A 57102-nucleotide genomic window follows, 5' to 3' on the forward strand; every position below is an offset into this window, starting at 1 on the left:
GGGACCTGTCCGGGCAGCCGCTGCTGCCGGTCGGCACGGTCTACGACCCGTTCGTGCTGCGCGGCCTGGACGCGTTCCTCTACGGCACCTACTCCGGCTCCCGGTTCGTGGTCGCCGGCACCCCGTCGGGCATCACCCTCGCCCCGGAGGGGGGCGCCCACCAGTCGACCATCACCGCCTCGGTCGGCCTGGAACTGCCCGGCGTCACCTTCATCGAGCCGGCGTACGCCGCCAGCCTCGACTGGCTGCTCTGCGACGCGCTCGGGCAGATCGCCGGCGGGTCGACGCCGGCCGCCACCGCCGCGCCGGCCGAGGACGGGGCGTACTACTTCCGGCTCAGCACCCGGCCGATCGACCAGGCGCCGTTCGAGGCGGCCCGGGCCCGGATCTCCGACGCCGTGCTGCGGCGGCAGGTGGTCGCCGGGGCGTACCGGCTGGTCGACGCGCACCAGGCGTACCCGCACCTGGCCGACGCCCCGGTGGTCACCCTGGCCGGCTCCGGCGCGGTGCTGCCGGAGGTGCTCGCCGCGGCGGTGGAGCTGGCCGAGGAGGGCATCGCCGCGCACGTGGTGGACGTGACCTCGCTCGACCGGCTCTACCGGGCCTGGCAGCGGACGCTGCGCCAGGGCGTGCGGACGGCGACCGTGCCGAGCGTGCCCGGCGCGCTGCGGGCCGCGTTCGGCGACCGCGCCCCGGTGGTCACCGTGCACGACGCTGCCTCGCACGCGATGGCCTGGCTCGGCTCGGCGCTCGGTGTGCCGGCGGTGCCGCTGGGCGTGGACGAGTTCGGCCAGTCCGGCAGCGTCCGTGAGCTGTACGAGCTGCACGACCTGCTGCCCGGCAGCATCGTCAACGCCGCCCTGGCCGCGCTCTCGCTGCGCTGACCGGCTCCGGACGCGTCGCCCGCTCGTCCGGTCGCCCGCTCGTCCGGTCGCCTGCTCGTCCGGTCGCCTGCTCGTCCGGTCCTCCGGTCGGGGGCGGGTCGGTGTCCGGTCAGCGGGTCGGGCTGGGTGAGGGGGACTGCGAGCCGGTGACGGTCGCGCCGGGCGACGGCGACTCCGGGCCGCCCCGGGTCGGGGTGGGGGTGACCGGGACGTCGGCGCCCTTCGCCGGATCGCGGATCACGTGCCGCTCCAGGTTGACCTGCGCCTGCCCGGTGCCGCCGACGGTGATGTCGTCGTATGCCTGCAACTGCTTCTGCTGGTCGAGGTAGAGCACGCTCATCGACAGCGGGGTGGGCTTCTCGCCCTCCAGGCCGCGCAGCCCGGCGCCTCCGGTGGAGCCCTCCACCATCAGCAGGGTGGGCTGCTTGCCGGACACCTGCGGCAGCTTCGACACCTGACGGTCGTGGGTGTGCCCGGCGAGCACCAGCGGGCAGGTGCCCGACAGCGGCCCGGACGAGGCCGGGTCGTGCACCAGCGCGATGTCCACCGGCCGGGGCGAGTTGCGCACCGTGGTGGCGAGCTGCTCGCCGGTGCCGATGACCTGGTCGGCGACCTGCTTGGTCAGGCCGCTGCCGGCCGGTGAGGTCTCCTTGTCCGGGGTGAACCGGGGGTCGCCGATCCCGGCGATGGTCAGCCCCGCCACCGTGGTGGTGGAGTTGCTGAGCACGATCGCGTTGGGCTGGCGGGCCACCGCCGCCGCCGTCCGCGCCGAGTCGTGGTTGCCCCGGATGTAGACGTACGGCTTCTTCAGCAGCCCGATCGAGCCGACGAAGGACGCCTCCGGCTCACTGCCCCAGTCGGTGATGTCCCCGGTGTCGATCACCACGTCGATGTTGAACTGCTCCACCACCGTGCGGATGAGCTGCCAGCCGGTCGGGTTCAGGTGCATGTCGGAGACGTGCAGCACCCGGGTGGTCCCGGGCGCGGGCTCGTAGACCGGCAGCGCCGACACCGTGGTGTAGAGCTTGCTCACGTTGCCCACCACGCGCTGGAGCTGCTCGGCGTACTTGGTGTAGTCGTTGGCGATCCGACGGGCGTCACCGACGATCGCCGGCGCGTTGACCAGCAGCCCCTCGTACCGGGGCTCCTCGATCGCCTCCGGACGCACGGTGCTCGCGGCCAGCCCGAGGCTGCCGGCGGTGACCGCCAGCGCGAGCCCCGCCGACCAGGCGGTGCGGCGGGTGTCCCGGAAGACCAGCGCGGCCAGCACGAGCGTGACCAGCACGACCGCGCCGAGGGTACGCAGCGCGAGCCGGATGACCCCGTCCCGGACGTCCTGGACGGCGGACTGGCTGGCCCGGCTGATGCTCGCCGGGTCGTCGATCAGCGCCTCGGTCTTGCGCTGGTCCAGCGCGCCCAGGCCGACGGTGAGGTGGGTCGGTCCGTCGTGGCTGTCCAGTTGCAGGGCGCCCAGCGGGGGGATGTCGACCGTGGTGCTGCCCTGGACCGCCGGGACGAGGGTCAGGTCGGCCCGGAACGGTCCGATGTCGGTGTTGACCCGGCCACCGGCCAGCACCCCGATCACGGCGCCGGCGAGGGCGACCAGGACCACCGCGGCGACCACGCCGACCCGCCGCAGCCGGCCGGACCGGCCCGCCTGTCGCGTCCAGGGCCACCGGCGACGCTCACGCCGGGTCGGGGTCTCGTCGACCCCGGGCCCGCGCTGCTCGTTCTCCTGACCGTCCATGCTGAGATTCTGACCTGCCCGATGGGGGATCTTGGCAAACCCGGCGGACGCCGGCCCGATCCGCAGGCTCACCGGCGTGTCGGGCCACCGGCGTGACCGGGGTCAGCTCCGCCCGGCGCCGCCGTCGGCGAAGACCAGCCGCAGCAGCCGGTCGTCCTCCGGCACCGGCCGGCCCCGCCCGTCGTGGTTGGAGGTGGACACCCAGATCGAGCCGTCGGGGGCGGCGGCGACCGCCCGCAACCGGCCGTACCGACCGGTCAGCAGCTCGCGCGGCTGCCCGAGCACGGTGCCGGTGTCGGTCAGCTCGACCACCCACAGCCGCTGCCCACGCAGGCACGCGGCGACCAGCAGCCGGTCCACCGTGGTCAGCCCGGAGCAGGACGCCTCCGAGGTCCGCCACTGCACGATCGGGTCCACGTACCGCTTGTCGCCGGCCTGACCCTCGACGGTCGGCCAGCCGTAGTTGCCACCGGCGTTGATCCGGTTGATCTCGTCCCAGGTGTTCTGGCCGAACTCGGTGGCGTACATCCGCTTGCCGGCGTCCCAGGCCATGCCCTGCACGTTGCGGTGCCCCAGCGACCAGACCGGCGAGCCGGGGAACGGGTTGCCGGGGGCCGGCTTGCCGTCCGGGGTGATCCGCAGGATCTTGCCGCCCAGGTTCTTGCGGTCCTGCGACGCGTCCCGGTCGCCGGCGTCGCCGGTGCTGACGTAGAGCTGCCCGTCCGGGCCGAAGGCCAGCCCGCCGCCGTCGTGGTTGCCGGCCCTGGGGATGCCGGTGAGGATCGGCGTCGGCGTCGCGCCCAGCTTCAGCCGGGCCACCCGGTTGTCCCGCTCGGTGGTGTAGTAGACGAAGACCGTCTCGTCCTTGGCGTACCCGGGGGAGACGGCGATGCCGAGCAGCCCCGCCTCACCACCGGCGGCCACGTCGGGCACCGTCTGCACCGGAGCGACCCGCAGCCCGTCCGGCCCGGACTCCGGGCCGACCTTGAGGATCCGGCCGCTGTCCCGTTCGGTGACCAGCGCCCCGCCGTCGGGCAGGAACGCGATGCCCCACGGCACCCGCAAACCCTTGGCCAGGACGGTGGCGACCACCTGCTGTCCGGCGCCGCCGGGGCTGGCCGAGCTCGACGGGGTCGGCAGGTTGGGCGGTTCGCCGGCCGGGTCGGGCTCCGGCGGGCCGAAGCTGCATCCGGAGACGGCCAGCAGCAGCGCCGCGCAGGACGCCGCCAGCGCCGCGCGGTGGCGGCCGGTGCGGGGGTACGGGGGACGGACGCTCACCCGGCCCAGCCTAGCCCGGGAAACCGGACTTCCCGCCCCGCTGACGCCTCCCGGCCGGCGCCGTCCCGCTCAGCGGACCCGGACGGCCAGCAGCGCGACGTCGTCCTCCCGCCGCTGATGGCTGCCGAGCAGCAGGTCGCAGAGTTCGGCGAGCGGGAGCCGGGCGGTGCCGGCGAGCAGGTCCACCAGCTCGGCCAGGGTCTCGTCGATCGGTCGGTCCCGGCGTTCCACCAACCCGTCGGTGTAGAGCAGCAGGGTGTCCCCGACCGCCAGGGACGACCGCCGGCTGGTGCGCCGGGAGGGCCGGGTCAGCCCGAGCAACGGCTCGCGTGGTCCGCCCAGGGTGCGTACGGCCCCGTCGGCGGTGACCACCAGCGGCGGCGGGTGCCCGGCGTTGCACCAGCTGACCGCCAGCCCACCGGCGCCCGGGCTGAGCCGGGCCAGGATAGCGGTGACCGCGGCCGGGATGCGCAGCCCGGAGATCGCCGCGTCCAGCCGGCTCATCTGCTCGTGCACCGGGTCGGTCCGGCCGAAGGTGTCCCCGCGTACCAGGTTGCGCACCTGGCCCATGGTCGCGGCGGCCTCGATGTCGTGGCCGGCGACGTCGCCGATCGCCACCATCAGGTCCCCGTCGGGCTGCACGAAGGCGTCGTACCAGTCGCCGCCGACCTCGACCCGGTCGGCCACCGGCTGGTAGCGGGCGGCCAGCTCGGCCATCGGGCTCTCCGGCAGCGAGGGCAGCATGCTGTGCTGGAGCACCTCGGCGACGTGCCGCTGCTCGCCGTACATCCAGCTGTTGCCGACCGCCTGCCCGGCGCGGCGGCCGATCTCCACCGCGGTACGCAGGTCGCTGTCGTCGAAGGGCCGCCGGCCGGCCCCGTTGACCAGCGTGACGGTGCCCATCACGTCCGTGCCGCCGGACACCGGCACCGGCACCGTCAGGTGGGAGGCGAAGCCCAGCCGTTCGGCGAGCGCGATCATCTCCGGGTCGTCGGTGGCCCGCTTCAGGTCCTCCGGGGTGGCCTCGCCGCCGAGGACGGGCTGCCCGGTGCGCAGCACCGTCCGGGTGACCGAGTGGCTGCTGAGCCGGGTGGTCATCAGGTCGGCGAACCGGGCCACCCCGGCGGTGTGCGCCGGGTCGCGGTGCACGCCGGTGGCGCGGCGCGGCTGCCGGGACCGGTCGACCAGGGTCACCAGCGCCCAGTCGGCCAGCAGCGGCACCACCGCCTCGGCCAGCCGGCTGACCGCCGTGTCGACGTCCAGCGTGCCGCTGAGGATCTCGCTCAACCCGGCCAGCAGCTCCAGCCGGTCGTGCGCCTCCTCGGCGCGCCGCCGGGCCTCCTCGGCGCCGTCCAGCGCGATCCGCAGCCGCAGCTCCGACGAGCAGGCGGCGGCCAGGTCGGTGAGGGTCCGCAGCTGCGTGGCGGTCCAGGTCCGGGGCTTGCTGTCGATGGCGCACAGCGAGCCGAGCACCCGGCCATCGAGGTCGGTCAGCGGGATGCCCGCGTACGCGACGACGCCCAGCTCGGCGATGGCGAGGTTCTGCCGCACCCGGGGGTAGAGCCGGGCGTCCGGCAGCACCATCGGGATCTCCAGGTCCACCACGTGCTGGCAGAACGAGTGGCTCAGCGGGGTCTCCCGGCGTCCCGCCCACGGCTCCGGCAGGCCGACCGCGCCGGGGAAGAACTGCCGGGTGTCGGTGACCAGGGAGACCAGCGCGACCGGCACGTCGAGCAGGTCGCTGACCAGCCGGGCGAAGCGCTCGAACGCCTCGTCGGGAACGGCGTCCAGCCCGGTGTCGGCCAGCGACCGGAGCCGGCCCGGGTCGCCGAGCGCGGGAAGGTCGGTCGCGGGCGGCCGGTCGGCTCCCGGGGGGCGCTCGCTCATCGGCCTCCTGTCCGCGTGCGTACGGGACACCGATCGGCGTTCCGGAGACCGCTTATACCCACCTCGGTCGCCGCGCCACCACGGATGGCGGAGGCGGGAGCGCGGAGGCCGGGCCGGCCGCTATCGTCGGCGGGCGTGAAGGTATGGATCCCGCACCCGGCCGGAGTCGGACTGCTCGGCGAGGTGCCCTCGGGCGTCACCGTCGAGCCCTGGACGGACCCGGCGGCGCCCCCGTCGGACCCGGCCGGCGTGCGGTTCTGGGTGCCGCCGTTCCTGGGCGGCGGGGACGCCGCGGCGATGCTGGCCCGGCTGCCCGACCTGGCGGTCGTGCAGCTGCTCTCCGCCGGGGCGGACGCCTGGGCCGGGCACGTCCCGGACGGCGTGACGCTCTGCGACGCGCGGGGCGTGCACGACGCCGGCACCGCCGAGTGGGTGGTCGCCGCGATCCTGGCCCAGCTGCGCAACTTCCCCGCGATGGCGCGCGCCCAGGCCCGCCGCGAGTGGGCGTACGCCGACGTCGCCCCGACCGACGAGCTGATCGGCAAGCGGGTGCTGATCGTCGGCGCGGGTTCGATCGGCGCGGCGGTGCAGGCCCGGCTGGCCCCGTTCGACGTCGAGTTCACGCTGGTCGCCCGCACCGCCCGCCCCGCCGAAGGGGTGCACGGGACCGACGAGCTGCCCCGGCTGCTCCCGGCGGCCGACGTGGTGGTCCTGCTGGTGCCGCTGACCGGGGCCACCCGGGGGATGGTGGACGAGACGTTCCTCGCCGCGATGCCGGACGGCGCGCTGCTGGTCAACGCCGCCCGGGGGCCGGTGGCGCGGACCGAGGCGCTGGTCGCCGAGCTGGCGAGCGGCCGGCTGCGCGCCGCGCTGGACGTGACCGACCCGGAGCCGCTGCCGGCGGAGCACCCGCTGTGGGAGTTGCCGAACGTGCTGCTGACCCCGCACGTCGCCGGTTCGGTACGCGGGCTGCTGCCCCGGGCGTACCGGCTGGTCGGGGCGCAGCTGCGCCGGTTCGCGGCCGGCGAGCCGCTGGTCAACACGGTGGTGGACGGCTACTGAGCGGCACGTTCAGCTGCTGCCGGGCAGGCTCTGACCGGTGGCCTCGACGAGCCGGGGGAGGTCGCTGCCGCGTACCGCCGGCAGGAGTACCTGCTGCCCGTCGTCGAGCCGGGCGACGGCCCGACCGCGCGGATCGGTGGCCAGCGCGACGACCCGTTCCCACGGGATCCGCCGGCCCCCGGCGAGCGCGGTCAGCCGCAGCTCACGGGCGTCGGCCTCGGTGCCGCCCCGCCACGCCCAGACGGCGACGGCGAGCGGGACCAGCAGCACCGGCAGCAGGTACCACTCGGCGGTGGCCAGCGGCAGCGCCCCGATCAGGGCGACGATCGCCGCGACCAGGACGGCCTGGTGGTTCCGGAAGCGGATGGTGTCGGTGCGACTCACCCTCCGATGATCCCACCCCCGGGCCGGGCGTGGGCCCACGGGCGTCCGGACGGTGACGGCCACCATGTCGGAGTGACCTGGGTCACTTCGCGCAGGCGTAACCGACGTGCCGATCGGTCGTTGGCGGGGATGGCGTCTGTCGGATATCCGTCGGCGCCACGCACCGCCGCACCGCCCCGTGTCCCCCTCACGAAGGCGACCGCCGTGCCCTACGCGTACCTCGTCCGTCGTCCGCCGCCCGCGGTGGCCGCCCTGCTGGCGGTGACCGTGTCGCTGATGGGAGCCGCCCTGGCCGGCGCCCTCCCACCGCTGGCCGCCACGACGCTGGCCGGTGCGGCCGGCTGCGCCCTGGCCGGGGTCCGGCTCTCCCGGTCGGCCGCCGCCCGGGGCCGGGACCGGGCGGCCCGGCGCCGTCGCCGGGCCGCCGCCCTGCTCGACACCGCCGTGCTGGTCGTCGGCCTGAGCGTGGCCGTCCTGCCGCTGGCCGCCCCGCCGCAGCGTCCGGACGTGGCGGCGGCCGGCCTGCTCGCCGCGACCGGGCTGTACGGCGTCGGCCTGCTCGCGCTGCCCGGGCACTCCCGCCTGGCGCCCCGGGTCCGGCTGCGGCGGACCGTCGACGCGCTCGGCCTCGGCACCGCCCTGGTCTTCGCCGGCTGGGTGCTGCTGCCGCCCGGCGAGGTGCCGCCGGTGGTCCGGCTGGTGACCGTGGTCGGCGCGGCCGGGCTGGCCGGGCTGCTGGTGAGCGCGCTCGCCGAGCGCCGACGTCGACCCGGTGCGGCGCTCTGCCGGGCGGGCGCGGCCGCCGCCCTGCTCGGCCTGGCCGACCTGGTGGTGCTGCTGACCTACCGGGCGCCGCAGCCGGCGACGCTGACCGCGGCGCCGTTCCTGCTGGCCGGCGCGCTGCTCACCGCGGCCGGGATGGCCCGGGTCGCGGCCGGCGACCCGCCGCGCGGCGGTGGACCGGCGGCGGCCTGGCCACGGGTGACCGCGCCGGCGGCGGTGGCCACCCTGGCCGCCGGGCACCACCTCTGGGCCGTCGGCAGCTTCACCCCGACCGCCGTCCTGCTCGGGCTGGCGGTGATCCCGCCGCTGATCGCCCGGGAACTGATCACCGCCGCCGACAACCGGGACCAGGAGCGGCGGCTGGCCGCCCGGGAGGCGCACTTCCGGGCGCTGGTCTCCGGCGGCCGGGACCTGATCCTGATCCTCGACGACGAGCTGCGGGTGCGCTGGCTCTCCGCGGCCGGCGCGCGCTGGTTCGGGCTGCGCGACGACGAGGTGCGCGGTCGCCGCCTCGCCGACCTGCTGCACCCCGACGACGCGCCGGGCGCGCTGGCCTGCCTCGCCGCCGATCCGGCCGGGGCCCGGCCGCCCCTGCTGGTGGCCCGGATGGCCGCCGGCGACGGCGGCTGGCGGGAGACCGAGGCGACCGTGAGCGACCAGCGCGGGGTGCCCGAGGTCGGCGCGGTGGTGCTGCACGTGCGCGACATCGGCGAACGCCGCCGGCTGGAGCGGGAGGTGCGCCGGCTCGCCGCCACCGACCAGCTCACCGGCCTGGCCAACCGCAGCGAGCTGCTCCGCTCGCTGGGCGCGCGGCAGGGGCAGCGGGGCGGCGCGCTGCTCCTGGTGGAGCTGCACGGCCTCGGCGCGGTCGCCGACGGCGCGGGGCCGGCGGTGGGGGACGCCCTGCTGGTCACCGCCGCCCGCCGGCTGCGCGACGTGGTCGGCCCCCGCGATCTGGTGGCGCGGGTCGCCGGGGAGGAGTTCGCCGTCCTGACCGACGCCGGCCCGGTCCCGGCGTACGCGATGGGCGGCCGGCTGGTGGCCGCGCTGGCGGAGCCCTGTCCGGTGCCCGGGGAGCTGGTCCGGCTGCGGGTGAGCGTCGGCCTGGCCGAGCTGGCCGGGGCCGGCCCGGAGGACGTCCTGCGCCAGGCGGATCTCGCCCGGCGGCGGGCCGCGCAGCTCGGCCGCAACCGCGTCGAGTGGTACGACGCCTACCTGGAGGAGCAGCTGGTCCGCCGGCTGGACCTGGAGCGGGAGCTGCCCGGGGCGGTCGCCCGGGGCGAGCTGGACCTGGTCTACCAGCCGGTGCTCGGGCTGGCCGACCGGCTGCCGGTGGGGACGGAGGCGTTGCTGCGCTGGCGCAGTCCGGTGCTGGGCACCGTGCTCCCGGCCGAGCTGCTGCCGGTCGCCGAGGACCTGGACCTCCTCGGGGACCTGGGATGGTGGGTGCTGGACCAGGCCTGCCGGCAGCTCGCCGGCTGGTCGACCGGGGGCCGTGACCTGTGGATGGCGGTCAACGTGACGCCGCGTGAGCTGCTTGCGCCGGACTTCCTGCCCCGGGTGGCCTCGATCCTGGCCGGGCACGGCGTACCGGCCGACCGGCTGGTGGTCGAGGTGGCCGAGCCGCGTCTCGGCGCCGAGCTGCCCACCGTGGTGGCCCGGCTGGCCGGGCTGCGGTCGCTGGGCGTGCGGACGGCGCTGGACGACTTCCGGGCCGAGCAGGCGTCCCTGGCACAGCTGCGCCGGCTCCCGATCGACCTGCTCAAGATCGGCCCGGAGCTGGTGGAGCCGTCGGACGAGCCGCGACGGCCGCTGATCGACGTGGTGGTCAGCCTCGGCGAGCGGCTCGGGCTCTCGGTGGTGGTGGAGGAGTTGGAGTCGGAGGCCGACGTCGAGCGGGCCCGCCGGGCGGGCTGCCGGTACGGCCAGGGCTTCGCGCTGGCCCGTCCGGCCACCGCCGAGCGGGTGGAGGCGTTCTTCGAGGAGTTTCCCTCGACGTCGCGCTGACCGGCCCGGCGTTCAGTGATCGCTGAACCGGTTCACCTCTGTCGGGGCGGCGCGGTGCTGCCCCGTGGCGTGAGGTGGGCGGTCTCGTCCTGCAGGCCGGTCACCGGCTCGCCCGCGATGACCGCCAGCAGCTGGCGGGCGGCGTGCGCGCCGTACGCCGGGATGTCCCGCCCGAGCGCGGTCAGCGGCGGGTGCACCAGCTGGCAGAGCGGAGAGTCGTCCCAGGCCACGATCGACAGGTCGCCCGGGACGGCGAGCCCCATCTCCTGGGCGACCGAGAGCCCGGCGATCGCCATCACGTCGTTGTCGTAGATGACCGCGGTGGGCCGGTTGGCGGAGCTGAGCAGGCGCCGGGTGGCCCGGGCCCCCTCCTCGCCGGTGTAGTCCGACCAGACGGTGACCGCCTCGTCGAGCCCGAGCCGCCGGCACACCTCGCCGAAGGCGTCGGTGCGGATCTCGGTGTGCAGCAGCGAGGGCAACCCGCCGACCCGGGCGATCCGCCGGTGCCCGAGCGCCACCAGGTACTCCACCGTCTCCACCAGCGCCGCCGCGTCGTCGGACCAGACGCTGGTCAGGCTGCCCGTGTGCCCCGGCCCGCCGATCACCACCGCCGGCAGTTGCAGCTCCTCCAGGGCGGGGATCCGCCGGTCGTCGGTGCGCAGGTCGCAGACGAACACCCCGTCGACCCGGCGCTCGGCCCACCAACGCCGGTAGACCGCGATCTCCGCCTCCTGGTCGGCCACCACCTGCAACGTCAGCGCGTACGACCGGGCGGAGAGTTCCGCCTCGACGCCGCTGATCAGCTCCATGAAGAACGGCTCGATGCCCAGTATCCGGGCCGGCCGGCACAGGGCCAGCCCGACGGCGTTGGCGGTGGCCCCGGAGAGCGCGCGGGCGGCGCTGCTCGGGCTGAAGCCGATCTCGGCGGCGATGGCCAGGATCCGTTGGCGGGTGGCCTCCGAGACCCCGGGCTGTCCGTTGAGCGCGTACGACACCGCGCCCTTGGACACCCCGGCGCGTCGGGCGACGTCGGCGATGGTCGGCCGCTTCACCGGCGTGCTCCTCATTCCTCACGGCCCACGGGCCGGTCCACGGCGCCGGGATCACCGGCGGCCCTCACGCTATCGCGACCCGGCCCGGGTGGTTGCCCGGGCCGGGTGTGGCGCTGAACCGTCGTGCTGAACGGTTGCTTGCGCGGTTAAGCCTACGGCTTCACCCACCCCCCAGCGCCACCCCGGTACGCCGTGATTTGCGCGAGAGAGCGCTTCACCACGCATGGTCGCGCTCCCAGGATCGCCGCAGGGTTACGGGACGGCCACGGCGTTAACCGGCCGTTGACAGGCCCATGGTCGGCCCGTACGGTGGCCTCACTTATCCGGTTCAGTCAACGTCTCTCGATGTCGGGAGCGTTTCCAGTTTGCGCGGAGGATGACATGAAACGGTCCTGGACCCACTGGGCCCGCGTGGCGGTGGCCGGCGCCGCCAGCCTGGTCATGGTCGCGGCGTGCAGCGGCAGGAGCACCAGCGACGACGCCGACTCCGGTGGCGCCGTCACCCTGAAAATCAACTTCTGGGGCGACTTCGGGCTCCAGGACCTCAAGACCAAGTACGAGGCCGCGAACCCGAACGTCAAGATCCAGCTCAACTCGGGCGAGTACAACGCCCAGCACGAGGACCTGCAGAAGAAGCTGGTGGCCGGCAACGGCGCCGCCGACATCGCGGCGATCGACGAGGGCTTCATGGTCCAGTTCCGCGGTCAGGCCGACAAGTTCGTCAACCTGCTCGACAAGGGCGCCGGGTCGTACGAGAGCAAGTACCTGCCCTGGAAGTGGAAGCAGTCGCTGTCGGCCGACGGCAAGACCCAGATCGGTCTCGGCACCGACGTCGGCGGCCTGGCCATGTGCTACCGCACCGACCTGTTCCAGGCCGCCGGGCTGCCCACCGACCGCGACCAGGTCTCCGCCCTCTGGCCCACCTGGGACAAGTTCATCGAGGTCGGTCAGCAGTACACCACCAAGACGAAGAAGAAGTTCGTGGACTCGGGCACCAACCTGTTCAACCCGATCCTGGGCCAGCAGCAGGTCGGCTTCTACAACGACCAGGAGCAGCTCCAGCTGGAGCAGGGCCCGAAGGTCGCCTTCGACTACACCGTCAAGGCCGTCCAGAGCGGGCTCTCGGCCAACCTGGTCAGCTTCCAGGCCGACTGGGACAAGGGCTTCACCAGCGGTGCCTTCGCCGTCCTGCCCTGCCCGGCGTGGATGCTCGGCCACATCCAGCAGACCGCACCCGGCACCAAGGGCAAGTGGGACATCGCCGCGGTGCCCGGCGGCGGCGGCAACTGGGGTGGCTCCTTCCTGACCATCCCCAAGCAGGGCAAGCACGTCGACGAGGCGTACAAGCTGCTGGAGTGGCTGGTCCAGCCGGAGCAGCAGATCGAGATCTTCAAGAAGGTCGGCAACCTGCCGTCGCAGCCGGCGCTCTACGCCGACCCGGCGATCGCCGAGTTCAAGAACCCGTTCTTCAACGACGCCCCGGTCGGCCAGATCTTCCCCAAGATGGCGCAGGGCCTCACCCCGCAGTACCTGGGCAAGAAGAACGGCCCGACCCGGGTCGCGGTGGAGAACGTCATCCGCCGGGTGGAGAACAGGACCCTCAAGCCGGACGCCGCCTGGGCGGAGGCGGTCAAGGAGGCCGAGAAGGCCGGCAAGTCCTGATCCTCCGGTGACCGGTGGCGGAGCGGGCCCGACCGCTCCGCCACCGCCGGCGGCGGCCAGTCCACCGCCCGGCATCCCGGCGTCCGCCGGTCGAGGCCACCCCGCACCGCCCGTACCCCGTCACCTCTTCGGCCCTGGAGTGTGTCCCATGTCCACCACCCGTGCCGCGCCCGCGCAGTCGCGCCGCCGAGCCGCGCCAGGGCGCGGCGGCTCCGGACCCGACGAGCGGCGGCTCACCTGGCGCAACCGGCTGTACCGCGCCGACATGCGCTACATGCCGTACCTCATGATCGCGCCGTTCTTCCTGCTCTTCCTCGTCTTCGGGCTCTTTCCGCTGGTCTTCAACGGCGTGGTCTCGCTGCGCAACTACCGGCTGGACGACCCGACGCTGCCGTACTGGGCCGGGTTGGAGAACTTCACCCGGCTCGTCGGTGACGAGGACTTCTGGAACGCGCTCTACAACACCTTCGGCATCTTCCTGCTCTCCTCGGTGCCGCAGCTGCTGCTGGCGCTGGTGGTGGCCTCGCTGCTCAACCGCAAGCTGCGCGCGCAGACCTGGTGGCGGGTGGGCATCCTGCTGCCGTACGTGACCCCGATCGTCGCCTCGTCGATGGTGTTCAGCGTCTTCTTCTCCCGCGACTTCGGCATGGCCAACTGGCTGCTCGGCCTGTTCGGCTACGGCAGCCCGGAGGCTCCGATCGACTGGCGGGCCGACAAGCTGCACTCCTGGACCGCCATCGCCACCATGGTCAACTGGAAGTGGATCGGCTACAACGCGCTGCTCTACCTGGCCGCCATGCAGTCCATCCCGCGCGACGTCTACGAGGCGGCGGCGATCGACGGCGCCGGGCCGTGGAAGCAGCTGTGGAAGATCACCGTGCCGATGATCCAGCCGGTCATCGTCTTCACCGTGGTCCTGTCCACCATCGGTGGCCTGCAGCTCTTCACCGAGCCGATGTTGTTCGACCCGAACGCCCAGATCGCGACCGGCGGACCGAACGGCGAGTGGCAGACCATCGCCCAGCTCATCTACAAGGTCGGCTGGAAGGACCTCAACCTCGGCTACGCCGCCGCCATGTCCTGGGCGCTGTTCCTGATCATCCTGGTCGTCGCCGGCATCAACACGCTGCTGACGAACCGTCTCTCGGGAGGCCGTCGGTGAGCGCGAGGAACGCAGCGGAGCGGAGTCCCGCAGTCGCGAACGAAGGTGACGCGGTGAGCGCGAGGAACGCAGCGGAGCGGAGTCCCGCAGTCGCGAACGAACGTGACGCGGTGAGCGCGAGGAACGCAGCGGAGCGGAGTCCCGCAGTCGCGAACGAAAGGAGACTCGGATGACCGCCGTCGCCCCGCCGCGTCCCCGCACGCAGGTGCGGCGCAACAAGCCGGCCCTGATGGGCCGGGCGCCGCAGGACACCCCGGCCGGCCTCGGGACGTACCTGCTGCTGGCCGTCACCATGCTCTTCGCGGCGTTCCCGCTGTACTGGATGTTCGTCATCGCCACCAGCAACGACGAGGCGCTGGCGAAGCTGCCGCCGGCCGTCGTGCCCGGCGACCAGTTCATGACCAACGTCGACGAGGTCTTCTCCCTCCAGGACGTCTACTTCGCCGCCTCGCTGGTCAACAGCCTCATCGTCTCCACCGTGGTGACCGCCTCGGTGCTCTTCTTCTGCTCGCTGGCCGGGTTCGCCTTCGCCAAGCTGCGCTTCGCCGGTCGCAACGCGCTGATGCTCTTCGTGATCCTCACCCTGACCGTGCCCAACCAGCTCGGCATCGTGGCGCTCTACATCGTGATGGGCAAGCTCGGCTGGAACGGCACCCTGCTCGCGGTCATCGCGCCCGGCCTGGTCACCGCGTTCGGCGTGTTCTACATGCGCCAGTTCATCGTCAACACGGTCCCCGACGAGCTGGTCGAGTCGGCCCGGGTCGACGGGGCCACCACCATGCGCGTCTACTGGAACATCGTGCTGCCGGCGATCCGTCCGGCGCTGGCCGTGCTCGGTCTGCTGACCTTCGTCGCCACCTGGAACGACTTCCAGTGGCCGCTGATCACGTTGAGCGGCACCGACTACCCGACCTCGATGGTGGCCATCTCCGACCTGGCCAGCGGCAACTACGTCATCTACCGGCGGGTGCTGGCCGGCGCGTTCATCGCCACCGTGCCGTTGCTGATCATGCTCTTCATCGGTGGCCGGCAGATCGTCCGCGGAATCATGGAAGGTGCGGTGAAGTCGTGACCCGACAGACGGTGCACGAGGGCTGGACGCTGCGGGCCGTACCGGGGGAGCAGGTGCCGGCGCAGGTCGCCGGCCGGAGCGTGCCGGCCACCGTGCCCGGCTGCGTGCACACCGACCTGCTCGCCGCCGGCCTGATCCCCGAACCCTTCCTCGACGCCAACGAGACGCAGCTGACCTGGATCGGGCGCACCGACTGGGTCTACGAGACGACCGTCGACCACCAGCCGGGCGACGACGACCGGGTCGACCTGGTCTGCGCCGGCCTCGACACGGTCGCCACGATCACCCTCAACGACGTCCAGGTGGGCCGGACCGAGAACATGCACCGCGGCCACCGCTTCGACGTCACGTCGCTGCTGCGGCCGGGGGCGAACACCCTCACCGTCCGGTTCGACTCGGCGTACCGCTACGCCGAGGCCCACCGGGACCGGCTCGGCGACCGGCCGAACGCCTACCCCGAGCCGTTCCAGTTCATCCGCAAGATGGCCTGCAACTTCGGCTGGGACTGGGGCCCGACGCTGGTCACCGCCGGGATCTGGCAGGAGATCGGGCTGCACGCCTGGTCCACCGCCCGGCTCGCCACGGTCCGCCCCCTGGTCACCGTCGCCGACGGCGTGGGCCGGGTCCAGGTGCACGTCGAGGTCGAGCGCACCACCGACGTCCCGGTCACCGTCCGGGCCGCCGTCGCCGGCGGCGCCGCCGAGGTCGTCGTCGCGGCGGGGGAGCGTACGGCCGTGGCGACGGTCGAGGTCCGCGATCCCGAGCTGTGGTGGCCCCGGGGGTACGGCGCGCAGCCGCTGCACCGCCTCGACGTGACCCTCTGCGCCCCCGACGGCCGGGAACTCGACGCGTGGTCGCGCCGGATCGGCTTCCGCTCGGTACGCCTGGACACCACCCCGGACGCGCACGGCACCCCCTTCGTCCTGCACGTCAACGACGTGCCGGTCTTCGTCCGGGGCGTCAACTGGATCCCCGACGACCCGTTCCCGAGCCGGATCACCCGGGAGCGGCTGGCCCACCGGTTCGACCAGGCGGCCGAGGCCGGGATCAACCTGCTGCGGGTCTGGGGCGGCGGCCGGTACGAGTCGGCGGACTTCTACGAGCTGGCCGACGAGGCGGGTCTCCTCGTCCAGCAGGACTTCCTCTTCGCCTGCGCGGCGTACCCGGAGGAGGAGCCGTTCGCCTCCGAGGTGGCCGCCGAGGCGACCGAGGCGGTTACCCGGCTCGCCGCGCACCCGTCGCTGGTGCTCTGGACCGGCAACAACGAGAACATCTGGGGCTGGCACGACTGGGACTGGCAGGAGCCGCTCGCCGGGCGCACCTGGGGTCGGGGCTACTACCTGGACCTGCTGCCCCGCATCGTCGGCGAGCTGGACCCGACCCGCCCGTACTGGCCGGGCAGCCCCTGGTCGGGCAGCGACGACATCCACCCCAACGACCCGGCGCACGGCACCACGCACATCTGGGACGTGTGGAACACCGACGACTACACCAAGTACCGGGAGTACGTGCCGCGCTTCGTCGCCGAGTTCGGCTACCAGGCGCCCCCGGCGTACGCGACGCTGCGTGGGGCGCTCTCCGACGAGCCGCTGGCGCACGACTCGCCCGGCATGGCGCACCACCAGAAGGCCGCCGACGGTGACGCGAAGCTCCAGCGGGGCCTGGACGCGCACCTGCCCACCCCGGCGGACTTCGACGACTGGCACTACCTCACCCAGCTCAACCAGGCCCGGGCGATCCAGCTCGGGGTGGAGCACTTCCGCTCGCACCGCGACGTCTGCGCCGGCACCATCGTCTGGCAGCTCAACGACTGCTGGCCGGTCACCTCGTGGGCGGCGATCGACGGCGACGGGCGGCGCAAGCCGCTCTGGTACGCGCTGCGCCGGGCATACGCCGACCGGTTGCTCACCGTCCAGCCCCGTGACGGCGGCCTGGCCCTGGTGGCGGTCAACGAGACCGGCCGGCCGTGGCGGGCGCCGGCGACGGTGACCCGGCTGACCCTGGCCGGCGAGCCCCGGGCCAAGACCGGGTACGAGCTGGACGTGCCGCCGTACGCGGCGGTGGCGCTGCCGCTGCCGGCGGACCTGGCTGGGCCGGAGGAGGCCACCCGCGAGCTGCTGGTGGCCGAGGCCGGCGACGAGGTGGAGCGGGCGCTCTGGTTCTTCGCCGAGGACCGCGACGCCCGCTGGCCGGCGGCCCGCTTCGACGCGACGGTCGAGCCGGTCGACGGCGGGCAGCGGGTCCGGGTGACCGCCCGGACGGTGCTGCGCGACCTGACCCTCTTCCCGGACCGGCTCGACCCGTCCGCCGAGGTGGACCGGGCGCTGGTCACCCTGCTGCCCGGGGAGTCGGCCACCTTCACCGTGACGGCCGACGCGCCGCTGGACCCGGCGGCGCTGACCGCCCGGCCGGTGCTGCGCTGCGTCAACGACATCGCGGCAACGCCAACCACGGAAGAGGCGACGATCACGGAAGGGGCGACGGCATGAGGCGCGACGGCACGAGGCGGCGGCTGGCCGGCGTACTGCTGGCCCTGGCCGGGCTGCTGGCGACGGTGGCCGCCGGCCCGGCGCAGGCCGCGCCCGGCGAGCGGCACGGCGACGGGTTCGTGGTCCGCAAGGGCGACCGGCTCTTCCTGGACGGTCGGCCGTTCCGGTTCGCCGGGACGAACAACTACTACCTGGAGTACAAGTCCCGGGCGATGGTGGACGACGTGTTCGCCGACGCCAAGGCGGCCCGGTTCACCGTGCTGCGGCACTGGGGCTTCCTCGACATCGGCACGCCGGGCGGCACCGACTCGGTCGCCGGCCCCTCCGACGGGGTCTGGTTCCAGTACTGGGACGGGGAGAAGCCGGCCTACAACGACGGCCCGGACGGCCTCCAGCGCCTGGACTACGTGCTGTACGCGGCCCGCCGGGCCGGCATCAAGGTGGTCGTCCCGCTGGTCAACAACTGGCGCGACTTCGGCGGCATGGACCAGTACGTCCGCTGGCGCGGCGCCGACCACCACGACGACTTCTACACCGACCCGGTGATCCGGGGCTGGTACCGCGACTGGGTCTCGCACGTGCTCAACCGGGTCAACCCGCTGACCGGGCTGGCGTACAAGGACGACCCGACGGTGCTGGCCTGGGAGCTGGCGAACGAGCCGCGCTGCAAGGGCTCCGGCGTCTACCCGCCCTCGCCCGACTGCACCACGGACACCATCACCGGCTGGGCCGACGAGATGAGCCGGCACGTCAAGTCGATCGACCGGCGGCACCTGCTCGGCGTCGGCGACGAGGGCTTCTTCTGTGACGACCGCGCCGCGCAGGACTGGACGGTCAACTGCGGCGAGGGCGTCGACGCGGTGGCGCTGGCGAAGCTGCCGGCGGTGGACGTGATGGGCTACCACCTCTACCCGGACCACTGGGACAAGGACGCCGACTGGGGGGTCGCCTGGATCGAGCGGCACAGCCGGGAGGCCGAGCGGATCGGCAAGCCGGCGGTGCTCGGCGAGTTCGGCTGGGCCGACAGGGCCACCCGCAACCCGGTCTACCAGCGGTGGACCGATGCGGTGATCCGCAGCGGCGGGGCCGGCTTCCTCTACTGGATCCTCTCCGGGGTCCAGGACGACGGCACCCTCTACCCGGACTACGACGGCTACACCGTCTACTGCCCGAGCCCGGTCTGCACCACGCTGACCAACGCCGGCGACCGGATCCGGCGCGGCTGGCGCCCGCGCCCACCGGTCGCCGACCACGACGCCGCGACCACCCAGGCCGGCACGCCGGTCACCCTCACCCCGGCGGCCAACGACATCGCGTACGCCGGGCGGGTGCGACCGGCCACCGTCGACCTCGACCCGTCGGCGGACGGCCAGCAGCGCTCGGTCACCGTGACCGGTGGCACGTTCGCCCTGGCCACCTCGGGTGAGGTGACGTTCAGCCCGGCCGAGGGCTTCCAGGGCAAGGCGGTCGGTCACTACACCGTCCGGGACACCGCCGGCCGGGTGTCGAACGTCGCCGACCTGACGATCACCGTCAAGCCGGCCCCGGGTGACCCGATCCGGCTCGCCTCCTGGGAGAGCGGGATCGAGGGCTGGGCGCCCGGGAACTGGCAGGCCGACGCCGGCACGGTGGCGCAGACCGCCGACTTCGCCACCGACGGCAGCCACGGACTGCGGGTCACCGCCACCGGCGGCGGCTGGTTCGGGGTGACCCTGCCCGCACCGGTCGACCTGTCCGCCAAGGGCACCCTCCGCTACGACCTGCGCACGTCCGCCTCGGCCGGCACCTCGTCCGCGATCGCCCTGCAGACCGGCTCCGGGTACGCCTGGTGCCAGTCGACCTTCGGCTGGGTGCCGCAGGCCACCACCACCACGGTCGAGGTGAACCTGCTCGACCAGATGTCCTGCGACGCGGCGGCGCTGGCCGACGTACGCGGGGTGCTGGTCTGGGTCAGCCCCGGTACGCACGACCTGGACAACCTGCGCGCCGAGTGAGCGTGTGACGGGCCGGCCGGTGGGTGGTCCCCACCGGCCGGCCCGGCGTCGCGGGTGGGGTCCATCCGTGCGATCAGGTCCGTGGCGTGCGTGCCGGCCGCTGCGGGTGGAACCGGGGCCGCACCCCACGGTCGGACGCCGCCTCTTGCCGCCTCCCGCCGACAGCGCGCGGGTGCGGGTGCGGCTGTTGTCGTCAGGGCAGCAAGAAGTGCACCCGCACCGTGCCGAGCTGCGACTTGAACAATTATGCAAGTGCTAAAGTCGTCATGGTGCGGCGCCGGCCGCACGGTGAGGGAGGCGACGGGCGTGTCGGTGCCGCTGTACCAGGCGAAGGCGGAGCTGTTCCGCACCCTCGGGCACCCGGTGCGCATCCGGGTCCTCGAACTGCTCCAGGACGGCCCGAAGCCCGTGCGCGACCTGCTCGCCGCGATCGACGTCGAAGCGTCCAACCTCTCCCAGCAGCTCGCCGTGCTGCGCCGCGCCGGCATGGTCACCACCTGGCGCGACGGCCCGCTCGTGATGTACGCCCTCAGCACCCCCGACGTCGCCGACCTGCTGGCCGCCGGGCGGCGCATCCTCGGCGCGGTGCTCACCGACCGGGACGGCCTCCTCGACGAACTGCGCGCCTCCGGAGGGGACCGGTGAGCGGTGCCGCGGTCGGCCACGGCGCGGACCCGGCCGTGGCACCGCGGGCGACCCCATCCCCGCAGCGCCCGCCCGCGCCGGAGCAGACCCCGGGCGCAGGCCACCGGGACGTCCTCCGCGTCGTCCGCGACCGTGTCCTCGGTCTGCTCCCCGGCCGCGCCGACTGGGTGGCGGTGCGCCGCTCACCCCGCCGGGACCTGCTCGCCGGCCTGACCGTGGCGGTGGTGGCGCTGCCGCTCGCCCTGGCCTTCGGCGTCACCTCCGGGCTGGGCGCGCAGGCCGGCCTGGTCACCGCCGTCGTCGCCGGCGCGGTGGCCGCGATCTTCGGCGGCTCCAACCTCCAGGTGTCCGGCCCCACCGGGGCGATGACCGTCGTGCTGGTGCCGGTGGTGCAGCAGTTCGGCCCGACCGGGGTGCTGATGGTCGGCGCACTGGCCGGGCTGATCCTCGTCGCCCTGGCGTTCGCCCGCCTCGGCCGGTACGTCCGCTACCTGCCCACCCCGGTGATCGAGGGCTTCACCGCCGGCATCGCCGTGGTCATCGCCCTGCAACAGGTGCCCGCCGCGCTCGGCGTCACCGACGCCCACGGCGAGCGGGTCTGGGCGGTGGCGGCCGACGCCGTCGCCCGGTTCGTCGTACACCCCCGGCCGGCGGCCGTCGCGGTGGCCCTCGGCGTCGCGGCGTTGATGCTGCTCGGCGCCCGCTGGCGGCCCGGCCTGCCGTTCTCCCTGCTCGGCGTCGGCGCCGCGACGGTGCTCGCCGAGACCGTCCCGGTCGACCTGGTCCGCATCGGCGCGCTGCCCCAGGGACTGCCCGCGCCGTCGCTCGGCTTCCTCGACCCGGGCGCGCTCGGCGTGCTGCTGCCCTCCGCGCTGGCGGTGGCCGCCCTCGCCGCCCTGGAGAGCCTGCTGTCGGCCACCGTGGCGGACGCCATGACGGTCGGCGAGCGGCACGACCCGGACCGGGAACTCTTCGGCCAGGGCCTGGCCAACCTCGCCTCCCCGGTCTTCGGCGGCATCCCGGCCACCGCCGCCATCGCCCGCACCGCCGTCAACGTCCGCGCCGGGGCGTCGTCCAAACTCGCCGCCCTCACCCACGCGGTCGCCCTGGCCGGGATCGTGCTGGCCGCCGCGCCGCTGGTCGGCCGGATCCCGCTCGCCGCCCTGGCCGGCGTGCTGCTCGCCACCTGCGTACGGATGGTCGAGGCCGGCTCGCTCTGGGCGTTGGCCCGGGCCACCCGGGGCGACGCGCTGGTGCTGGTGCTCACCTTCGCCGTCACCGTCGTCTGGGACCTGGTCACCGCCGTCGCGGTCGGCGTCGGCGTCGCGGTGGTGATCGCCCTGCGGGCCGTGGCCCGCAGCGCCAAGTTGGAACAGGTCCCCCTCGACCAGGGCGAACACAGCGCCGAGGAGCACGCGCTGCTCGCCGAGCACATCGTCGCCTACCGGCTCGACGGGCCGCTCTTCTTCGCCGCCGCCCACACCTTCCTGCTGGAACTCTCCGAGGTCGCCGACGTGCGGGTGGTGATCCTGCGGATGTCCCGGGTCAGCACCGTCGACGCCACCGGCGCGCAGGTGCTCGGCGACGCGATCCGGCGGCTGCGGGGGCGCGGGATCACCGTGCTGCTCTCCGGCATCACCCCGGGGCACGACCAGGTGCTCACCACCCTCGGGGTGGCCGAGGAGCTACGCCGGGAGGGGTTGGTCTTCCCGGACACGCCGTCGGCCATCCGACACGCCCGCACCCTGGCCCTGGCGGCACACTGAGCCACCGTCCGGCCGTCGGTGGGTGGCGGCCTACTCCGGCACCCTCCGGTACGCGCCGTCGCTGGCCGAGGTGGCCATCGAGGCGTACGCGCGCAGCGCCGCCGACACCGGCCGCTGCCGGTCCACCGGCGTGTACGGCCGGTCCCGCTTCTCCTCGGCGACCCGGCGCGCCTCCAGCACGTCGTCGGCCACGTTCAGCGCGATCGACCGGCCCGGGATGTCGATGACGATCTCGTCGCCGTCGCGCACCAGCGCGATCAGCCCACCGGAGGCCGCCTCGGGGGAGACGTGCCCGATGGAGAGCCCGGAGGTGCCGCCGGAGAACCGGCCGTCGGTGAGCAGCGCGCAGGCCCGGCCCAGTCCCCGGCCCTTGAGGAACGAGGTGGGGTAGAGCATCTCCTGCATGCCGGGGCCGCCCTTCGGGCCCTCGTACCGGATCACCACGACGTCGCCGGCGACGACCTCCTTGGCGAGGATGGCGGTGACGGCGTCGTCCTGCGACTCGTAGACCTTGGCCGGGCCGCGGAAGGTCAGGCACTCCTCGGGCACCCCGGCGGTCTTGACCACGCAGCCGTCGGGCGCGAGGTTGCCGTGCAGGATGGCCAGCCCGCCGTCGGCGCTGTACGCGTGCGTACGGTCGCGGATGCAGCCGCCGGCGGCGTCGGTGTCCAGCGACGACCAGCGGTTGGTGGTGGAGAACGGCTGGGTGGTGCGCACCCCGCCCGGGGCGGCGTGGAACAGCTCGACGGCCTCCGGCCTCGGTGACCCGCCGCGCACGTCCCAGTCGGCGAGCCACTGCGCCAGGCTGGGGGAGTGCACCGCGCGCACGTCCCGGTGGAGCAGCCCGGCCCGGTCCAGCTCGCCGAGGATGGCGGGGATGCCGCCGGCCCGGTGCACGTCCTCCATGTGGTACTGCGGGGAGTTCGGGGCGACCTTGGCCAGGCAGGGCACCCGGCGGGAGATCGCGTCGATGTCGGCCACGTCGAAGTCCAGCTCGGCCTCGCGGGCGGCGGCGAGCAGGTGCAGGATCGTGTTTGTCGACCCGCCCATCGCCACGTCGAGGGCGACCGCGTTCTCGAAGGCGGCCCGGTTGGCGATCGCGCGGGGCAGCACCGAGGCGTCGTCGCCGTCGTACCAGCGCTTGGCGATCTCCACGGCGGTGCGGCCGGCCTCGACGAAGAGCGCGCGGCGCGCGGCGTGGGTGGCCAGTGTCGACCCGTTGCCCGGCAGGGCGAGGCCGATCGCCTCGGTCAGGCAGTTCATCGAGTTGGCGGTGAACATGCCGGAGCAGGAGCCGCAGGTCGGGCAGGCGGAGCGCTCGATCTCGCCGAGCTGGTCGTCGGTGACCGCCTCGTTGGAGGAGGCGATCATCGCGTCGATCAGGTCGATCTTGGAGTGCACGATCCCCTCGATCGCCACCGTCTTGCCGGCCTCCATCGGGCCGCCGGAGACGAAGACGGTCGGGATGTTCAGCCGCAGCGCGGCCAGCAGCATCCCCGGGGTGATCTTGTCGCAGTTGGAGATGCAGACCAGGGCGTCCGCGCAGTGCGCGTTGACCATGTACTCCACCGCGTCGGCGATCAGCTCCCGGCTGGGCAGCGAGTAGAGCATGCCGCCGTGGCCCATCGCGATGCCGTCGTCGACCGCGATGGTGTTGAACTCCCGGCCCACCCCGCCGGCCTCGGCCACCGCGTCGGCGACCAGGCCGCCGAGGTCCTTGAGGTGTACGTGACCGGGGACGAACTGGGTGAAGCTGTTGGCGATGGCGACGATCGGCTTGCCGAAGTCGTCGTCGGTCATCCCGGTGGCCCGCCACAGGGCCCGGGCGCCGGCCATCGTCCGACCGTGGGTGGAGGTCCTCGACCGCAGCTCAGGCATGCGTACCAGTGTGGCACCGCCGACGCGGCGGCCCCGGCGGGACCGGACGTGTCCCAACAGATGCACACCCGGTGCCCCACCGGTCACGCTCATCCGGCACAGTTGAGGACGTGCGTTTCACCCCGGGCATGGTCGCGGTCGCGATCCTGAGCGCCCTGGTGGCCGCGGCGGCCACCGCGCTGCTCGCCGGGGCGGCCCGGCGCCGCACCGGTCCGCACCGCCGGGCGTACGTGCTGCTGGCCGTCGCCGGGGCGGCCGCCCTGGTCGGCCTGCTGGTCGGGGTGATCGTGGAACTCGGCCACCCGCACCGGTCACCGCACGCGGCCCGGCTCACCGGTTGGCCGCTGGTCGTCTCCGTCGCCGCCACGCTCAGCGGCCTTGCCGCCGCGACCGGGCTGCTGCGACTGCCCGGTGTGGTGGTCAACCGGGCGGCCACCGCCCGGCTGCTGCTGGACGGGCTGATCATGGCGACCGCGCTCTGGTTCGTCGGCTGGGTGGTCTTCTCCGAGCCGACCCGGCTGCTCGGCGCGGCGACCCCGGTGGCCTGCCCGGCGATCCTGCTCGCCTCGGTCAACGCCGCGGTGACCGCCGGGCTGACGTTGATCGTGGTGCTCCGCGCCGCCCCGCCCCGCTCGCGGTTCACGCTGCTCGGCGCGGGCATCACCGCCAGCGCCTTCGGCGGGCTCGGCGTCGCCGCCGGGGTGTGCCAGGGCGGCGTGGGGATCACCCTGTCCGCCGCCGTGCTGCTCGCCCTGGGCCTGCTCGCCGCCGCGCTCGCGGTGCACCGGGGAGACCCGCCGGGGCAGGTCGACGTCGACCTGATCCGCCGCGACGGCGCGTACGCCTTCGTACCGATGTTCGCCATGGCCGGCTCGGCGATGTACCACCTCGTGCAGGGCGGTCGCTTCGACGCGCTCGGCATCGTGGCCGGCAGCGTCGAGGGCTTCGCCCTGGTCGCCCGGCAGTACCTCACCCTCAACGACCTGCGCGGGTACGCCGGCCGGCTGGCCGAGCGGGAGGCGCACTTCCGTGAGTTGGCCCACACCGACGCGCTGACCGGGCTGGCGAACCGCCGGGGCCTGCTGCGCGAGTTGCAGCGCTGCGCCGAGGAGAAGGTCGACTGCGTGCTGCTCGGCCTCGACCTGGACGGCTTCAAGAACGTCAACGACATGCGCGGGCACGACGTGGGCGACATGGTGCTGGCCGAGGTGGGGCGGCGGCTGCGCGGCAACCTGCGCCCCGGCGACCTGGCCGCCCGGCTCGGCGGTGACGAGTTCGCGGTGCTCATGCGCGGCCGGCCGGCCGACGCCGACGTGGTCGCCCGGCGGCTGCTCGGGGTGCTCGGGCGGGCGTACGAGCAGCCGGAGGGGCCGGTCTTCCTCTCGGTCAGCATCGGCGTGGCCGGGCAGTACGACGAGCCCGACCCGACGGCCCTGCTGCGCCACGCCGACCTCGCCCTGCGCTACGCCAAGCAGCGCGGCAAGAACCGGATCGAGCGCTACGACGGCACCGAGGACCGGGCGCTGCTGCGGCGTACCCGGGTGGAGCACGAGCTGCGCGGGGCGATCGAGCGCAACGAGCTGCGGCTGGTGTTCCAGCCGGTCGCCTCGCTGCCCTCGGTGCGCCCGGTCGGCGCCGAGGCGCTGCTGCGCTGGCACCACCCGGAGCTGGGCAACGTCCGCCCGGACGAGTTCATCCCGCTCGCCGAGGAGTGCGGGATGATCGCCAAGCTGGGCGCCTGGGTGCTGCACCAGGCGTGCTGGCAGCTCTCCCACTGGCTGGCCGACGGGCACGACGTCTGGGTGTCGGTCAACGTCTCCCCGCGCGAGCTGCACGCCCCGGAGTACGTCGTGCAGGTGGCCGAGGCGCTGCGCGCGCACCACGTGCCGCCGCAGCGGCTGGTGCTGGAGGTCACCGAGCACGCGGTCGCCACCGACCTGGACGAGCTGATCCGCCGGTTGACCGCGCTGCGGCACACCGGCGTGCGGATCGCCCTGGACGACTTCGGCGCCGGCTACTCCTCGCTCGGCCAGCTGCGCCGGCTGCCGATCGACATCCTCAAGATCGACCACAGCCTGGTCGCCGAGCACGAGCCGGTCCGCCCGGTGGGCCGGGACGGGCCGGCGTTCGCCCCGATGGTCGACATCGTCATGCGGCTCGGGCACCAGCTCGGCATGGAGGTCATCGCCGAGGGGGTGACCTCCCCCACGGAGCTGGCCGCGGTGGTCGCCGCCGGCTGCCGCTTCGGTCAGGGCGCGCTCTTCGGCTGGGGGGTGCCCGCCGAGCACCTGGAGGCGATGCTGGAGGCCGCCACCTCCCCGGGGGCGCGCCCGGCGTCGGTGCCGCCGCCCGGGCCGCGCCGGGCCGCGCCGTCGCCGTTGCTGCCCCGGCTGCGGTCCCACCCGCCCGCGTCGCCGCCGGTGCCCGCGCCGCGGGTCTCACCGGAGGGATCTGCGCAGGCGGGGCCGGTTGTCGGGCCCGCGCCGGGGGACGGTGTCCCCCGTTCGTGAACCAACATGTGGGATCAGTTGACTCAGCGCTTGAGATGCGTCAGGCTGGTCCACATGTCGTCGATCCGGTCGCTGCGAGTACTTACCTGAGCGCACTCTCCTCCTCGAGAGTGCGCTGGCCCCGTGCATCTGCACGAGGGCCGTTTTTATTGCCGTCGGACCCTTCGGGGCGGGCACCCGCCCCCGTAGCACGTGTCGTTGAGCTCCACCCACTCCAGCCGAAGGCCTGAACCGCCATGACGAGACCCACGCCAGAGACACTCGCCCACTCCGCCCGTCGGGCGCGCACGGTCGCCGAGCCGACCGGTGACGCCGAGCACGCCCCCGCGCCGCGCCCCGGGACCACCCCGGCCGGCACCGGCCGGGCCGCCGCCGGGGCCGCCCGGCAGTCGGCGCCGGCCCAGGTCTCCGGCGCCGGCTCCCTCGTGCGGTCCCTCGAAGCCCTCGGCGTCGACGTGGTCTTCGGCATCCCCGGCGGGGCGATCCTGCCGGCCTACGACCCGCTGTACGACTCCACCGTCCGGCACATCCTGGTCCGCCACGAGCAGGGCGCCGGGCACGCCGCCACCGGGTACGCGCAGGCGACCGGCCGGGTCGGCGTCTGCATCGCCACCTCCGGGCCGGGCGCGACCAACCTGGTGACCCCGATCGCCGACGCGTACATGGACTCGGTCCCGATCGTCGCGATCACCGGCCAGGTGGCCCGCCCCTCGATCGGCACGGACGCCTTCCAGGAGGCCGACATCCAGGGCATCACCCTGCCGATCACCAAGCACAACTTCCTGGTCCAGAGCGCCGAGGAGATCCCGCAGGTGCTGGCCGAGGCGTTCCACCTGGCCTCGACCGGGCGGCCCGGGCCGGTGCTGGTCGACATCCCCAAGGACGTCCTGCAGGCGCCGACCACGTTCGCCTGGCCGCCCACCCTGGACCTGCCCGGGTACCGGCCGACGCTGCACCCGCACGGCAAGCAGATCCGCGAGGCGGCCCGGCTGATGGCCGCCGCCCGCCGTCCGGTGCTCTACGTCGGCGGCGGCGTGCTCAAGGCCGGCGCCACCGAGGGGCTGCGTACGCTCGCCGAGCTGACCGGCATCCCGGTGGTGACCACGCTGATGGCGCTCGGGGCGTTCCCCGACTCGCACCGCCAGCACCTGGGCATGCCCGGCATGCACGGCACCGTCGCCGCGGTCTACGGCCTGCAGAAGTCCGACCTGATCGTGGCGCTCGGCGCCCGTTTCGACGACCGGGTGACCGGCCAGCTGGACTCGTTCGCCCCGGACGCCACGGTGGTGCACGCCGACATCGACCCGGCGGAGATCGGCAAGAACCGCCACGCCGACGTGCCGATCGTCGGCGACGCCCGGCACGTCATCGACGAGCTGATCACCGCGGTCACCAGCGAGCAGAAGGCCGGCCACCGCGCCGACCTCACCGACTGGTGGACCCAGCTGGACGACCTGCGCGAGCGCTACCCGCTGGGCTACGAGGAGCCGTCCGACGGCACCCTCTCCCCGCAGCACGTGATCAAGCGGCTGGGCGAGATCGCCGGCCCGGACGCGATCTACGTGGCGGGTGTCGGCCAGCACCAGATGTGGGCCAGCCAGTTCATCTCGTACGAGAAGCCGGGCACCTGGCTCAACTCCGGCGGCCTCGGCACCATGGGGTACGCCGTCCCGGCGGCGATGGGCGCGAAGGTCGGCCGGCCGGACGCGGTGGTCTGGGCGGTGGACGGCGACGGCTGCTTCCAGATGACCAACCAGGAGCTGGCGACCTGCGCGCTGGAGGGCATCCCGGTCAAGATCGCCGTGATCAACAACGGCAACCTCGGGATGGTCCGCCAGTGGCAGACCCTCTTCTACGGCGAGCGCTACTCCAACACCGAGCTGGGCACCCACAAGCACCGCATCCCGGACTTCGTGAAGCTGGCCGAGGCGCTCGGCTGCGTCGGCCTGCGCTGCGAGACCGCCGAGGACGTGGACAAGACCATCGAGGCCGCGATGGCGATCAACGACGCGCCGGTCGTCATCGACTTCACGGTCGGCAAGGACGCGATGGTCTGGCCGATGGTGGCCGCCGGCACCAGCAACGACGAGATCATGTTCGCCCGTGGCGTCCGCCCGGCATTCGACGAGGACGAGCTGTAGTCATGACCGAGTGCACCGAGCGCAGCGAGGGCCATGAGGGCATGACGAGGAAGGCACAGCGATGACCATGCACACTCTTTCCGTCCTGGTGGAGAACAAGCCGGGTGTCCTGGCCCGGGTCTCCGGCCTGTTCTCCCGGCGCGGGTTCAACATCGACAGCCTCGCCGTCGGCGAGACCGAGAACCCGGACGTCTCCCGGATCACCATCGTGGTCAACGCCGAGTCGTCCCCGCTGGAGCAGGTGACCAAGCAGCTCAACAAGCTGGTCAACGTGCTGAAGATCGTGGAGCTGGACCCGCAGGTCTCGGTCGCCCGCGAGTTGCTGCTGGTCAAGGTCCGCGCCGACCGCAACGCCCGGGCCCAGGTGCTGGAGACGGTCAACCTGTTCCGCGCCCGGGTGGTCGACGTCGCCCCGGACACGCTGACCATCGAGGCCACCGGCACCCCCGACAAGCTGGACGCGCTGCTGCGCGACCTGGAGCCGTTCGGCATCAAGGAGATGGTCCAGTCCGGCACGGTGGCGATCGGGCGCGGCTCGCGCTCCATCACCGCCGGTCCCGCGCTGCGCGCCGCCTGATCCCCGGCGCTGCGCGCCGCCCAACCGCCACCGCACAAGTCCACGACGGCCGTCCGGACCGCCGTACGAAAGGGAAGTCAATGAGCGTTGAGGTGTACTACGACGACGACGCCGACCTGGGTCTGATCCAGGGCCGCAAGGTCGCGGTGATCGGGTACGGCAGCCAGGGCCACGCCCACGCGCTGTCGCTGCGCGACTCCGGCGTCGACGTGGTGATCGGCCTGCCGGCCGGCTCCAAGAGCCGCCCGAAGGCCGAGGAGCAGGGCCTGCGCGTGCTCACGCCGGCCGAGGCGGCGGCCGAGGCCGACGTCATCATGATCCTGGCGCCGGACACCGCCCAGCGGGCGCTCTACGCCGATTCGATCGCGCCGAACCTGGCCCCCGGCAAGGCGCTCTTCTTCGGCCACGGCTTCAACATCCGCTACGGCCTGATCACCCCGCCGGCCGACGTGGACGTCGCGATGGTCGCCCCGAAGGGCCCCGGCCACCTGGTCCGCCGCCAGTACGTCGACGGCAAGGGCGTGCCCTGCCTGGTCGCCGTCGAGCAGGACGCCAGCGGCGCCGCCTTCGCGCTCGCCCTGTCGTACGCCAAGGGCATCGGTGGCACCCGGGCCGGCGCGATCAGGACCACCTTCACCGAGGAGACCGAGACCGACCTCTTCGGCGAGCAGGCGGTGCTCTGCGGTGGCGCGGCGGCGCTGGTGCAGACCGGTTTCGAGGTGCTCACCGAGGCCGGCTACGCGCCCGAGGTGGCCTACTTTGAGTGCCTGCACGAGCTGAAGCTGATCGTCGACCTGATGTACGAGGGCGGCATCGCCCGGATGCGCTACAGCGTCTCCGACACCGCCGAGTACGGCGACCTGTCCCGGGGCCCGCGGGTCGTCGACGCCCGGGTCAAGGAGGAGATGCGCAAGATCCTCGGCGAGATCCAGTCCGGCGAGTTCGCCCGCGAGTGGGTCGCCGAGGACGAGGCCGGCCGGCCGAACTTCGCCAAGTGGCGGGCCGAGGGCGCGGCCCACCCGATCGAGGAGACCGGCCAGAAGCTGCGCTCGATGATGAGCTGGGTCGACCGGCCGATCACCGAGACCGCCTGACGTTCCCCGCACGCGGTGACGCGTCCGACGCTCTCCCCGGCGTCGGACGCGTCACCGCCGTCCGTTAACACCCCGGACATGTCTGGTTTGTGAGGGCACTCACCCCGCCGACCGGGACCCGCCGGCCGGGGCGCCACCTACGATCCTTGATAGGTGCGTAGCCGGCACCTGACGGCCATGGCACGGATCAGCGTAGGGGCGCAGCGCGGCGTCCCCGTCGCCCCAGGCCGACCGCATACGACGTCTACGAGGACCGATGAATCCTGTCGTACTGATCGCCGAAGAACTCGCTCCCGCCGCCATCGAGGTGCTCGCGCACGACTTCGACGTACGCCACGTCGACGGCACCGACCGCCCGGCCCTGCTCTCCGCGCTCTCCGAGGCCGACGCGGTGATCGTGCGCAGCGCCACCCAGATCGACGCCGAGGCGATCGCCGCCGCGCCGCGGCTGAAGGTGGTCGCCCGGGCCGGTGTCGGTCTGGACAACGTCGAGGTGCCGGCCGCCACCGCGCGGGGCGTCATGGTCGTCAACGCTCCCACCTCCAACATCGTCTCCGCCGCCGAGCAGGCCGTCGCGCTGCTGCTCGCCGTCGCCCGCAACACCGCCGCCGCCAGCGCGGCGCTCAAGGCGGGGGAGTGGAAGCGGTCCAAGTACACCGGCGTGGAGTTGCAGGGCAAGACCGTCGGCGTGGTCGGCCTGGGCCGCATCGGCGTGCTCTTCGCGCAGCGCATCGCCGCCTTCGGCACCCGGCTGATCGCGTACGACCCCTACATCCAGCCGGCCCGGGCCGCCCAGCTCGGCGTCCGCCTGGTGGGCCTGGAGGAGCTGCTGCGCGAGGCCGACTTCATCTCCATCCACCTGCCGAAGACCCCGGAGACCGTGGGCCTGATCGGGGAGAAGGAGCTGGCGATCGTCAAGCCGGGCGTGCGCATCGTCAACGCCGCCCGGGGTGGCCTGGTCGACGAGCAGGCGCTCGCGGACGCGATCGCCGAGGGCCGGGTCGCCGGCGCCGGCGTCGACGTGTACGCCAAGGAGCCCTGCACCTCCTCGCCGCTGTTCGCCTTCGACAACGTGGTGGCCACCCCGCACCTGGGCGCCTCCACCCACGAGGCGCAGGACAAGGCGGGCCTGGCCGTGGCCAAGAGCGTCAAGCTGGCGTTGCAGGGCGAGTTCGTCCCGGACGCGGTGAACGTGCAGGCCGGTGGCGTGGTCGCCGAGGACGTCCGCCCGCTGCTGCCGCTGGCCGAGAAGCTGGGCCGGGCGTTCACCGCGGTGGCCGGCGGGGTCGCCGCCAGCGTCACCGTCGAGGTGCGTGGCGAGATCGTCAACCACGACGTCTCGGTGCTCAAGCTCGCCGCCACCAAGGGGCTGTTCAGCTCCGTGGTGGAGGAGCAGGTCACCTACGTCAACGCCCCGCACCTGGCCGCCGAGCGTGGCGTCGAGGTCACCCTCACCACCCAGGCCGAGACGATCGACCACCCGAACCTGGTCACCGTCCGCGGCGCGCTGCCCGACGGCCGTACGGTCAGCGTCTCCGGCACGGTCACCCAGGCCGGCCCGCGCGAGGTCATCAAGCTGACCGAGGTGGACGGCTTCGACGTGGAGATCGGCGCGGAGGGCATCCTGCTCTTCCTGCGCTACGTCGACCGTCCGGGCGTGGTCGGCACGGTCGGCACCCTGCTCGGCGAGGCCGGCGTCAACATCGCGGCGATGCAGGTGGCGCGGCGGGAGGCCGGCGGCGAGACGCTGATGACCCTCACCGTCGACCAGGCGCTCGGCGCCGACCTGCTCACCTCGGCCGCCGACTCGATCGGCGCGACCTCGGCGAGCGCGGCGGACCTGCGCGACGAGTAGTCCGCGCGCGACGCATCGGGGGCCCGGCCGTCTCGGCCGGGCCCCTCGTCGTGGCCCTGCGGATCGCGTCGGGATCCGCGGGGCCACGCCTCGTCGTGCGGCGGGTCAGCCCACGACCCGCGACGGCGGCGGGTAGACCGAGCCGTCCTGGGCGTCGAAGAGCATCAGGTCGTGCTCGCCCGCCAGCCGCTCGATGTCGAGCAGGACCTGGTCCTCGCAGGTCGGCACGAGGTTCAGCTCCACGTGGTCGCCGGCCGCGTGCAGCGGCGCGACCTCCCACGGGGTGCCCGGCCCGACGGGCCGGTCGGGATAGGTGGCGGTGATGGCCCGGTAGAAGCCGACCACTCGCGGGTCCGGGTGTCGGTCGCCGTGGCGTCCCTCGCGGCACCGCCGCACCGCGGCGTGGACGTCCTCGGGCGTGGCCCCGTCCGGCAGGGCCCACACGCTCAGATCGAAACTCACGGCGGACAGCGTGCCATCCACCGTTCACCCGGTCGCAACTGACCCGCCGGGCAGCGACCGGATCGTGACACCGTGTCCGGCCAGGACGGTCCGCTGTGGAGACCCTTGCGTCGAGTTGCGTCGATTCGCTAGCGTACCCGTGCGGTCACCGGCTGAGTGGGGGCGTTCGGCCCGTCTTCGGGTGACGAGGTCAGGCGTCCGGCCGACCGGTCCGCACCCCTCGAATGCGCGAGCCACGCGCACTCGTCGCTGACCGGCCCCCACGGTCGTTGCCGAGACCGTGGGGGCCGATCGCGGGCCCGTCGACCGCGCCACCGGAGTGGACCCCCTCCACCCCGTCGGCCGACGCGCCCCGGCGCCTCAGCGGCGCCGGTGGGCGAAGAGAGCCTGATATCCCGACCCGGTGCGGAACCACGCCAGCCCGACCGGCCCGGCGGCGTAGAGCGCGGTCGCGTACGCGTCGGCGACGGCGAGGTCGGGACCGACGACGGTCGCCGCGACGAGCTGTTCGGCCGGTTCGCCGGTGTGCGGGTCGACCACGTGGCCCTGCCGACCGGACACTCCCGAGGTGCCCACCGCCCCGGCGGTCATCTCCAGCACCAGCGGCGCGCGCCGGCCGTCGGTCGGGTGGTGCACGGCCACCCGCCACGGCCCGCCGTGCGCGGCGTGCCCGCGTACGGTCAGGTCCGCGCCGGAGAGCACCGCGTAGTCGGTGATGCCGGCGGCGCGCAGCCGGGCCGCCGCGCGCTCCACCGCCCAGCCGTTGAGCAGGCCGCCCGGGTCGAAGCCGCCGGGCACCGCCCAGGCGTCGAACCAGCCGTCGGTCGCCGCGCGCATGGCCGCGCAGCGGTCCACCAGGTCGGCCAGCGGCGGGTACGACTCGGGGCTGATCTCGCCCCGGCGCAGCCGGGAGACCAGGCTGTCCGGGCGGCTCGGGCCGTACGTGAGGTCGACCGCCCGCAGCTCGGCGACGGCGTCGCGCAGCGCGTCGCCGACCGTGCGGCGCCCGACGTGCTCGGGGGCGTTGAGCAGCAGCGAGTACTCGGCCGTGCTGGTGCGCACCCGGTGCTGGACGGCGATCCGGTCACCGGTGGCGGCGGCGGCGGCGTCGACGCGGTGGCTGCGGGCGCCCAGGCGCAGGTCCGGCCGGCGCAGCGCGAAGGCGGCCTGGTCCACCCACCGGGTGCGCGGCTGCTGGTCGAGCCCCGCCGGCCCGCGCTGCTGGTCGGTCCGCATCACACCTGCTCCTTCGCTGACCGCGCCGCCACCGCGGCGGATCCGTCGCGAGCCCCCGTGACCCGCTCCCGACTGACCCTAGGCAGTGGAGATGACCGCACCATGAATGTCACCTGGGAGCCTCCTGAGCATTCTGATGTCCCGAATCGTGGAAGACGCGTACCGGGAAACGGGACGGCGACGTACCGTTCACGGGAACGACGAGGTGAGGAGCGCCAGGTGGCACGGATCGCGGTGGTGGCCGGGGACGGGATCGGACCCGAGGTGGTCGGGCAGGCCCGCAAGGTCCTCGACGCCGTGCTCCCCGGGATCGAGGCCACCGAGTACGACCTCGGCGCCGCGCGCTACCACCGCACCGGCGAGGTGCTGCCCGACTCGGTGCTGACCGAGCTGTCCGGGCACGACGCCATCCTGCTCGGCGCGGTCGGCGACCCGAGCGTCCCGCCGGGCGTGCTGGAGCGCGGCCTGCTGCTCAAGCTCCGCTTCGCCTTCGACCAGTACGTCAACCTGCGTCCGTCCCGGCTCTGGCCGGGCGTGGCCGGCCCGCTGGCCACCGTCAAGCCGGGCGAGGTGGACCTGGTGGTGGTCCGGGAGGGCACCGAGGGGCTGTACGCCGGCGCCGGCGGCTCGCTGCACCGCGACACCCCCGCCGAGGTCGCCACCGAGGAGAGCCTGAACACCCGGCACGGGGTGGAGCGGGTCATCCGCGACGCCTTCGCCCGGGCCGCCCGTCGGGAGCGGCGCAAGGTCACCCTGGTGCACAAGACCAACGTGCTGACCCATGCCGGGTCGCTCTGGGCGCGTACCTTCGAGGCCGTGGCCGCCGAGCACCCCGACGTGGCCACCGAGTACCAGCACGTCGACGCCGCCGCGATGTTCCTGGTCACCCAGCCCCAGCGGTACGACGTGGTGGTCACCGACAACCTCTTCGGCGACATCCTCACCGACATCGCCGCCGCCGTCACCGGCGGCATCGGGCTGGCCGCCAGCGGCAGCATCAACCCCTCCGGGGCGTACCCGTCGATGTTCGAGCCGGTGCACGGCTCGGCGCCGGACATCGCGGGCAAGGGCCTGGCCGACCCGGTGGCCGCGGTGCTCTCCGCCGCCCTCCTGCTCGACCAGCTCGGCCACGCCGACGCCGCCGCCCGGGTGACCGCCGCGGTCGGCGCCGAGCTGGCCAACCGCACCCCGGGCGTACCCCTGCGCACCGAGGAGGTCGGCGACCGGCTCGCCGGGTACGCCGTAGCCTGACCGGGCGCCGAGTCGCCCGCTCCCACCGGCCCGCCGCCCGGGTCCGCCAGACCCCGGGCCGGGCCGGCTCCCTCCCCGCCGTCGTCGGCGCCGCCGCCCCTGCGCCGCACCCGATCGGGTGCGTTCGTTCCGCCGGGCGCAGCTATCCGCTGAACGACCGTTCGGGGTAAGTTTCTGGCACCAGTGATGTCGGTGTGCGACCCCGTACGCCGTTCAACCCTCAGGGAGGTCAGCGCGATGAGCGGTGGTGACAAGCTCGATTTCGAGATCCGTCCGAATCCCGCCCCGGTATCCGCCGCCGACCGGGCCGCTCTGCTGGCCAACCCGGGCTTCGGCCGGGTCTTCACCGACCACATGGTCACCATCCGCTACGCCGAGGGCAAGGGCTGGTACGACGCCCGCGTCGAGGCCCGCGCGCCGATCCCGATGGACCCGGCCGCCGCGGTGCTGCACTACGCGCAGGAGATCTTCGAAGGGCTGAAGGCGTACCGGACGGCCGACGGGTCGGTCACCATGTTCCGTCCGGAGGCCAACGCCGCCCGGTTCGCCGCCTCCGCCCGGCGGCTGGCCATGCCGGAGCTGCCGGTGGAGACGTTCGTCGAGTCGCTGCGCCGGATCGTGGAGATCGACCGGGAGTGGATCCCGCAGGGGCCGGACGCCAGCCTCTACCTGCGGCCGTTCATGTTCGCCAGCGAGGTCTTCCTCGGCGTGCGCCCGGCCAACGAGTACCTCTACTGCGTCATCGCCTCGCCGGCCGGGGCGTACTTCGCCGGTGGGGTCAAGCCGGTGACGGTCTGGGTCAGCCCGGACTACACCCGCGCCGCCCCGGGCGGCACCGGCGCGGCCAAGTGCGGAGGCAACTACGCCGCCTCGCTGGCCGCGCAGGCCGAGGCGATCGAGGCCGGCTGCGACCAGGTGGTCTTCCTCGACGCGGTGGAGCGGCGCTTCGTCGACGAGTTGGGCGGCATGAACGTCTTCTTCGTCTACGACGACGACACCCTGGTCACCCCGCCGCTGACCGGCACGATCCTGCCGGGCATCACCCGCGACGCGGTCCTGTCCCTGGCCGCCGCCTCCGGACACCGGGTCGAGGAGCGGCCGGTGAGCTTCGCCGACTGGCAGGCCGACGCGGCCAGTGGCCGGCTGCGGGAGGTCTTCGCCTGCGGCACCGCCGCGGTGATCACCCCGATCGGCCGGGTCCGCTTCCCCGACGGCGAGTTCCTGATCGGTGGGGGCGGGCCGGGTCGCTCCACGATGGCGCTGCGCGAGCGGCTGGTGGCGATCCAGCGTGGCGAGGCCGAGGACCCGCAGGGCTGGGTGCGCCGCGTCTGCTGATCCAGCCTGATCGCCGACCGCCGGTCCGCCGCTGCCGCGGCGTGGCCGGCGGTCGTCGTTCGCGGGCCGGTCAGGGCCAGGTGCGGGCGTGGGCGGCGAACACCGCCGGCGGGCTCTCCACCGGCAGCACGCAGACCAGGTGTCCGCCGGGCGCCCGCAGCACCCGGCACTCCTGCCACCGGGTCACCTCGGTGGCGCCGAGGGCGAGCAGGCGGGCGGTCTCGGCGTCGACGTCGTCGCTCTCGATGTCGAGGTGCATCCGGGGCGCGTCGTCGCCGACCGCCTGGACCGCGAGGCCCATGTCCGGCAGCGCGCGGTGCAGCTCGACGAACTGCGGTTCGTCGGGCAACGGCCGGGCGGGCACGCCGAGAGCCGCCGACCAGAAGGCGACCGCCCCGTCGGCCTGGTCGCGTGGGGTGTCGATCAGGACGGCGAAGACCCGGCTCCGATGCATGCGAGGCACCATACCGCCGGCAAGGCCACAGTGGACGCCCCCGGACGGTGGGCCGGTGCGACGGTACGGCCGGGCGGGGTGGCCGTACCGTCGGGCGCGGCGCCGCCCGGGTCACTCCAGCAGGTGCTCGCGCAGCGCGGCGAAGTCGGCGTCGGTCAGGCCGGCGTGGCGCAGGTAGCCCTCCACCGAGCCGTGCCGGTGGCGCAGTTCGGTGAGGAAGAGGATCATCGCCTCGGCCGGGGTGGTGAGTGGGGGCAGGCCGGGCCGCACCTGCTTGCCGGTGGAGTTGAACCACGTCTGGAACCGTTCGGCGGCCTCGGTGCTGAGCGCGTAGTCGGCGGCGATGTCGGTGTCGGGGACGCCGAGCACCGCCAGGGTGAGCCCGCAGACGATGCCGGTGCGGTCCTTGCCGGCGACGCAGTGCACCAGCACCGGGGCGGCGGTCTGGTCGGCGATCAGCCCGACCGCCTCGCCGAGCCCGGCCGCGCCGGTCTCGGCCAGGTCGGCGTACCGGTCGGCCAGGTAGCGGGCGAGGTCGGCGCCCGGCCGGTACGGGTTGTCGCCCCAGTCGGCGTGCTCCGGGTGGATGTTGCGGTACGCCAGCCCGTCGAACTCGGGCACCCGGCCGTCCCGCTCGACCTCGGAAGGGCGGCGCAGGTCGATGACGGTCCGGACGCCGAGGGCGGCGAACGCCTCCCGGTCGGCGCCGTCGAGGCGGTGCGGTGAGTCCGAGCGGTAGAGCCGGCCCCGGCGCACGGTGCGGCCGTCGCGGGCGGGCTGGCCGCCCACGTCTCGGAAGTTGAACATGACGGAGAAGGGGATGCGGCGGTTGACCTGTGTGTCGTCCACGCGGACACGGTAACGGCCGGTGGGTCGCCCCACCGGCCGTCGAGGTCCGTCGCGGTCAGCGCGTGGTGCCCGGGGGCACGTTGCCGTACGTCTCGTCGTAGTAGCCGCCCAGCGTGTCCCGGTACGCCGGGTCGCTGTGGCTGGTCTCGTCGTACTCGGGCGCGGCCTTGATCTGGTCCTTGCTGCGGTCCACGTAGACCTTCCGGTCGTCGTGGTCCACCTGGTTCACGGTGCCGGCCGGCAGCATCACCTTCTTGCCGAAGATCCACGGGCCGGTGTCGACGACCAGGTAGCTGCCGCCGACCTCGTGGCTCGCGTCGTCGATCTTGCCGATGCCACCGTCGGTGGCCTCCACCTTGTAGCCGACCAGGTCGGCGTCGGCCACTCCGGCCTCGTCCCGGTAGCGCCAGGGGTTGAAGGCGCCGGCGGGGGCGCCGCCCGCGATGCTGCCCTGACCGTCGTCGATCATCGGGTCGGTGCTGCCGTGCGCGGCGTGCGGGTCGAGCCTGTCCATGGGGAGCTCCTGCCTCGACTGTCGTAGTCGTATCGGAGAGAAAGTGCTTCGTGTCCACGGATGGGGTACCCGGACCCGCCGCTCTCCACACTCGGTGACCGGAAACGACGACGGGCCGGCACCGCGGTCGCGGTGCCGGCCCGGGCGGGCCGTCCGGCTCAGGCCAGGGCGGCCTGCGCGTCGAGCGCCACGGCGGCGGCGTGCACGACGGCGGCGATGCGCAGCCCCTCGTGCACCTGCTCGCGGGTGAACCCGGCGGACCGCAGGGCCTTCTCGTGCGACTCCAGGCAGACGCCGCAGCCGGTGATCGCCGAGACGGCGAGGCACCACAGCTCGAAGTCACCCTTGTCCACGCCCGGCCTGGCGATGATCTGCATCCGCAGCCGGGCCGGCATCGAGGCGTACTGCTCGTCGCCGATGAGGTGCTTCGCCCGGTAGTAGACGTTGTTCATCGCCATGATCGTGGCGGCGCCCTTGGCCGCCTCGACGGCCTCCGGCGACAGGTGGGTCGAGGCCTCGTCGGCGATCTCCCTCAGCACCACCGGGTTGCGTGCGGCGACCGCGCAGGCCAGGGCGGTGCCCCAGGCCTGCTCGGGCTTGAGCGTGGAGGTGCCGACGGTGGAGCCGAGGTTGAGCTTGATGTCCTTGGCGTACTCGGGCAGCGCCGACTTGACCGCGTCCAGACCCATGTCAGGCACCGGCGCCGGCGAGCAGGGCGTTGGCGTCCAGGGTGGCGCCGCCCTTGTTCCAGTTGCACGGGCACAGCTCGTCGGTCTGCAGCGCGTCCAGCACCCGCAGCACCTCGGAGACGTTGCGGCCGACGGAGCCGGCGGTGACCATGGCGAACTGGATCTCGTTGTCCGGGTCGACGATGAAGGTGGCCCGCTGCGCCACGCCGTCCTCCCCGAGCACGCCGCAGGCGGCGCTCAGCTCGCGCTTGATGTCGCTGAGCATCGGGAAGGGCAGGTCGCGCAGGTCCGGGTGGTCCTTGCGCCAGGCGTAGTGCACGAACTCGTTGTCCACCGAGACGCCGAGCACCTGGGCGTCGCGGTCGGCGAACTCACCGTTGAGGCGGCCGAACTCGGCGATCTCCGTCGGACAGATGAAGGTGAAGTCCTTCGGCCAGAAGAAGACGACGCGCCACTTGCCCTCGTGGGACTTGTGGTGGAGCGTCTCGAACGCCTTGTCGGCGTCGAGGGAGACGCACGCGGTGAGTTCGTACTCGGGGAAGCGGTCACCGACAGTGAGCACGGGTCCTCCTTGACTGCGGCACGAGGGCCGGTAACTGGATCGGTTCCAGATACTTCCGCAGCGAGGTTTCCCGCTGGTGGCGGCCGGGTGACTTGTGAAGTCGATCACCGATGGCGGGTTCTGCCCGGTACGCCGCGGTGAATGAGGTATGAACACACTCCGTCACCGTCCCGACATGTGGATTATGCCTCCCAGAACCCGGTCGGGGGTGGCAGAGTAGCGACCGTGAGCAGCACCGTCCTGATTATTGGCACGTAGCGCGCCGGCCTCCCCTCCGCCGAGCGCGCAGACCTCCCGCACCCCGCGGGGGGTCTTTTTGTTGCTCCCCCCGGCCTGTGAAGAAGGGACTCCCATGACGTTCCAGGTGTACGACACGACGCTGCGCGACGGCGCGCAGCGCGAGGGGCTCAGCTACTCGGTGGTCGACAAGCTGGCCGTGGCCCGGCTCCTCGACGAGCTGGGGGTGGGCTTCATCGAGGGCGGGTGGCCGGGCGCGGTCCCGAAGGACACCGAGTTCTTCCGCCGGGCGCGCACCGAGCTGGACCTGAAGCACGCCGTCCTGGTCGCCTTCGGCGCCACCCGCCGGGCCGGCGTGGCCGTGCAGGACGACCCGCAGGTGCGGGGCCTGCTCGACGCCGAGACCCCGGCGATCGCGCTGGTGGCCAAGGCCGACATCCGGCACGTCGAGCGGGCGCTGCGCACCACCGGCGCGGAGAACCTGGCCATGATCCGGGACACGGTGGCGTACCTGGTCGCCCAGGGCCGGCGGGTCTTCGTCGACGGCGAGCACTTCTTCGACGGGTGGCGGCACGACCCGGCGTACACCGCCTCGGTGGTCCAGGCGGCGCTCGACGCCGGGGCCGAGCGGTTCGTGCTCTGCGACACCAACGGCGGGATGCTGCCCTCGCAGGTCACCACGGCCATCGCCGACCTCACCGCGCGCACCGGCGTGGCGCCGGAACTGCTCGGCATCCACTGCCAGAACGACACCGCCTGCGCGGTGGCCAACACCATCGCCGCCGTCGAGGCCGGGGTCCGGCACGTCCAGGGCACCGCCAACGGGTACGGCGAGCGCCCCGGCAACGCCGACATCTTCGCGGTCGTCGCCAACCTTCAACTCAAGCTCGGCATGCCCGTCCTACCGGAGGGCTGCCTGGAACAGATGGTGCGGGTCTCGCACGCCATCGCCGAGATCGCCAACATCGCCCCCGACACCCACCAGGCGTACGTCGGGGCCGCGGCCTTCGCCCACAAGGCGGGGCTGCACGCGAGCGCGATCAAGGTCGACCCGTTGCTCTACAACCACGTGGACCCGTCGGTGGTGGGCAACGACATGCGGATCCTCGTCACCGAGATGGCCGGCCGGGCCAGCGTCGAGCTCAAGAGCCGCGAGCTGGGCCTGGACCTGGCCGGCCATCCGGAGGCGTTGTCGAAGGTGACCAGCCGGGTCAAGGAGCTGGAGGCGGGCGGGTGGTCGTTCGAGGCCGCCGACGCCTCGTTCGAGCTGCTGGTCCGCTCCGAACTGCCCGACGCGGCACCGGCGCGACCGTTCGCGCTGGAGTCGTACCGGGTGCTGGTCGAGCACCGCGAGGACGGCGCGGTGGTCTCCGAGGCCACCGTGAAGATCCGGGTACGCGGGGAGCGGGTAATCGCCACCGCCGAGGGCAACGGCCCGATCAACGCCCTCGACGAGGCGCTGCGGGTCGGGCTGTCCCGGCACTACCCGGAGCTGCGCGCCTTCGAGCTGGCCGACTACAAGGTGCGGATCCTGGAGGGCAGCCACGGCACCGGCGCGGTGACCCGGGTGCTGGTGGAGACCGCCGACGGCACCGGCCGGGACTGGACCACCGTGGGGGTGCACCCCAACGTGGTCGAGGCGTCCTGGCACGCCCTCGTCGACGCGCTCACCTACGGCCTGGACCGCGCCCGGGTCTGACCGCCGCAGCCGGCGCGGCCCTCCACCGGGGCCGCGCCGCCGGCCCGGCCCGGCCCCACGCTGTCAGACCCGGGCTCGGTCCGGTCCACCGGTCCGCGCCGCCTCGGTCGCCGGCCCGGGTCGCCGGCCCGGGTCGCCGGCCCGGGTCGCCGGCCCGGGTCGGCGGTCCGGCTCAGGCGGCCGGGAGGCGCAGTTCGGCGAGGACCGCCCGGTGGTCGCTGCCCGGCACCGGGTGCACGTCGACCGCGCGGACGGCGATCCGCCGGTCGACCAGCACGTGGTCGATGGCGACCGGCGGGATCGGGTCGCCGTCGTACGGCCCCCAGGTGCCGGCCAGCCCCGCCCCGGCGGCGTCGGCCGCGTCGACGTACCCGCTGTCCAGCAATGCGCGTAGCGGAGCGTGGTCGAGGGTGGCGTTGAAGTCCCCGGCGAGGATGCTCAGCGGCCCGTCCGGGGTGGCGCGTGGCTGCGCCCGCAGGTCGGTGAACCAGTCGTCGACCACCTCGACGCCGTACGGGGCGGCCGGGTGCGCCGACTCGACGCGCAGCGGCGCCGCGCCGGGGACCGTCATCCACGCGTACGCCTGGGTGAACGCGAAGCCGGGATTGCGCCGGAAGCCGCCGCCGGTGAGCGGTTGGCGCGCGTAGAGCCCCGAGCCGGTGGTGCCGACCTCCGGGTTGAGCTGCCGGTGCGGCAGCAGTTCGGCCAGCCCGTGCCGGTCCAGTTCGGCCTGGGCCTGCGGGGTGAACTCCTGCACGGCCAGCACGTCCACCCGGTGCCGGCGGACCAGGTCGACCAGCGTGCGGGCGTCGGCGGAGCCCTTGAGCAGGTTGGCGGTGAGCAGCCGCAGCACCGGCCCGGCCGCGTCGGGCTGCCCGGAGGCCAGCGCCCTGGGCGCCACCGCGCCGATCAGCGCCAGCGCCACCAGGGCCGCGACCAGCGCCGCCCGGCGACGCCGCAGGGCGAGCGCCAGCGCCAGCGGCGCCAGGCTCCCCACCGCGACGTACGGGGTGAAGGCCAGCGCCTGCACCAGCGGGCCGCGCTCCAGCCCGGCGAGGCGGACCACCGCCCAGGCGAGGCCGGGCGCGACCGCCAGCCAGCAGAGCAGCGTCGCCCGGTCGCGGTGCGCGCGCGGTGGCGCGACGGTGTCGATCACGCCGCCCAGGCTAGCCGTCCGCCGTTCCCGACGGTGCCCGCCACACTATTTCGTGAATGGTCGAGGCGGCCCTTCTCGCGTTTTCCATAATTGTCGCCGGGTTGCTGAAACGCATTGATCAACTATTGACGCTCGGCTTTTTGCGGTGCTACGTTCCTCCTGGTTGAGGCGCCACAACAGAGCGTAGTAATGCCTGCTCAAGTCGGGTGTAAAACATCGCTTGTCAGCGTTTTGCGGTGCGGGGCGAAGGGGTGCGACCTTCGCCTGTCCCGGCCTGTCGGCAGGATTCAACCGGCTCGCGGAAATGTGAGTCGGCCGTATCACCACGGCAACCAGAGGGAGACCTGTCATGGCCACATTCTTCAGGCGCAAGGCGGCAGCGGTGACGCTCGGCGTCCTGGCGCTCACCCTGGCCGGCGGCGGGATCGCCGCCGCCCAGCCCACCACCGAACGGTCCGCCGCTCAGGTCGTGCAACCGGCCCCCCGTTCCGACCTGCAGCCCCGGCCGTCGGCGGAGCGGGTGCGCGAGGCCAAGGCGGCCCTGGCCGCGCAGTCGGAGATCGGCACCGAGGCGATCGGCGGCGCGGTGTCCTTCGCCGTCGTCAAGTCCGGCCCGGGCGGGGGCGTGAACCTGCTCGTCCGTGGCCACGACGCCATCGCCGCCTACAAGTACGGCCCCGGTCAGTACGAGGTCTTCTTCAACCGCAACGTCGCCCGGGGCGGGTTCGTCGCCACCATCGGCACCGTCGCGGTGCCGACCCCGCCGACCGGGGAGATCCCGCTGCCCGGCGAGGTCGGCGTCGCGCCGCGCGGCTACGGCCTGACCAACGCGGTCTTCGTGCAGACCCGCAACTCGGCCGGCGTGCCGACCGACCTTCCGTTCCACCTGGCCGTGCACACGCCCTGACCGGCGCGGCACGTCTCACGTCGGCTCCCGCCCCACAGCGGGAGCCGACGTCGTGGGTGGGTCCCGCGACGGGTCGGCTGCTCGCCGGTCCCCGCCGTCCCGCGCCGTCGCGGGTCTGAACCGCCGCCGCGCCCCTCCGCCCGGCGCGGTGTCGCTTGTGGCGCCGGTCGTCCCCGAATGGCCCGCGGACGCGCCGTCCGGTGCCGAAATTCCGACGTTTGTCGGCCCGGTGGCCCGGGAAGCAAGCACCGTGACGGACATCTCGGACACCCTGGCCAGCCTGCCCAGCCCGGCCGATCCCGATCCGGCGGGCATCGAGTTGGAACAGACCCTCTTCGAGGTCAAACGCGTGATCGTCGGGCAGGATCGGCTCGTCGACCGCCTGCTCACCGCACTGGTCGCCGACGGGCACTGCCTGCTCGAAGGCGTCCCCGGCGTGGCCAAGACACTCGCCGCGCAGACCCTCGCCACGGTGGTCGGCGGGACGTTCTCCCGGATCCAGTTCACCCCCGACCTGGTCCCCTCCGACATCGTCGGCACCCGCATCTACCGGGCGTCGCAGGAGAGCTTCGACGTCGAGCTGGGCCCGATCATGGCCAACCTGGTGCTGGCCGACGAGATCAACCGGGCCCCGGCCAAGGTGCAGTCGGCGCTGCTGGAGGCGATGGCCGAGCGGCAGGTCTCGATCGGCGGTCGCAGCTGGCCGGTGCCGGAGCCGTTCCTGGTGCTCGCCACCCAGAACCCGATCGAGTCCGAAGGGGTGTACCAGCTGCCCGAGGCGCAGCGGGACCGCTTCCTCATGAAGATCGTCGTGGACTACCCGGACGACGCCGACGAACTGGCCATCCTCTACCGGATGAGCGTCGAGAAGCCCCGGGCCCGGCAGGTGCTCGACCCGGTGCGCCTGCGCGACCTGCAACGGCGTGCCGCCCGGGTCTTCGTCCACCACGCCATCGCCGAGTACGTCGTCCGGCTCATCCTCGCCACCCGCGACCCGGGCCGCTTCGGGCTGCCCGAGCTCGCGCCGATGCTCGCGTACGGGGCGAGCCCCCGGGCCACCCTCGGCCTGGTCGCCGCCGCCCGCGCCCAGGCGCTGCTGCACGGCCGGGAGTACGTGCTCCCCGAGGACGTCCGGGACCTCGCCGTGGACGTCCTCGCCCACCGGCTGGTGCTCTCCTTCGACGCGGTCGCGGACGGCGTCTCCGCCGAGGCGGTGGTGCACCGGCTCGTCCAGGCCGTGCCACCGCCCGTGCTGGCCACCGGGCAGCCCGAGCACGCACCCGACCTGGCGGCGGCATGAGGCGGGCCGCCGTCGCGTCCCAGGCCGACCCGGGACTGGCCGACCTCGCCCCCGGCGAGCGGCTGCGCCGGCTGGAGCTGACCGTGACCCGACGCCTCGACGGCCTGCTCCAGGGACAGCATCGCGGACTGCTGCCCGGCCCGGGCAGCGAGATCGCCGGCAGCCGCGAGTACCGGCCCGGTGAGGACGAGGTGCGCCGGATGGACTGGGCGGTGACCGCCCGCACCGGCGTGCCGCACGTGCGCGAGGTCGACGCCGACCGGGAACTCACCACCTGGCTGCTGGTCGACGCCAGCCCCAGCATGGAGTTCGGCACCGCCGAGCTGGACAAGCGGGAGCTGTCGGTGGCCGCCGTCGCCGCGGTCGGCTTCCTCACCGCCGGGGCGGGCAACCGGCTCGGCGCCCAGGTGCTCGGCCCGTCCGGGCTGCGCCGCTTCCCGGCGCGCGGCGGGCGTACCCATCTGTTGAGCCTGCTGCGGACGCTGCTGGCCGCCCCGCGCTCCGGCGGCCACGACGGCGCCGACCACTCGCCGCAGCCACCGGACCTGGGCGCGGCACTGGCCGCGACGCAGCGGGTCGCCACCCGGCGGGGCCTGGTCGTGGTGGTCTCCGACTTCCTCGACGGACTGCCGGAGCGGCACGACGAGGCCGCCGGATGGGAGCCGGCGCTGCGCCGACTCACCGCCCGCCACCAGGTGCTGGCGGTCGAGATCACCGACCCGCGCGAGCTGGAGCTGCCCGACGTCGGCCTGATCACCCTGGTCGACCCGGAGACCGGCCGGCGGCGTGAGGTCTGGACCGGCGATGCGGTCCTGCGCCGGCGCTACACCGACGCCGCCGTCGCCCAGCGCGACCAGGTGCGCCGGGCGCTGCGCCGGTGCGGAGCGGCCCACCTGCCGCTGCGGACCGACCGGGACTGGACCGCCGACATCGTGCGCCACGTGCACGCCCAGCGTCGCCTCGCGGCGGCGCCCGCGGCGGCCCGGGAAGGTGCGGCGTGAGCTGGCAGTCACCGGCCCGGCTGCTGCTGCTGTTCGGGGTGCTCGCGCTGGCCGTCGGCTACCTGCTCGCCCAGCGCCGGCAGAGCCGCTACGCGGTCCGCTTCACCAACCTGAGGCTGCTCGACCGGGTCGCGCCGGCCCGCCCCGCCTGGCGGCGGCACGTGCCGGCCGGCCTCTTCCTGGCCATGCTGGCGCTGCTGGTGGTGGGCTTCGCCCGGCCGGAGGCCGAGGTGCGGGTGCCCCGGGAACGCGCCACCGTCATGGTCGCCGTCGACGTCTCCACCTCGATGCTCGCCACCGACGTGGAGCCGGACCGGCTGGCGGCGGCCAAGGAGGCGGCCCGCCGCTTCGTCGAGGGGCTGCCCGACGAGTTCAACGTCGGTCTGGTCGCCTTCGCCGGCAGCGCCGCGGTGCTGGTGCCGCCGAGCACCGACCGGGAGGCGCTGGACGAGGGGATCGACCGGCTCGCCGAGGGGATCACCGGCGTGCAGGGCACCGCGATCGGCGAGGCGATCAGCGCCTCGCTCGGCGCGGTCAAGAGCCTCGACGCCAACGCCGCCAAGCAGCCGCCGCCGGCCCGGATCATCCTGCTCTCCGACGGGGCGAACACCTCCGGCATGGACCCGATGGAGGCGGCCTCGGCCGCCGTGACGGCGAAGGTGCCGGTGCACACCATCTCGTTCGGCACCCCGGGCGGCTTCGTCGACCGGGGCGGCCGGCCCATCCAGGTGCCGGTGGACGGGCAGACCCTGAAGGCGGTCGCCGAGGACACCGGGGGCCGGTTCCACGAGGCGGGCACCAGCCAGCAACTGCGCGAGGTGTACGAGGACATCGGCTCCTCGGTGGGGTGGCGCAAGGAACGCCAGGACGTCTCCGCCCGGTTCATCGGCCTCGGGCTGGTGTTCGCGATGGGCGCCGCGGCCGGGTCGATGCGCTGGTTCTCCCGGCTGCCCTGACCCCCGACGAGTGACGAGTGAGGAGCACGCGTATGGCAGTGCAGACCGGTCTGGGCGAGCCCCGGGGACCGTGGTTCGTCTCGCCCGAACTGGGCCCCGACGGGCGTCCCCGGTGGGACGTGCCGGGGTCGGGGGAGGACCCGTCCCGGCGGCGCTGGCGCGGCCGGCTGCTGACCGCGGCGGCGGTGGTGGCCCTCTCCACCGTCTCCGGCGCGGCGGCGGGCGGGTGGGTGGCCGGCCAGGGCGGGGCTCCGGGGCCGACGGCGGCCTCCGCCGCGCCGGTGCCGGCGGAACTGGTGACCGCCGCCCAGAAGACCGTGCCGGGGGTGGTGTCGGTGATGGTCGGCGGGGGTACCCGGGCGGGCGCCACCGGCTCCGGTTTCGCCATCGACAACCAGCAGCACATCATCACCAACGACCACATCCTGGCCAAGGGTGGCGGTGGCGAGGTGACCGTGGAGCTGCCCGACGGCCGCCGGTACGCCGCCGAGGTGGTCGGCCGGGAGCCGGGCAGCGACCTGGCGGTGCTGAAGGTGCCGACCGAGGCCGGCCTGGCGCCCCTGCCGTTGGCCAAGCCGCGCTCGACCCGGGTGGGGGAGCCGGTGCTGGCGGTCGGCTCGCCGCTCGGGCTGGCCGGCACGGTCACCGCGGGCATCGTCAGCGCGCTGGACCGCCAGGTGCGCCTGGGCACCAACCGGCGCAGCGCGGTGCAGACCGACGCCTCCATCAACCCGGGCAACTCCGGCGGTCCGCTGGTCAACGCCCGGGGCGAGGTGGTCGGGGTGAACACCGCGATCGCCACCATCGACGGCAACGGCTCGATCGGGATCGGGTTCGCCATCCCGATCGACCAGGTCCAGCAGACCGCCGACACGATCATCGGCAAAGGCGGCTGAGTCGGACGCGCCAGGACCGGACGGGCGTAACGGTAGAACTGTCGGATACCTGGCGTGGGACCATCGGGCCATAGAAATATCACGCTGAGTGTGGATACTGGCGTGGGTGGAGCTTCCTCTCGTTGCGGTCCTGCTCGCGGTGGGACTCTTCCTCGGATGGGGCGTGGGCGCGCAGTACGCCCGGGCCAGACGCGGCTGGAACGACTACAAGGCCGCAAAGAACGCCGTGCCGGGTGCCCGGCGGGCCGCATGGCTGCTGGTCCGGGCGGTCACCACGAAGGTCGGCGTGATCGCGCTGCTGCTCGTCGGCGCGGTCGCGTACGCCGCCGTGGGGCCCGACCACGAGCGCGCCGAGCCGGCCCCGAGCCCGTCACCGACCGCTTCCACCAAGGCCGGCGTGCAGGAGCGCTAGCCTCGGGGCGTGGATGACGGACTGCGGGTGACCGACCGGTGGATCGTGCCCGCCGCCGAGCTGCGGGAGCGGTTCTCCCGGTCGTCCGGCCCCGGCGGGCAGGGGGTCAACACCACCGACTCCCGGGTGGAGCTGAGCTTCGACCTGGCCGGCACGCCCAGCCTGCCCCCGGCGCTGCGGACCCGGGCACTGGAACGGCTGGCCGGCCGCCTCGTCGACGGGGTGCTGACCATCGCCGCCAGCGAGCACCGGGCCCAGCTCGCCAACCGTGAGGCGGCCCGCGAGCGGCTGGCCGCGCTGCTGCGCGAGGCCGTCGCGCCGCCACCCCCGCCCCGGCGACCCACCCGGCCCTCGCGCGGGGCCAAGGAACGCCGGCTGGCCGAGAAGAAGCGCCAGTCCCAGCGCAAGCGGGACCGGCGGGTCGACAGGGACTGACCGGGAAAGCCGGCGTACCCGCCCGACGCGTGCCTAGGCTGCGAACATGTCCGGCGACACCCTCGTCACCCTGCACGGCCGCTCGGTGCTGGCCTGCGCGGCCGACGGGCCGAAGCTGTGCGAGGGCGCGGACGCGCTGCGGGTGATCGCGGAGGCGGCCGGGTACGGCGCGCAGCTCGTGGTGGTCCCGGTACGGCGGCTGGCCGGCGAGTTCTTCACGCTGCGTACCGGGGTGGCGGGGGAGCTGGTGCAGAAGTTCGTCAACCACCGGCTGCCGTTGGTCGTGGTCGGGGACATCTCCGTCCACGTGGCACGCAGCGCCGCGCTGCGCGACTTCGTCGCCGAGGCCAACGCGGGCCACCAGCTCTGGTTCGTCGACACCCTGTCCGAGCTGGAGGAGAAGCTGCGCCGGCAGGGTCGGCCCGCGACCGCCTGAGCCGGCCGGGACGCGCCGCCCGGCCGGGCACGAGGGCGCCTGGACGGCAGGGCGTTGAGCTCGATGATGTTCGCACGGGCCGCCGGCGTACGCCCGTCGCCGCGGTGACCGGGTCGGTCAGCCGTCCGAGGCGGCGACGAGCCGGTCGCACTCCGCCAACAGCCGGGCACGCAGCAGCGCGGCCCGGTCCGCGAACGACCGCTGCGCCAGCACGTACTCGTGCCGACCCTCGACGGTCTCGACCCGCACGGGCGGGTAGCCCAGTGCGGTCAGGTCGTACGGGGACGCCCGCATGTCCAGCGTCCGGATCTCCCTCGCCAGCGCGAAACAGTCCGCCACCAGCTCGCTGGGCACCAGCGGGGAGAGCTTGTAGGACCACTTGTAGAGGTCCATGTTGGCGTGCAGGCAGCCCGGCTGCTCCAGCGCGTGCTGGCTCTCCCTGGTCGGCGTGAGCAGGTTCAGCGGCCGCGCCGGCGGGGTGAAGAAGCGGAACGCGTCGAAGTGGCTGCACCGGACGCCGCGCTCCTCGACCACCGCCGCCGTCCGCTCCGCCGACAGGCGCAGCGGCCAGGCGTTGTGGCGTACCTCGTCCTGGGTCTGCCGGTAGACCATCGCCCACTCGTGCATCCCGAAGCAGCCCAGGTGCGCCGGCCGGCCGGCGGTGGCGGCGAGCAGGTCACGGATCCAGGTGACGGAGCCGGCGCGGCGCTCGCGTACCCGATCGGTGTCGAGGGTGACCCCGGCGGTGTCGGCGCGGTAGTCCGGGCCGAACTCGGCCGGGTCCGCGTCGCGCAGCACCACCCCGGCACCGGGGTGCCAGCGGCGCAGCTGGGCCGGGCGGTGCGAGTAGTAGGTGAAGAGGAAGTCCTCCACCGGGTGCTTCCCACCCGCCCGGCGGCGGGCCAGGTGGGGCGCCAGCCAGGCGTCCACCCGCTGCTCGTGCGCGGCGCGCCGGGCCTGCCAGTCGGCCGCGTCGAGGGCGGCGGGGGCGAGGGCGGCGGTCACCCGTTCAGGGTACGACCGCCGCCCGCCCGCCGGTCAGGGCACGTCCACCCGCACCCCGGCGGAGAAGACCCCGCTGCGCAGTTCGAGCTGTTCCGGCTTCTGCGTCCCGGTCATGGTGAAGACCAGCGGCAGCACCACCCGGCTGTTCGCGGCGACCGGCTGGGCGAAGACGTCGCGGCCCAGGTTCGCCACCCGGGTGGCGTCGGCGTCGGTGGTGACCCAGTTGCCGCCCCGCAGGTACGCCCGTTGCAGCTCGCCGTGCCAGGTCTGCTGCTCGGGCGTGACGTTGCGCACCCCGACGGTGGCCTGGCAGCGCCGGGCCGAACCGGCGGCGCTGGCGCAGTCCACCCGGTAGACGGTGAACTCGAACGACTGCTCCCGCAGCGGCACCCCGACGGTCCCGGTGGCGCTGCGCCCCACCCAGGCGCCGCTGGTCGGCTGCTTGGCCGTGTCGATCGCGGACACCCGCCGGGTGGCGGTGAACACCGCCGTGGAGACCACCACGGCGAGCACCACCACGGCCACCCCGACGATCGCCCAGACCGGGGGCCGGCGGCGTCGCCCGGGGGCGCCGGGAGCGGCCGGACGCGGGTAGACGGTGCCCCCGGGAGCGTCGGGGCCTCCGGCGTACGGCGGGACGCCCGCCGCCGCCGACGCGGCGCCGGTCGGCTCGACGTGCCGACGGCGGGCCCGCCGCCACATCCAGACGCCGACGGCGCTCAGCACCAGCAGCACGACCAGCGTCGCGGCCAGGATCGGCGGGCGTCGCCAGGCCGGGGCCGCCTCCTCCGCCTCGGCGGCGGGCACCGCCGTGCCCTGCCAGGTGGCGGTGGCGCAGTCGTACGGCCGGTTGCCGTCGCCGGTGAAGGCGCAGGCGGGCGCGGTGAGCGCTCGGCCCGGCGCGGTGACCGCGAGGGCGGTGTCCAGCGTCGTGGTGCTCCGGGCCGGCAGGCGCAGCCGCCAGGTCACCTCCCCGGTGCTGTTCGGCCCCGGGACGCGGGTGGCCCGGCCGCCCGCGCTCACCGCCGTCGTCGACGAGCCGGCCGGCAGCTCCTGCCGCACCGTGGTCTCGATCGTGGTGGTGGCGTCGTTGTGCACGCGGATCCGGTAGCCCGGCGCGGGCGTCCCGGCCGCCGTCACCGACACGGTGACCGGTGGGGCCGGCCGGGGTGCTCCGGGCGCGGCCGTGGCGCCCATCCCCGGGGCCGGCACGGCGGGTGTCACCGGGATCACCGCCCCGGTCGCCGCGACCCCCGGGGCCGCCGGCGCCTCCCGCGCCCCGGGCGCCGCCACCGGTGCGAGCCTCCCGGTCGCGTCGGGCGTCGGGCTCGTCGCCGTGGAGGGCGTCGGGCCGGTGGCCGTGACCGGCGCCGGGCTGGTGGCCGTCGCCGGTGCCGGGCTCGTCGCCGTCGACGGCGCCGGGCTCATGGCTGCGGCCGGTGCCGGCGCCGGGGCGACCACCGCCGGTGCGGCCTCGGCTCTCGGGGACGTCGCCGCGGGCAGGGCCGGCACGGCGGCGAGGACGCCCAGGCCGTGCACGAACACGGCGAGGGCCCTGTGGTGTCGTCTCGATGCAGGCATACGAACGAACCTCCGCAGCCGACGCTAGGGGCGGCCCACCTCCGGCCGGGTACGAAGTGCCGAACCTCGCCCCCGCCGGCCGCCGATGGCGTACGCTGCGCCGACGCGCCGGTGGCCGAGCCGTCGCCGGGCCGTCGCCCGGCTCGGGGCGCACCGGCGGGGCTAGATTGGCCTGGTGCGTATCGCTCGTTTTGCTCATGCCAAGGGAATGTCGTTCGGGGTCGTCGAGGGCGAGCCGGGGGCCGGGCCGCAGGGCCTGACCATCGCCGAGATCGAGGGACACCCGTTCGGCCCGATCCAGTTCTCCGGCGCCCGCTGGGCGCTCTCCGACGTCCGGCTGCTCTCGCCGATCCTGCCGAGCAAGGTGGTCTGCGTCGGGCGCAACTACGCCGAGCACGCCGCCGAGCACGGCAGCGAGGTGCCCAAGGAGCCGCTGCTCTTCCTCAAGCCCTCCACCTCGGTCATCGGGCCGCGGGACGCGATCCGGCTGCCGATCTTCTCGAAGCAGGTCGAGCACGAGGCGGAGCTGGCCGTGGTGATCGGCGCGCCCGGCGCGCGACGGGCCGACCGGGCCGCCGCCGAGAAGGCGATCTTCGGCTACACCTGCGCCAACGACGTGACCGCGCGGGACCTGCAGCGCTCCGACGGGCAGTGGACCCGGGCCAAGGGCTTCGACTCGTTCTGCCCGATCGGGCCGTGGATCACCACCGGCCTGGACGTCTCCGACCTGGAGGTCCGCTGCGAGGTCGGTCGTGACCCGGAGGAGATGGAGGTACGCCAACTCGGCCGGACCAAGGACATGGTCTTCGACGTGCCGGCGCTGGTGTCGTACATCTCGCACGTGATGACGCTGCTCCCCGGCGACGTGGTGCTGACCGGCACCCCGGCGGGGGTTAGCCCGCTCACGGAGGGGGATACGGTCACCGTGCGGATCGAGGGGATCGGCGAGCTCACCAACCCGGTGGTCCCGGTCGCCTGATGCGTCCGACGCCCTGTTTCCGCAGCTCAGAGGCGGTTCGGGGGGTTGGATTTGGCCTGCTGGCGCGGGGAGGGTAAAGTTCTTTCTCGGCGCCGCAAGGGGCCAATGGGGTATGGGGTAATTGGCAGCCCGACTGATTCTGGTTCAGTTAGTCTAGGTTCGAGTCCTGGTACCCCAGCGCAACCGCGGATTCGCGAGAGTCCCGGACGCTGGATTCTGGCGGAGTTCCGCTCCGCTCCTCCTCGGAGGGGCGGCAGATGATCTCTGGTAGAGTGCAGCTTCCCCGCCCGCCAGGGTGGGGAAGCACGATGAGTTCTGGCCCCGTCGTCTAGCGGCCCAGGACGCCGCCCTCTCAAGGCGGTAGCGCCGGTTCGAATCCGGTCGGGGCTACAGCGCTGACAGCCCGTTCCACCTCGGTGGGACGGGCTTCCTCGTGTCTCGCGTCCGCCCGTGCGAGGGTGGCCCCCGCGTCGGCGCCGGAAAGCGGTGCCGCTAGACTACAACCGCACCGCTCGTCAGGGTGGTGATGCAGCAAAAGTGCCTGGCCCCGTCGTCTAGCGGCCCAGGACGCCGCCCTCTCAAGGCGGTAGCGCCGGTTCGAATCCGGTCGGGGCTACAGAGCAGAACGGCCCGTCTCGCTGAGCGCGAGGCGGGCCGTTCGCCGTATCGGGCGAGTTCGCCGTTCCGGGCTGCTGCGGGCGGCCGGGGCGCGGTGTTCCCGGGCGCGGCTTCGCGCCGTTGGCGGCCGGCGCCCGACACCGCTGCGGAGCCTGGTGCCGTGCTGATCTCACCGAGCGTGTGCCCGCCCGTCGTTACCCGGCGTGCGCGTCGCTGCCGGGTCGCCTGATGCCCTTCCCCCCCGGGCCAGAGTCGGCCTCGGGGGTCGAGTCCGTCCGCCGCCATGGCCTTGGCCGCCGTCCCGTCCGAGGCAAGGGTCGGCCCCGGACCCGCGTCCGTCGGCCTCACGGCCTTGGTCGCCGGCCGTCCCGTCCTCGGTCAGGGTCGGCCCCAGGGCCGCGTCCGTCGGCTGCCACAGCCCCGCTAGGGCGAGCTGCGGTCAGAGGCCGGAGAGGCGTTGGCCGGCCCGGACCACCGCCATGGCGTGGCGCTCACCGGGGCGGCGGCCGAGCCGCTCGATCGGGCCGGAGATGCTGATCGCGGCGATCACCCGGCCGGTGCGGTCCCGGATCGGGGCCGAGACGCTCGCCACACCCGCCTCCCGCTCGGCGACGCTCTGCGCCCAGCCGCGACGACGGACCTCGGCCAGGGTGCGGCCGGTGAACTTCGACCGGGGCAGCAGCGGCATGACCGCCTCGGGCGGCTCCCAGGCGAGCAGGATCTGCGCCGCCGAGCCCGCCGTCATGGGCAGCACCGAGCCGACCGGCACGGTGTCCCGCAGGCCGCTGGCGCGCTCGGCGGCGGCCACGCACACCCGCTCGTCGGCGCGGCGCAGGTAGAGCTGGGCGCTCTCCCCGGTGGCGTCGCGCAGCGCGGCCAGCAGCGGCTCCGCCGCCGTCAGCAGCACGTCGGGAGCGGCGTTGGCCAGCTCGCCGAGCCGGGGCCCGGGACGCCAGCGCCCCTGGGTGTCCCGGACCAGCATCCGGTGGATCTCCAGCGCCTGTGCCAGCCGGTGCGCGGTGGCCCGGGGCAGCTTGGTGCGTTCAACGAGTTCGGCCAGGCTGGCGCCGTCGACACAGGCGGCCAGGATGACCACCGCCTTGTCGAGGACGCCGACACCGCTCATACTGTGTCCCACAAGCCGAAATTTACCTCCCAGAATTTAGGATGTCCAGATGGTGGGAGTCACTCGACCGAGGACCCTGGCCGAGAAGGTCTGGGACGCGCACGTCGTACGGACCGCCGAGGGTGAGCCGGACCTGCTCTACATCGACCTGCACCTGCTGCACGAGGTGACGAGCCCGCAGGCCTTCGACGGGCTGCGCCTGGCCGGCCGCCGGGTCCGCCGCCCCGATCTCACGCTCGCGACCGAGGATCACAACACCCCGACCGGGTACGACGACCCGTCGTTCCGGCTGCGCCGTGGTGACCTGCTCACCATCGCGGATCCGACCTCGCGCACCCAGATCGAGACGCTGCGCCGCAACTGCGCCGAGTTCGGCGTGCGGCTGCACCCCCTGGGCGACGAGAACCAGGGCATCGTGCACGTCATCGGCCCGCAGCTCGGCGTCACCCAGCCCGGCATGACCATCGTCTGCGGCGACTCGCACACCGCCACCCACGGCGCCTTCGGGGCGCTCGCCTTCGGCATCGGCACCAGTGAGGTCGAGCACGTCCTGGCCACCCAGACGCTGCCCCAGGCCCGGCCGAAGACCATGGCGGTGAACGTCACCGGTCAGCTCGGCCCCGGCGTCACCGCCAAGGACCTGGTCCTCGCGCTGATCGCCCAGGTGGGCACCGGCGGTGGACGCGGCCACATCGTGGAGTACCGGGGCGAGGCGATCCGCGCCCTGTCCATGGAGGGCCGGATGACGGTCGCGAACATGTCCATCGAGTGGGGCGCCAAGGCCGGCCTGATCGCGCCGGACGAGACCACCTTCGCGTACCTCAAGGGCCGGCCGAACGCCCCGCAGGGCGCGGACTGGGACGCCGCGGTGGCCTACTGGCGGACCCTGCCCACCGACGCCGACGCCACCTTCGACGCCGAGGTGACCCTGGACGCCGCCCGGATCACCCCGTTCGTGACCTGGGGCACCAACCCCGGTCAGGGCGCGCCGCTCGGCGCGGCCGTGCCCGACCCGGAGGAGTTCGTCAGCGAGGCGGAGCGGACCGCCGCCCGCCGGGCGCTGGAGTACATGGACCTCACCCCCGGCACCCCGTTGCGCGACCTCGCGGTCGACGTGGTCTTCGTCGGCTCCTGCACCAACGGCCGGCTGGAGGACCTGCGCGCCGCCGCGGACGTGCTGCGCGGCCACAAGGTGGCCGACGGCGTACGGATGCTGGTGGTGCCGGGCAGCGCGGCCGTGCGGGAGGCGGCCGAGGCCGAAGGGCTGGACAAGGTCTTCGCCGACGCGGGCGCCGAGTGGCGCTTCGCCGGCTGCTCGATGTGCCTCGGGATGAACCCGGACACGCTCCGGCCCGGCCAGCGGTCCGCCTCCACCTCCAACCGCAACTTCGAGGGCCGCCAGGGCCGGGGAGGACGCACCCACCTGGTGTCCCCGCCGGTCGCCGCCGCCACCGCCGTGGTCGGCCGGCTCGCCGCCCCGGCCGATCTGTAGAAGGGCAGCCGAGAGATGGACAAATTCACCACCCACACCGGCACCGCCGTGCCGCTGCGCCGATCCAACGTGGACACGGACCAGATCATCCCCGCCGTGTACCTCAAGCGGGTGACCCGGACCGGTTTCGCGGACGGGCTCTTCAACGCGTGGCGGGAAGATCCGAAATTCGTGCTCAACGATCCGGCGTATTCCGGTGCGTCGATTCTCGTGGCCGGTCCCGAGTTCGGCACCGGATCCTCGCGGGAGCACGCCGTCTGGGCGCTGCGTGACTGGGGCTTCCGCGCGGTGATCTCTCCCCGGTTCGGTGACATCTTCCGGGGCAACGCCCTCAAGGAAGGGCTCCTGCCGGTGGAGCTGGAATTGAGAGCGGTCGAGGAGATCTGGGACCGGATCGAGTCCGACCCGGGTACCCCGCTGACCGTCGACCTGACCGCCCGCGAGGTCCGGCTCGGCGAGTCCACCTGGGCGTTCCCGCTCGACGACCACAGCCGCTGGCGGCTGATGGAGGGCTTGGACGACATTGGACTCACCCTCCGGCACGCCGATGACATCGCCGCCTACGAGGCCACCCGGCCGTCCTTCAAGCCCGCCGTGGCATAGCCGTACGCCGCGCCACTCATCGCTTTTCGCCCCCACCGGTTCGCCCGGTGGGGGCGAATCCGTTACGACACAAGGGCTTTTTTCCACCGAATGTTTGTGTCCCGGCAGCACAGGGCATACCGTGCGCGCAGAATGGCTCGCGTCGAGTCAGTTGCACAATCGGGAGGAAGTCGTGAACAAGGCCGAGCTCATCGAGGCGCTCGCCGCTCGCCTGGGGGACCGGAAGACGGCGACGGCCGCGCTCGACGCGGTCCTCGCTGAGGTCCAGGCGGCGGTCACCAAGGGCGAGAAGGTGGCGATCACCGGTTTCGGAGCGTTCGAAAAGCGTGTCCGAGGGGCCCGAACAGCGCGCAACCCACGCACCGGTGAGGCGGTGAAGGTCAAGAAGACGTCCGTCCCGACCTTCCGTCCGGGCGCCGGATTCAAGGAGATGGTGGCCAGCGGCAAGGTGCCGAAGGCCGCGGCCCCGGCGAAGAAGACCGCCACGGCGGCCGCCAAGACCACCGGGGCGAAGGCGACGGGCGCCAAGGCGACCGGGGCGAAGGCCACCGGGGCGAAGGCGACCGGGGCGAAGGCCACCGCCGCGAAGAAGACCACGGCCACCGCCGCCGCCAAGAAGACCACGGCGGCCAAGGCCACCAAGGCCACCAAGACCACCGCGGCGAAGACCGCCACCAAGAAGGCCGCCCCGGCGACGAAGACCGCCGCGACGACCAAGGCCACCGCGGCCACCAAGAAGACCGCCGCGGCGAAGAAGACCACGGCCACCAAGAGCGCCGCGGCGAAGAGCACCGCGGCCAAGAAGGCCCCGGCGAGGAAGGCGCCGGCCAAGAAGGCGGCCACCAAGCGCTGATCCCCGCGTACGACGCACAGGGCGCCCACCGTCACGGTGGGCGCCCTTCGCGTGCGCCCGGTCAGAGCCGGTCGGCGGCGAGCAGCCGGTCGGCGGTGAAGGCGAGCAGCCAGCCGCCGCCCTTCGGGG

48 protein-coding genes and 3 tRNA genes (2 of these 51 cut by a window edge) are annotated in these 57102 nt (G+C 73.8%); 33 read left to right on the forward strand and 18 right to left on the reverse strand.

Features of this window, described 5'->3' with window-relative positions:
- Positions 1-884, forward strand: partial view of a transketolase-like TK C-terminal-containing protein gene (locus tag GA0070614_RS22330; RefSeq protein WP_088977798.1) — the final stretch only. Its footprint begins 1474 nt before the window's first position; only the last 884 of its 2358 coding nucleotides appear in the window; the start codon falls outside the window, past its left edge; the stop codon is at positions 882-884.
- A gap of 109 nt (positions 885-993) precedes the next feature.
- On the opposite strand, the gene GA0070614_RS22335 is transcribed toward GA0070614_RS22330, so the two are convergent.
- The 3 genes from GA0070614_RS22335 to GA0070614_RS22345 form a co-directional block, all read right to left on the reverse strand.
- The gene (locus tag GA0070614_RS22335) at positions 994-2631 is read right to left on the reverse strand and encodes a metallophosphoesterase family protein (RefSeq protein WP_088977799.1); all 1638 of its coding nucleotides are present in this window, start codon (positions 2629-2631) and stop codon (positions 994-996) included.
- Between the two features lie 102 nt (positions 2632-2733).
- Complete coding sequence (locus GA0070614_RS22340; protein WP_088977800.1) at positions 2734-3909, reverse strand: PQQ-dependent sugar dehydrogenase; 1176 nt, start codon at positions 3907-3909, stop codon at positions 2734-2736.
- A gap of 69 nt (positions 3910-3978) precedes the next feature.
- The gene (locus GA0070614_RS22345; RefSeq protein ID WP_088977801.1) at positions 3979-5796 is read right to left on the reverse strand and encodes a SpoIIE family protein phosphatase; all 1818 of its coding nucleotides are present in this window, start codon (positions 5794-5796) and stop codon (positions 3979-3981) included.
- Between the two features lie 135 nt (positions 5797-5931).
- On the opposite strand from GA0070614_RS22345, the gene GA0070614_RS22350 reads away from it, so the two are divergent.
- Positions 5932-6858 (forward strand): 2-hydroxyacid dehydrogenase, encoded by a 927-nt coding sequence (locus tag GA0070614_RS22350; protein ID WP_088977802.1) that lies wholly within the window; start codon positions 5932-5934, stop codon positions 6856-6858.
- Positions 6859-6867: 9 nt separating this feature from the next.
- Here GA0070614_RS22350 and GA0070614_RS22355 read toward each other — a convergent pair whose 3' ends face one another.
- Entirely contained in the window at positions 6868-7242 is a 375-nt protein-coding gene (locus GA0070614_RS22355; RefSeq protein WP_088977803.1) for a PH domain-containing protein, read from the reverse strand.
- A 204-nt stretch (positions 7243-7446) separates the two neighbouring features.
- Here GA0070614_RS22355 and GA0070614_RS22360 point away from each other — a divergent pair, with 204 nt between their 5' ends.
- Entirely contained in the window at positions 7447-10032 is a 2586-nt protein-coding gene (locus GA0070614_RS22360) for a GGDEF domain-containing protein (RefSeq protein ID WP_231933359.1), read from the forward strand.
- Positions 10033-10064: 32 nt separating this feature from the next.
- Here GA0070614_RS22360 and GA0070614_RS22365 read toward each other — a convergent pair whose 3' ends face one another.
- Positions 10065-11084 carry a LacI family DNA-binding transcriptional regulator gene (locus tag GA0070614_RS22365; RefSeq protein WP_088977804.1) on the reverse strand — a complete coding sequence of 340 codons (1020 nt, stop codon included), beginning with the start codon at positions 11082-11084 and terminating at the stop codon, positions 10065-10067.
- Positions 11085-11465: 381 nt separating this feature from the next.
- On the opposite strand from GA0070614_RS22365, the gene GA0070614_RS22370 reads away from it, so the two are divergent.
- The 7 genes from GA0070614_RS22370 to GA0070614_RS22400 all read left to right on the forward strand — a co-directional run bounded on the left by GA0070614_RS22370 (position 11466) and on the right by GA0070614_RS22400 (position 21874).
- Positions 11466-12746, forward strand: a complete 1281-nt coding sequence (locus tag GA0070614_RS22370) for an ABC transporter substrate-binding protein (protein ID WP_088977805.1) — start codon at positions 11466-11468, stop codon at positions 12744-12746.
- A gap of 148 nt (positions 12747-12894) precedes the next feature.
- Positions 12895-13908 (forward strand): carbohydrate ABC transporter permease, encoded by a 1014-nt coding sequence (locus GA0070614_RS22375; protein ID WP_088977806.1) that lies wholly within the window; start codon positions 12895-12897, stop codon positions 13906-13908.
- A 229-nt stretch (positions 13909-14137) separates the two neighbouring features.
- On the forward strand, positions 14138-14980 hold the full coding sequence (locus GA0070614_RS22380; protein WP_408630781.1) for a carbohydrate ABC transporter permease: 843 nt from the start codon (positions 14138-14140) through the stop codon (positions 14978-14980).
- On the forward strand, positions 14977-17469 hold the full coding sequence (locus GA0070614_RS22385) for a glycoside hydrolase family 2 protein (RefSeq protein ID WP_088977808.1): 2493 nt from the start codon (positions 14977-14979) through the stop codon (positions 17467-17469). The genes GA0070614_RS22380 and GA0070614_RS22385 overlap by 4 nt, the downstream gene beginning before the upstream one ends.
- Positions 17466-19463 carry a cellulase family glycosylhydrolase gene (locus tag GA0070614_RS22390; RefSeq protein ID WP_088977809.1) on the forward strand — a complete coding sequence of 666 codons (1998 nt, stop codon included), beginning with the start codon at positions 17466-17468 and terminating at the stop codon, positions 19461-19463. Before GA0070614_RS22385 ends, GA0070614_RS22390 begins: the two co-directional genes overlap by 4 nt.
- A 306-nt stretch (positions 19464-19769) precedes the next feature.
- Complete coding sequence (locus GA0070614_RS22395; protein WP_088977810.1) at positions 19770-20108, forward strand: ArsR/SmtB family transcription factor; 339 nt, start codon at positions 19770-19772, stop codon at positions 20106-20108.
- 167 nt (positions 20109-20275) lie between these two features.
- A complete protein-coding gene (locus GA0070614_RS22400) occupies positions 20276-21874 on the forward strand; it encodes a SulP family inorganic anion transporter (RefSeq protein WP_408630782.1) in 1599 nt (532 codons plus the stop codon).
- A 30-nt stretch (positions 21875-21904) separates the two neighbouring features.
- Here GA0070614_RS22400 and ilvD read toward each other — a convergent pair whose 3' ends face one another.
- On the reverse strand, positions 21905-23752 hold the full coding sequence (gene ilvD / locus GA0070614_RS22405; protein ID WP_088977811.1) for a dihydroxy-acid dehydratase: 1848 nt from the start codon (positions 23750-23752) through the stop codon (positions 21905-21907).
- A 128-nt stretch (positions 23753-23880) separates the two neighbouring features.
- On the opposite strand from ilvD, the gene GA0070614_RS22410 reads away from it, so the two are divergent.
- The 5 genes from GA0070614_RS22410 to serA all read left to right on the forward strand — a co-directional run bounded on the left by GA0070614_RS22410 (position 23881) and on the right by serA (position 31929).
- Complete coding sequence (locus GA0070614_RS22410) at positions 23881-26262, forward strand: putative bifunctional diguanylate cyclase/phosphodiesterase (RefSeq protein WP_408630783.1); 2382 nt, start codon at positions 23881-23883, stop codon at positions 26260-26262.
- Between the two features lie 236 nt (positions 26263-26498).
- On the forward strand, positions 26499-28403 hold the full coding sequence (locus GA0070614_RS22415; RefSeq protein WP_088977813.1) for an acetolactate synthase large subunit: 1905 nt from the start codon (positions 26499-26501) through the stop codon (positions 28401-28403).
- Positions 28404-28464: 61 nt separating this feature from the next.
- A complete protein-coding gene (gene ilvN / locus GA0070614_RS22420) occupies positions 28465-28980 on the forward strand; it encodes an acetolactate synthase small subunit (RefSeq protein ID WP_088977814.1) in 516 nt (171 codons plus the stop codon).
- Between the two features lie 80 nt (positions 28981-29060).
- A complete protein-coding gene (gene ilvC / locus GA0070614_RS22425; protein WP_088977815.1) occupies positions 29061-30074 on the forward strand; it encodes a ketol-acid reductoisomerase in 1014 nt (337 codons plus the stop codon).
- Positions 30075-30330: 256 nt separating this feature from the next.
- Positions 30331-31929, forward strand: coding sequence for a phosphoglycerate dehydrogenase (gene serA, locus GA0070614_RS22430; protein WP_088977816.1), 1599 nt, complete (start codon positions 30331-30333; stop codon positions 31927-31929).
- A gap of 105 nt (positions 31930-32034) precedes the next feature.
- Here serA and GA0070614_RS22435 read toward each other — a convergent pair whose 3' ends face one another.
- Positions 32035-32391 (reverse strand): hypothetical protein, encoded by a 357-nt coding sequence (locus GA0070614_RS22435; RefSeq protein WP_088977817.1) that lies wholly within the window; start codon positions 32389-32391, stop codon positions 32035-32037.
- 360 nt (positions 32392-32751) lie between these two features.
- Positions 32752-33627: an FAD:protein FMN transferase gene (locus tag GA0070614_RS22440; protein ID WP_088977818.1), complete on the reverse strand. Its 876-nt coding sequence runs from the start codon at positions 33625-33627 to the stop codon at positions 32752-32754.
- Between the two features lie 219 nt (positions 33628-33846).
- On the opposite strand from GA0070614_RS22440, the gene GA0070614_RS22445 reads away from it, so the two are divergent.
- Positions 33847-34878 carry a 3-isopropylmalate dehydrogenase gene (locus GA0070614_RS22445; protein ID WP_088977819.1) on the forward strand — a complete coding sequence of 344 codons (1032 nt, stop codon included), beginning with the start codon at positions 33847-33849 and terminating at the stop codon, positions 34876-34878.
- Between the two features lie 237 nt (positions 34879-35115).
- The gene (locus GA0070614_RS22450) at positions 35116-36213 is read left to right on the forward strand and encodes a branched-chain amino acid aminotransferase (RefSeq protein WP_088977820.1); all 1098 of its coding nucleotides are present in this window, start codon (positions 35116-35118) and stop codon (positions 36211-36213) included.
- A gap of 70 nt (positions 36214-36283) precedes the next feature.
- Here the strand turns inward: GA0070614_RS22450 and GA0070614_RS22455 are convergent, their stop codons facing one another.
- The 5 genes from GA0070614_RS22455 to GA0070614_RS22475 all read right to left on the reverse strand — a co-directional run bounded on the left by GA0070614_RS22455 (position 36284) and on the right by GA0070614_RS22475 (position 39281).
- On the reverse strand, positions 36284-36667 hold the full coding sequence (locus GA0070614_RS22455) for a VOC family protein (protein ID WP_088977821.1): 384 nt from the start codon (positions 36665-36667) through the stop codon (positions 36284-36286).
- A 111-nt stretch (positions 36668-36778) separates the two neighbouring features.
- Positions 36779-37474: a tyrosine-protein phosphatase gene (locus GA0070614_RS22460; RefSeq protein ID WP_088979592.1), complete on the reverse strand. Its 696-nt coding sequence runs from the start codon at positions 37472-37474 to the stop codon at positions 36779-36781.
- A 97-nt stretch (positions 37475-37571) separates the two neighbouring features.
- Positions 37572-38030, reverse strand: a complete 459-nt coding sequence (locus GA0070614_RS22465; protein ID WP_088977822.1) for a PRC-barrel domain-containing protein — start codon at positions 38028-38030, stop codon at positions 37572-37574.
- Between the two features lie 158 nt (positions 38031-38188).
- Positions 38189-38719 carry a carboxymuconolactone decarboxylase family protein gene (locus GA0070614_RS22470; RefSeq protein ID WP_088977823.1) on the reverse strand — a complete coding sequence of 177 codons (531 nt, stop codon included), beginning with the start codon at positions 38717-38719 and terminating at the stop codon, positions 38189-38191.
- 1 nt (position 38720) lies between these two features.
- Positions 38721-39281 (reverse strand): peroxiredoxin, encoded by a 561-nt coding sequence (locus GA0070614_RS22475; protein WP_088977824.1) that lies wholly within the window; start codon positions 39279-39281, stop codon positions 38721-38723.
- Between the two features lie 352 nt (positions 39282-39633).
- On the opposite strand from GA0070614_RS22475, the gene cimA reads away from it, so the two are divergent.
- Positions 39634-41217 carry a citramalate synthase gene (gene cimA, locus GA0070614_RS22480; RefSeq protein WP_088977825.1) on the forward strand — a complete coding sequence of 528 codons (1584 nt, stop codon included), beginning with the start codon at positions 39634-39636 and terminating at the stop codon, positions 41215-41217.
- 172 nt (positions 41218-41389) lie between these two features.
- Here the strand turns inward: cimA and GA0070614_RS22485 are convergent, their stop codons facing one another.
- The gene (locus GA0070614_RS22485; RefSeq protein WP_088979593.1) at positions 41390-42325 is read right to left on the reverse strand and encodes an endonuclease/exonuclease/phosphatase family protein; all 936 of its coding nucleotides are present in this window, start codon (positions 42323-42325) and stop codon (positions 41390-41392) included.
- Between the two features lie 397 nt (positions 42326-42722).
- Here GA0070614_RS22485 and GA0070614_RS22490 point away from each other — a divergent pair, with 397 nt between their 5' ends.
- The 8 genes from GA0070614_RS22490 (at position 42723) to GA0070614_RS22525 (ending at position 48716) form a co-directional block, all read left to right on the forward strand.
- On the forward strand, positions 42723-43280 hold the full coding sequence (locus GA0070614_RS22490; RefSeq protein WP_088977826.1) for a hypothetical protein: 558 nt from the start codon (positions 42723-42725) through the stop codon (positions 43278-43280).
- Between the two features lie 250 nt (positions 43281-43530).
- Complete coding sequence (locus GA0070614_RS22495; RefSeq protein WP_088977827.1) at positions 43531-44580, forward strand: AAA family ATPase; 1050 nt, start codon at positions 43531-43533, stop codon at positions 44578-44580.
- Positions 44577-45581, forward strand: coding sequence for a DUF58 domain-containing protein (locus tag GA0070614_RS22500; RefSeq protein WP_088977828.1), 1005 nt, complete (start codon positions 44577-44579; stop codon positions 45579-45581). The genes GA0070614_RS22495 and GA0070614_RS22500 overlap by 4 nt, the downstream gene beginning before the upstream one ends.
- The gene (locus GA0070614_RS22505; RefSeq protein ID WP_088977829.1) at positions 45578-46537 is read left to right on the forward strand and encodes a VWA domain-containing protein; all 960 of its coding nucleotides are present in this window, start codon (positions 45578-45580) and stop codon (positions 46535-46537) included. The genes GA0070614_RS22500 and GA0070614_RS22505 overlap by 4 nt, the downstream gene beginning before the upstream one ends.
- A 32-nt stretch (positions 46538-46569) precedes the next feature.
- Complete coding sequence (locus GA0070614_RS22510; protein WP_088977830.1) at positions 46570-47433, forward strand: S1C family serine protease; 864 nt, start codon at positions 46570-46572, stop codon at positions 47431-47433.
- Between the two features lie 106 nt (positions 47434-47539).
- Entirely contained in the window at positions 47540-47845 is a 306-nt protein-coding gene (locus GA0070614_RS22515) for a hypothetical protein (protein ID WP_088977831.1), read from the forward strand.
- 9 nt (positions 47846-47854) lie between these two features.
- Positions 47855-48280, forward strand: a complete 426-nt coding sequence (gene arfB, locus GA0070614_RS22520) for an alternative ribosome rescue aminoacyl-tRNA hydrolase ArfB (protein ID WP_088977832.1) — start codon at positions 47855-47857, stop codon at positions 48278-48280.
- A 46-nt stretch (positions 48281-48326) separates the two neighbouring features.
- On the forward strand, positions 48327-48716 hold the full coding sequence (locus GA0070614_RS22525; protein ID WP_088977833.1) for a DUF4180 domain-containing protein: 390 nt from the start codon (positions 48327-48329) through the stop codon (positions 48714-48716).
- A gap of 117 nt (positions 48717-48833) precedes the next feature.
- Here the strand turns inward: GA0070614_RS22525 and GA0070614_RS22530 are convergent, their stop codons facing one another.
- Both GA0070614_RS22530 and GA0070614_RS22535 read right to left on the reverse strand, forming a co-directional pair.
- Positions 48834-49721: a 3-methyladenine DNA glycosylase gene (locus GA0070614_RS22530; RefSeq protein WP_088977834.1), complete on the reverse strand. Its 888-nt coding sequence runs from the start codon at positions 49719-49721 to the stop codon at positions 48834-48836.
- Positions 49722-49754: 33 nt separating this feature from the next.
- A complete protein-coding gene (locus tag GA0070614_RS22535; RefSeq protein ID WP_088977835.1) occupies positions 49755-51302 on the reverse strand; it encodes a hypothetical protein in 1548 nt (515 codons plus the stop codon).
- Positions 51303-51477: 175 nt separating this feature from the next.
- Here GA0070614_RS22535 and GA0070614_RS22540 point away from each other — a divergent pair, with 175 nt between their 5' ends.
- The 4 genes from GA0070614_RS22540 (at position 51478) to GA0070614_RS22555 (ending at position 52897) form a co-directional block, all read left to right on the forward strand.
- Positions 51478-52281, forward strand: coding sequence for a fumarylacetoacetate hydrolase family protein (locus GA0070614_RS22540; RefSeq protein WP_088977836.1), 804 nt, complete (start codon positions 51478-51480; stop codon positions 52279-52281).
- A gap of 106 nt (positions 52282-52387) precedes the next feature.
- Positions 52388-52459: transfer RNA gene (locus tag GA0070614_RS22545), tRNA-Gln, on the forward strand.
- A gap of 139 nt (positions 52460-52598) precedes the next feature.
- Positions 52599-52671: transfer RNA gene (locus GA0070614_RS22550), tRNA-Glu, on the forward strand.
- Between the two features lie 153 nt (positions 52672-52824).
- Positions 52825-52897, forward strand: a tRNA-Glu gene (locus GA0070614_RS22555).
- 441 nt (positions 52898-53338) lie between these two features.
- On the opposite strand, the gene GA0070614_RS22560 is transcribed toward GA0070614_RS22555, so the two are convergent.
- Positions 53339-54025, reverse strand: a complete 687-nt coding sequence (locus tag GA0070614_RS22560) for an IclR family transcriptional regulator (protein WP_088977837.1) — start codon at positions 54023-54025, stop codon at positions 53339-53341.
- Between the two features lie 49 nt (positions 54026-54074).
- Between GA0070614_RS22560 and leuC the strand changes: the two genes are divergently transcribed.
- The 3 genes from leuC (at position 54075) to GA0070614_RS22575 (ending at position 56973) form a co-directional block, all read left to right on the forward strand.
- The gene (leuC, locus tag GA0070614_RS22565; RefSeq protein WP_088977838.1) at positions 54075-55517 is read left to right on the forward strand and encodes a 3-isopropylmalate dehydratase large subunit; all 1443 of its coding nucleotides are present in this window, start codon (positions 54075-54077) and stop codon (positions 55515-55517) included.
- A gap of 15 nt (positions 55518-55532) precedes the next feature.
- Positions 55533-56120, forward strand: coding sequence for a 3-isopropylmalate dehydratase small subunit (leuD, locus tag GA0070614_RS22570; protein WP_088977839.1), 588 nt, complete (start codon positions 55533-55535; stop codon positions 56118-56120).
- 172 nt (positions 56121-56292) lie between these two features.
- Entirely contained in the window at positions 56293-56973 is a 681-nt protein-coding gene (locus GA0070614_RS22575; protein WP_172892483.1) for an HU family DNA-binding protein, read from the forward strand.
- Between the two features lie 61 nt (positions 56974-57034).
- Here the strand turns inward: GA0070614_RS22575 and GA0070614_RS22580 are convergent, their stop codons facing one another.
- Positions 57035-57102, reverse strand: partial view of an NUDIX hydrolase gene (locus tag GA0070614_RS22580; RefSeq protein ID WP_088977841.1) — the 3' end only. It continues 817 nt past the right edge of the window; the window shows 68 of its 885 coding nt (coding positions 818-885); its start codon lies beyond the right edge, outside the window — the gene reads right to left on this strand; it ends in the stop codon at positions 57035-57037.

The sequence above is a fragment of the Micromonospora coxensis genome (genome assembly GCF_900090295.1).
In the GTDB taxonomy this organism is placed as follows: Bacteria; Actinomycetota; Actinomycetes; order Mycobacteriales; family Micromonosporaceae; genus Micromonospora; species Micromonospora coxensis.

Bases quoted from the DNA above. Each gene is read 5' to 3' on its own strand.
- GA0070614_RS22460 (WP_088979592.1), bottom strand. From the start codon at position 37,474: ATGTTCAACTTCCGAGACGTGGGCGGCCAGCCCGCCCGCGACGGCCGC.
- GA0070614_RS22510 (WP_088977830.1), top strand. From the start codon at position 46,570: ATGGCAGTGCAGACCGGTCTGGGCGAGCCCCGGGGACCGTGGTTCGTC.
- GA0070614_RS22410 (WP_408630783.1), top strand. From the start codon at position 23,881: ATGGTCGCGGTCGCGATCCTGAGCGCCCTGGTGGCCGCGGCGGCCACC.
- GA0070614_RS22370 (WP_088977805.1), top strand. From the start codon at position 11,466: ATGAAACGGTCCTGGACCCACTGGGCCCGCGTGGCGGTGGCCGGCGCC.
- GA0070614_RS22465 (WP_088977822.1), bottom strand. From the start codon at position 38,030: ATGGACAGGCTCGACCCGCACGCCGCGCACGGCAGCACCGACCCGATG.
- ilvD (WP_088977811.1), bottom strand. From the start codon at position 23,752: ATGCCTGAGCTGCGGTCGAGGACCTCCACCCACGGTCGGACGATGGCC.
- GA0070614_RS22345 (WP_088977801.1), bottom strand. From the start codon at position 5,796: ATGAGCGAGCGCCCCCCGGGAGCCGACCGGCCGCCCGCGACCGACCTT.
- GA0070614_RS22455 (WP_088977821.1), bottom strand. From the start codon at position 36,667: ATGCATCGGAGCCGGGTCTTCGCCGTCCTGATCGACACCCCACGCGAC.
- ilvC (WP_088977815.1), top strand. From the start codon at position 29,061: ATGAGCGTTGAGGTGTACTACGACGACGACGCCGACCTGGGTCTGATC.
- GA0070614_RS22560 (WP_088977837.1), bottom strand. From the start codon at position 54,025: ATGAGCGGTGTCGGCGTCCTCGACAAGGCGGTGGTCATCCTGGCCGCC.
- GA0070614_RS22335 (WP_088977799.1), bottom strand. From the start codon at position 2,631: ATGGACGGTCAGGAGAACGAGCAGCGCGGGCCCGGGGTCGACGAGACC.
- GA0070614_RS22525 (WP_088977833.1), top strand. From the start codon at position 48,327: ATGTCCGGCGACACCCTCGTCACCCTGCACGGCCGCTCGGTGCTGGCC.
- ilvN (WP_088977814.1), top strand. From the start codon at position 28,465: ATGACCATGCACACTCTTTCCGTCCTGGTGGAGAACAAGCCGGGTGTC.
- GA0070614_RS22450 (WP_088977820.1), top strand. From the start codon at position 35,116: ATGAGCGGTGGTGACAAGCTCGATTTCGAGATCCGTCCGAATCCCGCC.
- cimA (WP_088977825.1), top strand. From the start codon at position 39,634: ATGACGTTCCAGGTGTACGACACGACGCTGCGCGACGGCGCGCAGCGC.
- GA0070614_RS22375 (WP_088977806.1), top strand. From the start codon at position 12,895: ATGTCCACCACCCGTGCCGCGCCCGCGCAGTCGCGCCGCCGAGCCGCG.
- GA0070614_RS22415 (WP_088977813.1), top strand. From the start codon at position 26,499: ATGACGAGACCCACGCCAGAGACACTCGCCCACTCCGCCCGTCGGGCG.
- serA (WP_088977816.1), top strand. From the start codon at position 30,331: ATGAATCCTGTCGTACTGATCGCCGAAGAACTCGCTCCCGCCGCCATC.
- GA0070614_RS22490 (WP_088977826.1), top strand. From the start codon at position 42,723: ATGGCCACATTCTTCAGGCGCAAGGCGGCAGCGGTGACGCTCGGCGTC.
- GA0070614_RS22500 (WP_088977828.1), top strand. From the start codon at position 44,577: ATGAGGCGGGCCGCCGTCGCGTCCCAGGCCGACCCGGGACTGGCCGAC.
- GA0070614_RS22390 (WP_088977809.1), top strand. From the start codon at position 17,466: ATGAGGCGCGACGGCACGAGGCGGCGGCTGGCCGGCGTACTGCTGGCC.
- leuC (WP_088977838.1), top strand. From the start codon at position 54,075: ATGGTGGGAGTCACTCGACCGAGGACCCTGGCCGAGAAGGTCTGGGAC.
- leuD (WP_088977839.1), top strand. From the start codon at position 55,533: ATGGACAAATTCACCACCCACACCGGCACCGCCGTGCCGCTGCGCCGA.
- GA0070614_RS22380 (WP_408630781.1), top strand. From the start codon at position 14,138: ATGGGCCGGGCGCCGCAGGACACCCCGGCCGGCCTCGGGACGTACCTG.
- GA0070614_RS22535 (WP_088977835.1), bottom strand. From the start codon at position 51,302: ATGCCTGCATCGAGACGACACCACAGGGCCCTCGCCGTGTTCGTGCAC.
- GA0070614_RS22440 (WP_088977818.1), bottom strand. From the start codon at position 33,627: ATGCGGACCGACCAGCAGCGCGGGCCGGCGGGGCTCGACCAGCAGCCG.
- GA0070614_RS22470 (WP_088977823.1), bottom strand. From the start codon at position 38,719: ATGGGTCTGGACGCGGTCAAGTCGGCGCTGCCCGAGTACGCCAAGGAC.